Source organism: Stenotrophomonas sp. 115C5 (genome assembly GCF_056861055.1).
This window is the reverse complement of the sequence record NZ_JBSPUQ010000006.1, coordinates 169,110-226,168: the sequence shown is the minus strand read 5'-3', so window position 1 is coordinate 226,168 and position 57,059 is coordinate 169,110. Positions and strand designations below refer to the sequence as shown.

48 protein-coding genes (2 of these 48 cut by a window edge) are annotated in these 57,059 nt (G+C 66.8%); 21 read left to right on the top strand and 27 right to left on the bottom strand.

Going from position 1 to position 57,059, the window contains the following annotated elements; translation table 11 throughout:
• From AC13FN_RS10290 to AC13FN_RS10270, 5 genes are all read left to right on the top strand, one after another.
• Window positions 1–297, top strand: partial view of a hydrolase gene (locus AC13FN_RS10290; protein WP_478412659.1) — the 3' end only. It extends 360 nt beyond the left edge of the window; only the last 297 of its 657 coding nucleotides appear in the window; the start codon falls outside the window, past its left edge; it ends in the stop codon at window positions 295–297.
• Between the two features lie 2 nt (window positions 298–299).
• The gene (locus AC13FN_RS10285; protein ID WP_049437733.1) at window positions 300–725 is read left to right on the top strand and encodes a DoxX family protein; all 426 of its coding nucleotides are present in this window, start codon (window positions 300–302) and stop codon (window positions 723–725) included.
• A gap of 119 nt (window positions 726–844) precedes the next feature.
• Entirely contained in the window at window positions 845–2,692 is a 1,848-nt protein-coding gene (locus AC13FN_RS10280; RefSeq protein ID WP_478413686.1) for an amidohydrolase, read from the top strand.
• Window positions 2,671–3,954, top strand: a complete 1,284-nt coding sequence (locus AC13FN_RS10275) for an alginate export family protein (protein WP_478412658.1) — start codon at window positions 2,671–2,673, stop codon at window positions 3,952–3,954. Before AC13FN_RS10280 ends, AC13FN_RS10275 begins: the two co-directional genes overlap by 22 nt.
• The gene (locus tag AC13FN_RS10270) at window positions 3,948–5,597 is read left to right on the top strand and encodes an MFS transporter (RefSeq protein WP_478412657.1); all 1,650 of its coding nucleotides are present in this window, start codon (window positions 3,948–3,950) and stop codon (window positions 5,595–5,597) included. The genes AC13FN_RS10275 and AC13FN_RS10270 overlap by 7 nt, the downstream gene beginning before the upstream one ends.
• 43 nt (window positions 5,598–5,640) lie before the next feature.
• Here the strand turns inward: AC13FN_RS10270 and AC13FN_RS10265 are convergent, their stop codons facing one another.
• The gene (locus AC13FN_RS10265; RefSeq protein WP_478412656.1) at window positions 5,641–6,465 is read right to left on the bottom strand and encodes an alpha/beta fold hydrolase; all 825 of its coding nucleotides are present in this window, start codon (window positions 6,463–6,465) and stop codon (window positions 5,641–5,643) included.
• Window positions 6,466–6,651: 186 nt separating this feature from the next.
• On the opposite strand from AC13FN_RS10265, the gene AC13FN_RS10260 reads away from it, so the two are divergent.
• Window positions 6,652–7,038, top strand: a complete 387-nt coding sequence (locus AC13FN_RS10260) for a hypothetical protein (protein ID WP_478412655.1) — start codon at window positions 6,652–6,654, stop codon at window positions 7,036–7,038.
• 69 nt (window positions 7,039–7,107) lie between these two features.
• Here AC13FN_RS10260 and AC13FN_RS10255 read toward each other — a convergent pair whose 3' ends face one another.
• From AC13FN_RS10255 to AC13FN_RS10195, 13 genes are all read right to left on the bottom strand, one after another.
• Window positions 7,108–7,821 (bottom strand): DUF2968 domain-containing protein, encoded by a 714-nt coding sequence (locus AC13FN_RS10255; RefSeq protein WP_019337873.1) that lies wholly within the window; start codon window positions 7,819–7,821, stop codon window positions 7,108–7,110.
• Window positions 7,822–7,920: 99 nt separating this feature from the next.
• The gene (locus AC13FN_RS10250) at window positions 7,921–10,086 is read right to left on the bottom strand and encodes a TadG family pilus assembly protein (RefSeq protein WP_049437721.1); all 2,166 of its coding nucleotides are present in this window, start codon (window positions 10,084–10,086) and stop codon (window positions 7,921–7,923) included.
• An 8-nt stretch (window positions 10,087–10,094) separates the two neighbouring features.
• Entirely contained in the window at window positions 10,095–10,553 is a 459-nt protein-coding gene (locus AC13FN_RS10245) for a DUF3613 domain-containing protein (RefSeq protein ID WP_312392390.1), read from the bottom strand.
• Window positions 10,550–11,446, bottom strand: coding sequence for a tetratricopeptide repeat protein (locus AC13FN_RS10240; RefSeq protein WP_482984664.1), 897 nt, complete (start codon window positions 11,444–11,446; stop codon window positions 10,550–10,552). The genes AC13FN_RS10245 and AC13FN_RS10240 overlap by 4 nt, the downstream gene beginning before the upstream one ends.
• On the bottom strand, window positions 11,446–12,381 hold the full coding sequence (locus AC13FN_RS10235) for a type II secretion system F family protein (RefSeq protein ID WP_010485128.1): 936 nt from the start codon (window positions 12,379–12,381) through the stop codon (window positions 11,446–11,448). Before AC13FN_RS10235 ends, AC13FN_RS10240 begins: the two co-directional genes overlap by 1 nt.
• Window positions 12,382–12,409: 28 nt before the next feature.
• On the bottom strand, window positions 12,410–13,366 hold the full coding sequence (locus AC13FN_RS10230; protein ID WP_482984665.1) for a type II secretion system F family protein: 957 nt from the start codon (window positions 13,364–13,366) through the stop codon (window positions 12,410–12,412).
• Between the two features lie 2 nt (window positions 13,367–13,368).
• Entirely contained in the window at window positions 13,369–14,718 is a 1,350-nt protein-coding gene (locus AC13FN_RS10225; RefSeq protein WP_049437711.1) for a TadA family conjugal transfer-associated ATPase, read from the bottom strand.
• Window positions 14,703–15,959, bottom strand: coding sequence for a CpaE/TadZ family protein (locus tag AC13FN_RS10220; RefSeq protein WP_049437709.1), 1,257 nt, complete (start codon window positions 15,957–15,959; stop codon window positions 14,703–14,705). Before AC13FN_RS10220 ends, AC13FN_RS10225 begins: the two co-directional genes overlap by 16 nt.
• Before the next feature lie 27 nt (window positions 15,960–15,986).
• Window positions 15,987–17,345, bottom strand: coding sequence for a type II and III secretion system protein family protein (locus AC13FN_RS10215; protein WP_049437708.1), 1,359 nt, complete (start codon window positions 17,343–17,345; stop codon window positions 15,987–15,989).
• 18 nt (window positions 17,346–17,363) lie between these two features.
• Entirely contained in the window at window positions 17,364–18,401 is a 1,038-nt protein-coding gene (cpaB, locus tag AC13FN_RS10210) for a Flp pilus assembly protein CpaB (protein ID WP_049437706.1), read from the bottom strand.
• A 23-nt stretch (window positions 18,402–18,424) separates the two neighbouring features.
• Complete coding sequence (locus AC13FN_RS10205; RefSeq protein ID WP_049437704.1) at window positions 18,425–18,901, bottom strand: TadE/TadG family type IV pilus assembly protein; 477 nt, start codon at window positions 18,899–18,901, stop codon at window positions 18,425–18,427.
• Window positions 18,898–19,443 (bottom strand): A24 family peptidase, encoded by a 546-nt coding sequence (locus AC13FN_RS10200; RefSeq protein WP_049437702.1) that lies wholly within the window; start codon window positions 19,441–19,443, stop codon window positions 18,898–18,900. Before AC13FN_RS10200 ends, AC13FN_RS10205 begins: the two co-directional genes overlap by 4 nt.
• Before the next feature lie 88 nt (window positions 19,444–19,531).
• A complete protein-coding gene (locus tag AC13FN_RS10195) occupies window positions 19,532–19,735 on the bottom strand; it encodes a Flp family type IVb pilin (RefSeq protein ID WP_049437700.1) in 204 nt (67 codons plus the stop codon).
• 685 nt (window positions 19,736–20,420) lie between these two features.
• Between AC13FN_RS10195 and AC13FN_RS10190 the strand changes: the two genes are divergently transcribed.
• The 4 genes from AC13FN_RS10190 to AC13FN_RS10175 all read left to right on the top strand — a co-directional run bounded on the left by AC13FN_RS10190 (window position 20,421) and on the right by AC13FN_RS10175 (window position 28,043).
• Window positions 20,421–21,401, top strand: a complete 981-nt coding sequence (locus AC13FN_RS10190) for an AraC family transcriptional regulator (protein WP_010485148.1) — start codon at window positions 20,421–20,423, stop codon at window positions 21,399–21,401.
• Window positions 21,402–21,636: 235 nt separating this feature from the next.
• On the top strand, window positions 21,637–26,733 hold the full coding sequence (locus AC13FN_RS10185; protein WP_482984666.1) for a YadA-like family protein: 5,097 nt from the start codon (window positions 21,637–21,639) through the stop codon (window positions 26,731–26,733).
• A 61-nt stretch (window positions 26,734–26,794) separates the two neighbouring features.
• A complete protein-coding gene (locus AC13FN_RS10180; protein WP_054171939.1) occupies window positions 26,795–27,631 on the top strand; it encodes an OmpA family protein in 837 nt (278 codons plus the stop codon).
• Window positions 27,632–27,752: 121 nt separating this feature from the next.
• Window positions 27,753–28,043 (top strand): DUF6959 family protein, encoded by a 291-nt coding sequence (locus tag AC13FN_RS10175; protein WP_014037513.1) that lies wholly within the window; start codon window positions 27,753–27,755, stop codon window positions 28,041–28,043.
• 85 nt (window positions 28,044–28,128) lie between these two features.
• Here AC13FN_RS10175 and AC13FN_RS10170 read toward each other — a convergent pair whose 3' ends face one another.
• Window positions 28,129–28,956 (bottom strand): class I SAM-dependent methyltransferase, encoded by an 828-nt coding sequence (locus AC13FN_RS10170; RefSeq protein WP_054171938.1) that lies wholly within the window; start codon window positions 28,954–28,956, stop codon window positions 28,129–28,131.
• A 63-nt stretch (window positions 28,957–29,019) separates the two neighbouring features.
• Between AC13FN_RS10170 and AC13FN_RS10165 the strand changes: the two genes are divergently transcribed.
• Window positions 29,020–29,427: a MerR family transcriptional regulator gene (locus AC13FN_RS10165; protein WP_049437693.1), complete on the top strand. Its 408-nt coding sequence runs from the start codon at window positions 29,020–29,022 to the stop codon at window positions 29,425–29,427.
• A gap of 15 nt (window positions 29,428–29,442) precedes the next feature.
• Here the strand turns inward: AC13FN_RS10165 and AC13FN_RS10160 are convergent, their stop codons facing one another.
• The 3 genes from AC13FN_RS10160 to AC13FN_RS10150 all read right to left on the bottom strand — a co-directional run bounded on the left by AC13FN_RS10160 (window position 29,443) and on the right by AC13FN_RS10150 (window position 34,177).
• Complete coding sequence (locus AC13FN_RS10160; RefSeq protein ID WP_010485159.1) at window positions 29,443–30,159, bottom strand: MgtC/SapB family protein; 717 nt, start codon at window positions 30,157–30,159, stop codon at window positions 29,443–29,445.
• 101 nt (window positions 30,160–30,260) lie between these two features.
• Window positions 30,261–32,033 carry a chloride channel protein gene (locus tag AC13FN_RS10155; protein ID WP_054171937.1) on the bottom strand — a complete coding sequence of 591 codons (1,773 nt, stop codon included), beginning with the start codon at window positions 32,031–32,033 and terminating at the stop codon, window positions 30,261–30,263.
• Between the two features lie 62 nt (window positions 32,034–32,095).
• Entirely contained in the window at window positions 32,096–34,177 is a 2,082-nt protein-coding gene (locus AC13FN_RS10150; RefSeq protein ID WP_054171936.1) for a TonB-dependent receptor family protein, read from the bottom strand.
• Between the two features lie 131 nt (window positions 34,178–34,308).
• Between AC13FN_RS10150 and AC13FN_RS10145 the strand changes: the two genes are divergently transcribed.
• Window positions 34,309–35,229, top strand: coding sequence for a M14 family metallopeptidase (locus AC13FN_RS10145; RefSeq protein WP_054171935.1), 921 nt, complete (start codon window positions 34,309–34,311; stop codon window positions 35,227–35,229).
• A 73-nt stretch (window positions 35,230–35,302) separates the two neighbouring features.
• Here the strand turns inward: AC13FN_RS10145 and AC13FN_RS10140 are convergent, their stop codons facing one another.
• Window positions 35,303–36,154 carry a LysR family transcriptional regulator gene (locus AC13FN_RS10140; protein WP_482984667.1) on the bottom strand — a complete coding sequence of 284 codons (852 nt, stop codon included), beginning with the start codon at window positions 36,152–36,154 and terminating at the stop codon, window positions 35,303–35,305.
• A gap of 160 nt (window positions 36,155–36,314) precedes the next feature.
• Between AC13FN_RS10140 and AC13FN_RS10135 the strand changes: the two genes are divergently transcribed.
• Together AC13FN_RS10135 and AC13FN_RS10130 are read left to right on the top strand one after the other, a co-directional pair.
• Window positions 36,315–36,668, top strand: coding sequence for an SMR family transporter (locus AC13FN_RS10135; protein ID WP_019659945.1), 354 nt, complete (start codon window positions 36,315–36,317; stop codon window positions 36,666–36,668).
• On the top strand, window positions 36,668–36,991 hold the full coding sequence (locus AC13FN_RS10130; protein WP_012480533.1) for a DMT family transporter: 324 nt from the start codon (window positions 36,668–36,670) through the stop codon (window positions 36,989–36,991). Before AC13FN_RS10135 ends, AC13FN_RS10130 begins: the two co-directional genes overlap by 1 nt.
• Before the next feature lie 199 nt (window positions 36,992–37,190).
• Here AC13FN_RS10130 and AC13FN_RS10125 read toward each other — a convergent pair whose 3' ends face one another.
• The 3 genes from AC13FN_RS10125 to AC13FN_RS10115 all read right to left on the bottom strand — a co-directional run bounded on the left by AC13FN_RS10125 (window position 37,191) and on the right by AC13FN_RS10115 (window position 41,668).
• The gene (locus AC13FN_RS10125) at window positions 37,191–40,139 is read right to left on the bottom strand and encodes a TonB-dependent receptor (RefSeq protein ID WP_482984668.1); all 2,949 of its coding nucleotides are present in this window, start codon (window positions 40,137–40,139) and stop codon (window positions 37,191–37,193) included.
• Window positions 40,140–40,208: 69 nt separating this feature from the next.
• A complete protein-coding gene (locus AC13FN_RS10120) occupies window positions 40,209–41,153 on the bottom strand; it encodes a FecR family protein (RefSeq protein ID WP_049437683.1) in 945 nt (314 codons plus the stop codon).
• Window positions 41,150–41,668, bottom strand: a complete 519-nt coding sequence (locus tag AC13FN_RS10115) for a sigma-70 family RNA polymerase sigma factor (protein WP_054171932.1) — start codon at window positions 41,666–41,668, stop codon at window positions 41,150–41,152. Before AC13FN_RS10115 ends, AC13FN_RS10120 begins: the two co-directional genes overlap by 4 nt.
• A 150-nt stretch (window positions 41,669–41,818) precedes the next feature.
• Here AC13FN_RS10115 and AC13FN_RS10110 point away from each other — a divergent pair, with 150 nt between their 5' ends.
• Together AC13FN_RS10110 and betT are read left to right on the top strand one after the other, a co-directional pair.
• The gene (locus AC13FN_RS10110; protein ID WP_010485179.1) at window positions 41,819–42,199 is read left to right on the top strand and encodes a VOC family protein; all 381 of its coding nucleotides are present in this window, start codon (window positions 41,819–41,821) and stop codon (window positions 42,197–42,199) included.
• 193 nt (window positions 42,200–42,392) lie between these two features.
• Window positions 42,393–44,372, top strand: a complete 1,980-nt coding sequence (gene betT / locus AC13FN_RS10105; RefSeq protein ID WP_482984669.1) for a choline BCCT transporter BetT — start codon at window positions 42,393–42,395, stop codon at window positions 44,370–44,372.
• Between the two features lie 107 nt (window positions 44,373–44,479).
• Here the strand turns inward: betT and AC13FN_RS10100 are convergent, their stop codons facing one another.
• Both AC13FN_RS10100 and AC13FN_RS10095 read right to left on the bottom strand, forming a co-directional pair.
• Window positions 44,480–47,161, bottom strand: a complete 2,682-nt coding sequence (locus AC13FN_RS10100) for a TonB-dependent receptor (RefSeq protein ID WP_230080592.1) — start codon at window positions 47,159–47,161, stop codon at window positions 44,480–44,482.
• A 205-nt stretch (window positions 47,162–47,366) separates the two neighbouring features.
• Window positions 47,367–48,344 carry a zinc-binding dehydrogenase gene (locus tag AC13FN_RS10095; RefSeq protein WP_143994575.1) on the bottom strand — a complete coding sequence of 326 codons (978 nt, stop codon included), beginning with the start codon at window positions 48,342–48,344 and terminating at the stop codon, window positions 47,367–47,369.
• Window positions 48,345–48,775: 431 nt separating this feature from the next.
• On the opposite strand from AC13FN_RS10095, the gene AC13FN_RS10090 reads away from it, so the two are divergent.
• From AC13FN_RS10090 to AC13FN_RS10075, 4 genes are all read left to right on the top strand, one after another.
• Window positions 48,776–51,139: a ribonucleoside-diphosphate reductase subunit alpha gene (locus tag AC13FN_RS10090; RefSeq protein WP_482984670.1), complete on the top strand. Its 2,364-nt coding sequence runs from the start codon at window positions 48,776–48,778 to the stop codon at window positions 51,137–51,139.
• A gap of 110 nt (window positions 51,140–51,249) precedes the next feature.
• Window positions 51,250–52,290 carry a ribonucleotide-diphosphate reductase subunit beta gene (locus AC13FN_RS10085; protein WP_024957408.1) on the top strand — a complete coding sequence of 347 codons (1,041 nt, stop codon included), beginning with the start codon at window positions 51,250–51,252 and terminating at the stop codon, window positions 52,288–52,290.
• A gap of 25 nt (window positions 52,291–52,315) precedes the next feature.
• Window positions 52,316–52,783, top strand: a complete 468-nt coding sequence (locus tag AC13FN_RS10080; RefSeq protein ID WP_100049913.1) for a flavodoxin — start codon at window positions 52,316–52,318, stop codon at window positions 52,781–52,783.
• Window positions 52,755–53,081, top strand: a complete 327-nt coding sequence (locus AC13FN_RS10075; RefSeq protein ID WP_010485192.1) for a thioredoxin family protein — start codon at window positions 52,755–52,757, stop codon at window positions 53,079–53,081. The genes AC13FN_RS10080 and AC13FN_RS10075 overlap by 29 nt, the downstream gene beginning before the upstream one ends.
• Window positions 53,082–53,175: 94 nt before the next feature.
• Here the strand turns inward: AC13FN_RS10075 and AC13FN_RS10070 are convergent, their stop codons facing one another.
• Window positions 53,176–54,507, bottom strand: coding sequence for an Nramp family divalent metal transporter (locus AC13FN_RS10070; RefSeq protein ID WP_143994557.1), 1,332 nt, complete (start codon window positions 54,505–54,507; stop codon window positions 53,176–53,178).
• A 117-nt stretch (window positions 54,508–54,624) separates the two neighbouring features.
• Here AC13FN_RS10070 and mntR point away from each other — a divergent pair, with 117 nt between their 5' ends.
• Window positions 54,625–55,089, top strand: a complete 465-nt coding sequence (gene mntR, locus AC13FN_RS10065; RefSeq protein ID WP_019659934.1) for a manganese-binding transcriptional regulator MntR — start codon at window positions 54,625–54,627, stop codon at window positions 55,087–55,089.
• Window positions 55,090–55,209: 120 nt separating this feature from the next.
• Here mntR and AC13FN_RS10060 read toward each other — a convergent pair whose 3' ends face one another.
• Both AC13FN_RS10060 and AC13FN_RS10055 read right to left on the bottom strand, forming a co-directional pair.
• Complete coding sequence (locus AC13FN_RS10060) at window positions 55,210–55,758, bottom strand: thioredoxin-like domain-containing protein (protein ID WP_460132765.1); 549 nt, start codon at window positions 55,756–55,758, stop codon at window positions 55,210–55,212.
• A protein-coding gene (locus AC13FN_RS10055) for a TonB-dependent receptor plug domain-containing protein (protein ID WP_049437666.1) crosses the window boundary here: on the bottom strand, window positions 55,748–57,059 show its 3' portion. It continues 848 nt past the right edge of the window; only the last 1,312 of its 2,160 coding nucleotides appear in the window; its start codon lies beyond the right edge, outside the window — the gene reads right to left on this strand; its stop codon occupies window positions 55,748–55,750. Before AC13FN_RS10055 ends, AC13FN_RS10060 begins: the two co-directional genes overlap by 11 nt.

The window sequence follows — 57,059 nt, the reverse complement described above, 5'->3', positions numbered from 1 at the left end:
GTCTGCATCGTCGGTCCGGCACTGTCGGCGTTGGCGCAGGGCTTCGAGGTGTATGTGATCACCGATGCCTGTGGTGATGTCAGCGAAGAGGCGCACGAGCGTGCGATCACCCGCATGGTGCAGGCCGGCGCGGTGCCGATGACCAGTGTGCAGTACCTGCTTGAGCTGCAGCGCGACTGGGCACGCGGGGAAACCTACGACCTGACCACCGGCATTGCCCGCGACCACGCCGGCGGCTACGGCATCGGCATCCAGTACGCCAAGCGCATGTTCGGCGCGCAGGAAGGCGGGCACTGAGCATGCTGGCTGGCCATGGCCTCGACCTGGCCCTGCTGATGCTGCGCGTGGCGGCAGGAGGCTTCCTGCTGCCACACGCGTTGGGCAAGCTGTTCGGCTGGTTCGGTGGACCGGGGCTGTCCGGCTTCGCTACCGAGCTGCGCGGCTTTGGGCTGCCAGCAGTGGCACCGTTGCCGCTGTTGCTGGCCCTGCTGCAGGTGCTGTCCGGGCTGGCCGTGTTGCTGGGATGGCAGACCCGCATCGCCGCCCTTGCGGCGGCCGCTTTCATCGGCTTCACCGTCCTGTTGGCCCTGCCCAAGGGTTGGTTCTGGATGCGCGGTGGCAGTGAGTACCCGTTGATGTGGACCACGGTACTGCTGGCCATCGCGCTGGCCGGGCCCGGCACCTGGGCGCTGGACGTCCACCGACTTCCGGGAGACCTCGCATGAGCAACGATCCACTCGATCACGGCCGCCGCAACGTGGTGCTGGCCAGCGGCGCTGCCGTAGCGCTCGGCCTGGCCGGTCGCGCCGGTGCCGCACTCGATTCCACTTCCAAGGAGCGTCGCATGAGCACGCTGGTCATCCGCAATGCCCGCATCACCACCCTCGACCCGCAGCAGCCGCATGCGCAGGCGCTGGCCGTGCAGGAAGGCCGCATCGTCGCCGTCGGCAGCGACGAGGAGATCATGCGCGGCTGGGGCAGTGAAGCGACCCTGATCGATGCACAGGGCCGGCGCCTGCTGCCCGGTCTCAACGACAGCCACACCCATCTGATCCGCGGTGGCCTGAACTACAACCTGGAACTGCGCTGGGACGGACTGCGTTCGTTGGGTGACGCCCTGGACATGCTGAAGGCCCAGGTCGACCGCACGCCCGCACCGCAGTGGGTACGCGTGGTCGGTGGCTTCACTGCCGCGCAGTTCAACGAGAAGCGCCTGCCGACCCTGCAGGAACTCAATGACATCGCGCCGGATACGCCGGTGTTCCTGCTGCACCTGTACGACCGCGCGCTGCTCAACCGTGCTGCGCTGCGCGCCTGCGGCTACACCAAGGACACGCCGGATCCACCGGGCGGCCAGATCGTGCGTGATTCGCTGGGCAACCCGACCGGGCTGCTGCTGGCCAAGCCCAATGCGCTGATCCTGTACGCGACACTGGCCAAGGGCCCGCGCCTGCCGATCGAGTACCAGGCGAACTCGACGCGGCATTTCATGCGTGAACTGAACCGGCTCGGCATCACCTCGGTGATCGACGCCGGCGGTGGCTTCCAGAACTATCCCGAGGACTACCAGGTCATCGAGCAGCTGCACCGCGATGACCAGCTGACAGTGCGTATCGCCTACAACCTGTTTACCCAGAACAAGGGCAAGGAAGTGGATGACTTCCGTGGCTGGAGCGAGATCCTGCAGCCGCGCCAGGGCGATGACCTGCTGCGCCACAACGGTGCCGGCGAGATGCTGGTGTTCTCCGCGGCTGATTTCGAGCTGTTCAACGAGCCGCGACCGGAGCTGCCGCCAGAACTGGAGCCGGAACTGCACGACGTGGTGAAGCTGCTGGTCGAGAAGCGTTGGCCGTTCCGCATCCACGCCACCTACGACGAGAGCATCAGCCGCATTCTCGATGTCTACGAACAGGTCAACCGTGAGGTGCCGTTCGATGGCTTGCACTGGTTCATCGACCACGCCGAGACCATCACCCCGCGCAACATCGAACGCATCCGCGCGCTGGGGGGCGGCATCGCCGTGCAGCACCGCATGGCCTACCAGGGCGAAGCCTTCGTCGAGCGCTATGGCGTGCAGGCTGCGCGGCATACGCCGCCGGTCAAGCGCATGCTGGCCGAAGGCGTGCCGGTCGGTGCCGGTACCGACGCCACCCGCGTGGCCAGCTACAACCCGTGGGTGGCGTTGTCCTGGCTGGTGACCGGGCGCACCGTGGGCGGGCTGGCCCTGTATGGTGATGAGAACCTGCTTGAACGCGAACAGGCCCTGCGCCTGTGGACCCAGGGCAGCGCCTGGTTCTCCGGCGACGAGGCGGTGAAGGGCACGCTGAAAGCCGGCCAGCTGGCCGACTTCATCCTGCTTTCGGCCGACTTCTTCCGCGTCGACGATGCGCAGATCGCCGACATCACCAGCGTGCTGACCGTGATCGGTGGCCGCATCGTGCATGCCGACGGCGATTACGCCGGCCTGGCGCCGCAGCTGCCGCCGGCGATGCCGGACTGGTCGCCGGTCAACCGGTTCGGTGGTTACCATGTCGGCGGTGCTGCCACCGGATTGGCCACCGCCCATCGCCTCCATCACGGTGTGGCCTGCAGTACGCATGGTGCTCATGGTCATGCTGCGCAACATGCGGCGCCCACCGATGACCTGACCGCCTTCTGGGGCGCGATGGGATGCTCGTGCTTCGCGTTCTGAGCCTGGCGCTGCTGGCCGTGCCATCGCTGGCGCTGGCCTGCGAGGGTGGCCATTGCACTGACGCCGGTGACGGCCAATTGCGGTGGGACGCCTCGCTGCGCCTGCGTGGCCTGTACTACGACCCGACCCGGTTTGGTATCGGCGGCGGCGAAGATGGCTATGGCCTGCTGCGTGCGCTGGCCTCGGCCAGCTATGTGGAGGATGCCTGGCAGGCGAAGCTGCAGCTGGGCGTGCATGCCGAGAATGGCAAGGCAGGTGGAGCCGGCCGCACCGACCGCGGCGCGCTGGATGTGCAGCAGGCGTACTGGCGCTGGCAGCGCAGCGGCTTCCACCTGCAACTCGGTCGGCAGGAAGCCGGCTACGGAAGCTCGCGGCTGTTGTCGGTGCGCGATGGGCCGAATATCCGCTTGGCCTTCGATGGTGCACGCTTGGGGTGGAAGGGTAGCTTCGGCACGCTTGATCTGATGGCGCTGCGGCCGGTGCAGAACCGACCGGGAGCCTTCGATGATCGCGGCGAACACGGTGCCCACCTGTGGGGTGCCTATGCCACCACGGCACGCGGGGAGGGCGCAGGACAGTGGGATCTGTACCTGCTGGATTACCGCCGCGAAGGCGCACGCTTCTCGGCGGGTTCCGGCACCGAGCGTCGGCAGGCCGTAGGTGCTCGCTGGTTCGGCCAGTCCGGTGCACTGGACTGGAACAGTGAACTGGTGGCGCAGGGCGGCGAGCTGCGCACTGCCTCGGGCAATCTCGATATCCGCGCCTGGACGCTGGCCACCGATACAGGGTGGCGCTGGACGGACCTGCCGCTGCAACCGCGGTTGGGGCTGAAGGCGGACATCGCCAGTGGCGATGGCAATCCGCGAGACGGCCGCCTGGGAACCTTCAATGCACTGTTCCCGAAATCGGCCTACTTCAGCGAGGCCAGCCTGCTGGCACCGGCGAACCTGATGGACCTCCAGCCGACCCTGACCCTGCGCCTGCACGACGCGGTGACGACGGAGCTGGGCGTACAGATGGCGTGGAAGCATCGCCGCGCCGATGCGGTGTACACCACGCCGGCACCACTGGTGGCGTTGCCGGGCAGCGCCGGTGGCGCGCGCCGCATCGGTAATCAGTACAAATCCGAAACCCGCTGGCAGGCCAGCGAACACTGGCAATGGCAGCTGCAGCTGGCCTGGGTCGATGCCGGTCCTGCACTGAAGCAGGCCGGTGGGCAGGACACGCTGTTCGCCTCGATCGTTGGAGCATGGCAATGGTGAACGCAACCGCGTCGCAACCCCCCGTACAGGCCGAAGGCGCCTGGTCCCCACTGAAGATCCGGATGTTCCGTTCGATCTGGTTGGCCATCCTGGCCAGCAACATCGGCACCTGGGTCAACGACGTGGCCGCCGCCTGGGTGATGGCCGAACGTACCGGCTCGCCGTTGATGGTGGCCCTGGTGCAGTCGGCCACCACCGTGCCGATCGTGTTGCTGGCGCTGGCGGCCGGAACGCTGGCCGACATTGTCGATCGCCGCAAGTACCTGTTGGCGACCCAGGGGTGGATGCTGCTGGTGGCGGCGGTGATGGCCGCACTGACGGCGATGGACATGCTGACCCCGCAGCTGCTGGTGCTGCTGACCTTCTGCATGGGGTGCGGTGCGGCGATGGCCATGCCGGCACAGGCCGCCATCGTGTCCGAACTGGTGCCGCAGCCGATGCTGGCTTCGGCGGTGGCGCTGAACTCGATCGGCATCAACATCGCGCGCTCGATCGGCCCGGCTATCGGCGGTGTGATCGTCGCCCAGCTCGGTGCGGTCTGGGCGTTCGGCTTCAATGCCATCACCTTTGCCGCGATGCTGTTCGTGGTGTGGGGCTGGAAGCGTGACCCGAAGCAGTCGAGTCTGCCGCCGGAAGGCTTCGGTGCTGGACTGAAAGCGGGCCTGCGCTACGCGAGCCGCGCGGGACGCCTGCAGGCGGTGCTGATCAAATCGGTGGGCTTCTTTTTCTTCGCCGCAGCGATGAACGCGTTGCTGCCGGTGGTGGTGCGTGGGCAGATGCACGGCGGCGCGGGGCAGTACGGCATGCTGCTGGGCTGCATCGGCATCGGTGCGGTGGGCGGTGCGCTGCTGCTGCCGAAGCTGCGCGCGCAGATGGATCGCGACCTGCTGGTGCTGCTGGCCACGCTGTCGCTGGCGCTCAGCTTGGTCGGGCTGGCGCTGACCCGCAGCTGGTACGTGCTGCCAGTGGTGATGCTGATCAACGGTTTTGCCTGGATCACCGTGCTGTCGTCGCTGCAGATTGCGGCGCAGACAGCAGTGCCTGCCTGGGTACGCGCGCGTGCACTGGCGCTGTACATCATGGTGTTCTCCGCCGGCATGGCGGCCGGTGGCCTGAGCTGGGGCGCGCTGGCTCAGCGTACCTCGCCGGAGCTGGCGTTGCTGGTGGCTGCCGCAGGTGCGGTGTTCGGCGGATTGCTGGTGTGGCGCGTGCGCATTGCTGGCACCGAGGATCTGAACCTGCGTCCGGCCGGGCACTGGCCGGCGCCAGAGCTGTCGGTGCCGGTGTCGAACGATCGCGGCCCGGTGCTGGTCACCATCGAGTACCGCATCGACGATGCAGATCGTGCCGCGTTCCAGGCAGAGATGCGCGCGTTGGGAACGATCCGTCGCCGCGATGGCGCGGTGGTCTGGGGCGTGGTCGAGGATGTGGCCAGTCCGGGCATCCACCTGGAGTATTTCGTGACCCCGTCGTGGCTGGAGCACCTGCGCCAGCACGAACGCATCACTGCCGACGACAAGACGATCCAGGAAGTGCTGCGTGGGCTGCATCGCGGCGAGCGTGCGCCGGTGGTGCGTCACTTCGTGGGCGGCCATGACCCGCTGCCGAAGACCGGCGTACCGCACCACCACAGCGACATCTGACAAAAAAGGGGACGGCGGCGCTGGGTAGCGCCGCCGCAGTGAATCACTTACGCGCGAACGCCAGCAGGTCGGCGTTGAACTGGTCGGCGTGGGTAACGGTCAGGCCGTGCGGCGCACCTGCGTACACCCTCAGCTCGGCATCCTTGATGATCTGCGAGGACAGCTTGGCCGAGGCATCGAACGGCACGATCTGGTCGTCATCACCGTGCACGACCAGCGCCGGCACATCGATCTTCTTCAGGTCCTCGGTGTAGTCCACTTCCGAGAACTCGTGCACGCAGTCGTACTGACCCTTGACGCCACCGAGCATGCCCTGCAGCCAGAACGCATCACGCATGCCCTGGGTAACGGTGTTGCCGTCGCGGTTGGCGCCGAAGAACGGCGTGGTCAGGTCCTTGAAGAACTGCGAGCGGTCGCCGCCGGTACCCTTGCGGATGCCGTCGAACACTTCCAACGGGGTGCCGGCCGGGTTGGCTTCGGTCCTCAGCATCAGCGGTGGCACAGCGCCGACCAGCACCACCTTGGCCACGCGCTTGCTGCCGTGGCGACCAATGTAGTGGGCCACTTCGCCGCCACCGGTGGAATGGCCGACCAGGATCGCGTCCTTCAGGTCCAGTGCCTCGATCACTGCGGCCAGGTCATCGGCGTAGGTGTCCATGTTGTTGCCGTCCCAGGTCTGGCTGGAGCGGCCGTGGCTGCGACGGTCGTGGGCGATCACGCGGAAGCCGTTCTGGCCCATGAACAGCATCTGCGGGTCCCAGGCATCGGACGACAGCGGCCAGCCGTGGGCGAACACGATCGGCTGGCCGGTACCCCAATCCTTGTAGAAAATGCGGGCGCCGTCGGCGACGGTGACGAAGTTGCTCATTGCGGTTTCCTTGGCGGAAGGGAGGGAAGGCACTGGCAGTTGTGCCGGTGCCTCCGGCAGTACAGCGCAGCGCCAGGCGGGCGCCTTGCACGGCTGTGCTGGATTACACCGGATGTGACGCATATCGCTCTGGCACGAAGCCGTTCCGGCATTGAGGATGGCGATAGCCCTGCTGAGGAGCCTGTGATGTTGAATGCCTGTTGGAGCCCGCTGTTGTGCCTGCTGCTGGCCACGGGCGCGCACGCTCAGACCAACGTCTACAAATGCGTGGACGGGCCGCATCCGGTCTACCAGCAGACGCCGTGCCAGGGGCGTGCGGAATGGCGCTGGGAGGTGCCGGCGGAGCCGGCCTCAACGGGTGCGACCGTGGCCAAGGCGGCGAGCCCAGCCTCAAGCCGTCCGCGTGTGGTACGGCAGGCGCGTGCGCGGGCTGCACTGATATCGATCAGCGCGGATCCTGCCGCCTGTGAGCGCGCGCGGCAGCAACGCGCAAAGGTGCTGGTCAATGGCAAGCGCATGGACTTCGTGCAGCGCCGGCAACTGGACGATGCCGTGCATGAGGCGTGCCGCTGAAACGAAATGGTGCCGGAAACGACAACGGCGCCCGCAGGCGCCGTTGGACAGGATGCGAGGTGCTGGACCTCAGCGACCGTCGCTGGCAGCCGCCGGTGCCGGCGAGGGCACGCTGTCAGGCTTGGGCAGGCTCAGCTCCGGGTTGCCCTGTTCGGCCTGCAGGATCTGGATGCGGCGCTGCAGGGAATCCAACTGGCTGTTGGTGCTCTGCACGTCGCTGCTCAGGCTGACCGCCTGCTGCTGGGCCTGCTGCAGGGCAGCGCTGACCTGGGCCGACTGTGCCTGCTGCTGTTCCATTTCCTGCTGCAGGGTGCGCAGGCGTTCCTCGTTGTAGGCCACCAGGCGCTCGGTATAGCGCTTGCCGGCCTCCAGGCGGGTGGTGTCGATGTAGACCTGGGCCAGCTGCTCGGACTGCTGCGCGAAGGTGCGGTAGACACGCTCGGCGTTGTCGACGGCATCGGTCTTGATCACCCGCCAGAAATTCTTCTCCTGGAACAGGGCGACGTAGTAGGTCAGGGTGTTGGCATTGAACAGCAGGCTGGCGCCGTAATTGCCGTTGTAGGTGGTGCGCAGCTCGGTCAGCTGGCGGGCATCCATCAGCTGCTTGAGCTCGTCAACGGTGTTGCGCACCACCGGTGCGGTACGTGCGGCCGGCTCAGCGGCTGCTTCGCGGTCGCTACGGGCAGCCATCGCCGCCGGTGCCACCAGCATCATGGCCACGGCCAGCAGTGCCGCGCCGCGCGCGTGCCGGGCGAAGACCGCGCCCCCTGAAGTTTCTCGCATGTCTAGACCATCCACGGATGAGTGTGGGTTGAGATGAAGGTGGTTCCCCGCCGGGAGTCTAGCATGTGCGCGGGCGCCGCCAAGGGCGCCCGTCACGGGTCAGTAGACCAGTTGTGCGGGCGTGCACTGGATGGACTGGACATGCACATCTGTACGGCCCAGTTCCAGGCCCAGCACCTGGGCCAGCAGCGAGCGCAGCAGCGAGCCGACGCTGTTGAGCAGCGGCTTCAGGACATCCAGGGCGGGCTTCAGCAGGAAGCACAGCAGGCCCGAACAACTGACCGGGCCATTGCCGGGGGCGGTGACGCCGTCGCCGGCGAACTGGTCCAGGAAGCCGTCTTGGGCGGTCTGCAGGTAAGATGCGAGGTTCTGCGTCATGCAGTTGTTGTAGGCCTGGTCGCTCAAGGAAATCAGCAGGCTTGCACACCGGTTGACGGTCAGTCCGCCGAGCAGGCTACCCAGCAGTGCCGGCAGCACGCCCAGCCCTTCGCCTGTCACCGCTGTGCGATAGCCCTTCCAGACAGAGCCATCCTCCCAGCATGTCAGCAGGCCCACCAGGCAGGGTTTTGGAACACCCTTGGGTACAACCCACGCGCCCAAAGGCTTCAGCCCCCGTGTCTGGTCGCCAAGTTCAAGCAGTTTGATGGACGCATCGACGTCATAGCGATTGCGACCAACGTTGGCTGCTTTCAGGTAGCGATCGGCCAACTGCGCTGCGGTCGAGCCCTGGCTCATGCCATCGTCGCGCGGATCGAGCACCCCGGACAGGACGCGCAGCAGTTCGCTGACCAGCTCGGACACGGCGGTGCCCACCTCCAGGGAGTTGACCTGGGTTGAACCGGTCGCGCCGGCGGGGAGGGTGAGGCTTTGCGTGTCGGTCAGCGTATTGACCTTGATGCTGTCATTGATCAACGGGGCGCCGAGCAGTGTCAGCATCTGCTCCTTCTGCAGGGTGTCGCCACAGACATTCTGCTTGGAGAACCGCTCGCTGTCGGCCACCTTGCCGACGCAGGCGCGCAGCACGGAGGACTCGACCTTGATCGTCGCCGTGGGAGGCGTGCTGCCACATTGCAGGCTGGTCAGGGTCGCCATTGCATTGGTCACGTCTGCGTGGACCGGCAGCTTCAGGCGGATGCCCAGCAGTGAAAGTACGCCGCCTGCAACGGGGATGTTGTTGGTGTCGATGTCGAGGAAGACGCGGATCTGCGCGTTGTAAGCGCGCGAGCCAATGCCTCCGATGGCGATCGACGGCGGCTCCACCACGGCGGCTTTCGCATTGACCAGGCCCAACAGGTTGAGGTCATTGACCGAGACCGCACGGCCGCCATTGGCTATGCTGATGCTGGTCCCTATGAGGTCCAGCACATTGACATCGGCCTGCAGCGCGCTGGAAATCGTTCCATCCGGCGCGACAACGCGTGCGAACAAGCCGCCGCCGCTGTCATCGGAGCCGAGTTTCACCTCCAGCTGCTTGAGGTCGATGCCCTGCACGACCAGGGCATTCTCCAGCGCACTCAGGTCCACGTGGGCAACGCCCTGCTGGGTGAGCAGGTCAACGGTCGCCTGAAGGATCTTGCCCAGCTTGACCTTGCGGCCGGCCAGCAGATTGTTGAACTCGGCCACGCCCATGTTGACGTCGATTGGAATGCCCAGTGCCTGCAGCAGTCCGTTCGGGGTGATATGCGCCTGTGCAAGGCCGTCGTAGCCGAGCAGGGTGGTCTTGTCGAGGTCGGCACCCACCAGTTTCAGGACATTTCCCAGTGGCGTGTTGCCGTTGATGCGGAGCAGTTGCGAGCCGACACTGAAAACCGCCGTGGGCTCTGCACGGCGCGCCACGGCCTGGGCGGTCACGGTCGGCAGGCTGCTGTTCTGCCCGAAGAAGGGAAGCACCGCGCGGCGGGTGATGACACGAACGGCGTTGCGTTGATTGGCAGCATCGACGGCCGGGCTGAAGTGCCCCTCGGTGGCCCGGGTCACGTTCCAGTTTCCGCAACGGATTTCCAGGCTCCCAGCGAACCTGTTCTGGGTGAGTGCACTCTGCCGCGCAGCACTGTTGTCGCTGTTGTCCGAGGTGCACAGCTCCAGCCGTTGCGCTCCAGCCAGTGCGGCCAGATCAGCGACTTTCTGCGCATCGCGCTTGGCCCAGAACAGGTAACCGATCTCGATCAGGCCCAGCATCGCCAGCAACGCCAGCATGACCAGCATCATGGTGATCGACATCCCGCCCCGTGGGCGGCTGAAACTGAACTGGCGTGGGCGTTTCATGGCCTACCTCAGCGTCCGGATGAGGATGATCCCTTGGACTTGGCGACATCGGTTTCAAAGAAGTCCGGGATCTCGTGTTCGAAGCTCTTGATGTAGCGGGCGTAGCTCAGCGTCGCCTGGTCGCCGAGGATCGGCAGGTGCTGCCCGGCCTGTTGCCCCGATGCCTGCAGGCGGAACAGGTTGCGTGTGGTATCGCCGATCTGGCTGCGGCCGGGTCGCGCGGCTGCAGCGTTGCCATCGGTGATGGCCACTGCTGCTGGCGCCGCCTGCGGCATCGGTGCTGGCGGGGCCACCAGGTCCACGGTGGCCAGTGACTCGGACTGCAGCGGCTGCGACGCCGGCGCAGCCGGCGTGCTGCCGCCAAGCATCTGCCCGGTCAGCGGCTGTTGCTGCGCCTGCACGGCGGCGGCCGGTAACAGGCAGATCAGAACGGGCAGCAGGCGTCGGGTCAGGGGCGTCGCGGTCATGGTGTGTTCCCGTTCGGGTGGTCGGAGGCGCTGAAGCGTTCCAGCATCGAGGGCGGCAGGCGCTGCGGATCGCGTTCATCGCGGCTGTCGCGGCGCGGTTCCGCGGCCAGTCGCGTGGCGGCGGGCGGGTTGCCGGCGGCATCTCTGGCGAGAGCACGCGCAGGGGCCGGCACGGCTGCGGCAGCGGCCGATGCGGCCTGGCGTTGCTGCAGGCGGGCACGGATCTGCGCCGCCTGCTGCTGGATGCTGAGCCGGGTCTCGTCGTTGAGGTTGGCCTGCTGGGCGAGGCGTTCGGCGGTGGTGGTGTCGCCACGCAGCACCGCCCACAGGGCGAGGTTGGCAGTGGCCTTGGCATTGCCCGGCGACAGCTCCAGCGCCTTGGCCAGGGGTTCGCGCGCGCGCTCGAATTGCCCGGCGCGCAGCCGCGCATAGCCGAGGTCGCCGAGATAGCTTGTATTCAATGGCTGCAGTTCGGTCGCCCGCGCCAGTGCCTGCTCACTGCCGGCGTCGTCGTCACGGCGCGCAGCGATCAGGCCCAGGCCGTGCGCGGCTGCAGCGGCCTGCGGGCCACTGGAGAGCTCGCGGTACAGGGCGATGGCCGCGTCGGCCTGGCCGGTCTCGCGCAGGGCGTCGGCCTGCAGCAGGCGCAGCGCTGGCGGATCGCCATAGCGCTGGCGGAAGGCATCGACGTGGGCGAGTGAGGCATACCATGCGCCTTGCTGCTGCATGCGTTCGATCAGCTCCAGGTAGGCATTGCGGCTGTCCTGCGGCGCCGGTTCGGGCGCGGCCAGGCTGGGCGCGCGCAGGTACTTCGGTGTGGTCGATGCACAGCCGCTGGCGCCGGCAACGGCGGCCAGGGCAACAATCAGGCAGGAAGTGCGCAGGGCAGGCATCAGGGGGACCCCATCTTGGACATGGTAGTGGCCAGCGCGACCAGCGCTGGGCCGGCAAGGACCAGCATCAGCGCTGGCAGCAGGGTCAGCATCATCACCACGGTCATCTTCACCGAGAGCTTGCCGACCTTTTCCTTCAGCGTGTTGCGACGCTGTTCGCGCAGGCGGATGCTGAACTGCCGCAGCGGCTCCTGCACCGCGCCGCCATGGGCGTGCACCTGCAGGATCAGCTGCATCAGGCTGGTCAGGTCATCGTCTGCATAGACCTCGCTCAGCCGGCGCAGCGACTGCGCGCGCGTGCGGCCATGGGTATAGGCGACGTTGGCCTCCTGCAGCTCGCCGCCGAGCACCGGCAATGCATCGCGCAGCTTGTCGCCGAGCGTCTGCAGGCTCTGGTCCATGCTGAAGCCCACGCCCTGCAGCAGGCGTAGCAGGTCGATCAGCAGCGGCAGCTCGTTATCGACCGCGCGCCGGCGCCGCTTCACCCAGGAGGAGAGAATGAACTTGGGCAGCAGCAGGCCAGCGGCCAAGGCGCCGATGATCACCATGATCCTGGCCAGCCCGGTGACGCTGCTGAATGTCAGCACCAGTGCCAGCACCAGCACGGCCAGCAGCAGGCGCAGGCCGAGGTAGATGGCCGTACCGCGGCGGGTGTTCCACCCGGCCAGATCCAACAGCAGCCGGTCTTCATTGGCCAGCAATGCCGCTTCCAGGCGGCCGCCGCTGAGGGCACGGCCGAAGCGTTCGAGCCAGCCCAGCGAATCGTGCCGTGCAGGTTCGGGGTCACGGGACGCCTCGCGCGGCTGCAGGGCGGTCTTCAACGTGGCCGTAGTACGCTGCTCACGATGGCTGCGTACCCAGCCGCCGATACCCAGCAGGGCGATACCTGCAGCCAGTACGAGCAGGGAGAGGGCGAACCAGGCGCTGGCGCTCATCGGTTGTCTCCGGCGGGGCGAAGGTGGTTCATAGCGACTTGGCCAGGCGATACAGCAGGAAGCCACCGACAAGCTCCATGCCCAGTGCAAGCAGCAGGATCTTGTGGCCGAGCGGATCGTGCAGCACCGGCTGGAAGAAGTCCGGGCTGGTGATCGCCATCAATACTGCGCAGGCCGGTGGCAACAGGCCCAGCACCCACGCTGACATGCGCGTCTCCGAGGTCGTTGCCGCAAGCTCCTGCTGGGCCTGTTCCAGATCGCGCATGAAATCGCCCATGCGCTGCAGGATCTGATCGGAGCGCCCGCCGATGCGCACGCTGACACCGATCACCACCGACAACACCTTCAGCACATCCATGCGATAGGGATGCGACGCCTGTGCGAGAGCACGGTCCAGCTCCATGCCGCTGCGTGCAAAGCGCACCGTGGTGTCCAGCAGCCCGCGCAACGGCGCGCTGGTCTGCATCGACGCAACCTGGAACGAGGCCTGCAGGCTGTTGCCCAGTGCAGTCAGCCGCACCAGGTTGTCGAGGAAGTCCGGCAGCTGATGCAGCAGTTGCGCACGCAGCTTCGTGGTCCGCCGCAGCACCCACAGCCAGCAGCCAAGCAGGTACAGCAGCAGGGTCAGCGGAAACATCCACGCGGTGCCCAGCCGCAGCATCGCTACCACCGACAGTACCAGCCCCGGTACCAGCAGCATGATGGGAATTTTCCAGCCGGTCTGCAGCCCTGCGCGCTGCAGCGGGCCATCCAGCGGCAGCACGCGGCGCCCGGTGCCGGCGGGCCGCGCCGGATCGTTGGCAGCGGTGACGGACGGCCCGGCAGGTGCTCCGCCCGTGGCGCTTCCGCGCGAAAGCTGCTGCTCGGCGTGCCGCATTGAAACCTGCCGTTGTTCACGGCTGCTGGCCGTGCCCCACAGCCAGGCTGCCAGCGCCAGCAGCACCGCGATGATGCTCAACATGCCCAGCAGCGCGCCGGTTCCCATGCTCAGAATTCTCCGTAGAGCGATTCGCGCAGCTGCTGGCGGAACGGTTCCAGCTTGTGCGAGTGCGGATGGAAGCCCAGCCCGACCCAGCGATCGATCTCTTTGCCGTTGCCGTCGATCTGCAGCTCGTGGCGGAACATTTCCTGGGTGGTGATCAGGTTGTCGCTCACACCGGTGATCTCGGTGATCGATACCAGCACGCGGCGCCCGCTGCCCAGGCGCGAGATCTGCACGATGAAGTCGATGGCACTGGCGATCTGCCGGCGCAGGCTGTCCTCGCTGCCCTGGAAGCCGGCAAAGCCGGCCAGCATCTCGATCCGGTACAGGCAGTCGCGCGGTGAGTTGGCGTGGATGGTGGCCATCGAGCCGTCGTGGCCGGTGTTCATTGCCTGCAGCATTTCCAGGACCTCGGCGCCGCGCACCTCGCCCACCACGATGCGGTCGGGGCGCATGCGCAGGCTGTTGCGGACCAGATCGCGGATGCTGACGGCACCGTGGCCTTCGGCGCCACCAATACGGCTTTCCAGGCGGACCACATGCGGGTGGTTGAGCGAGAGCTCGGCGGTGTCCTCGACGGTGATCACGCGCTCGTTCGCGGGGACGTAGCTGGCCAGGGCGTTCAGCAGCGAGGTCTTGCCGGAGCTGGTGCCGCCGGATACCAGGATGTTGCAGCGGCCCAGCACCATCGCCTTCAGCAAGGCCTGCATCGGCGCATCGAAGGTGCCCTTGGCCAGCAGTTCATCGGGGGTGAACGGATCCTTGCGGAACTTGCGGATGGACACCATCGGTCCGTCCACCGCCAGCGGCGAGATGATCGCGTTGAGACGGCCGCCGTTGGGCAGGCGCGCATCGACCATCGGATTGGAGTCATCCAGCCGGCGCCCAAGCGGGGCGAGGATGCGGCGCAGGATGCGCAGCAGATGGGTATCGTCGGTGAAGCGCTGGGTGGCCCGCTTGAGCTGGCCGCCCTGGGACACGTGCACATCCTTGAAACCGTTGATCAGGATGTCTTCGATGGACGGGTCGTGCAGCAGGTCGTCCAGCGGGCCAAAGCCGGTCAGCTCCTTGACCAGGCCCTCGGCGACCACCTGCATCTCCTCTTCGTTGATCGGGATGCGCCACTCCTGGATGAAGCCCACCGTCTGCACCTGCACCCAGCGGGCGATGGTGTCAGGGGCCCAGGAGTCGATGTCGATGCGCTCGTCCTCGATGCTGTTGAGCAGGTGCTCATGCGCGGCCGAGAGCACCTTCTGGTACTGCTCGGTCTGCGCGAACGGCTGGTGGCCCGGCGAGCTTTCGGGCAGCACCGGCCGGGCAACGGCATGCGGGAACGGGGTTACCTTGTCTTCCATTGCGATCCACCCAGAGCAAGGGAGAGTCTTTCCCGCAGGCCCTGCGCCTGGACCGGGCAGGCAGCCGGATCCAGGCGCGAAACCAGCGGAGCGAGGGCACGCAGGTAGGGGTCGCGCGGTGCATCCTGCAGCAGCAGGTGGCCCTGGCTGGCAGCCAGGCGCACGCGCGGTCGTTCGGGAAGCGTCGCCAGCAGGGGCACCTCGAAGCGGCGCGCGATCTGCTCCGGGCTCATGCCGCTGCTGTCATCGTGGCGGTTGATCACCAGCTGCAGGCGCTTCTCGCGTTCGCGCTGCCCGGCAAGATGCTTCAGTGCCTGGTCGAGCGACACCAGTGTGGCAATGGAGGCATCGGTGACCAGCCAGATCTCGTCGGCCTGGTCCAGCAGCAGGGGCGGCAACTGCCGCAGCGGGCAGCCACCGGCATCGCACAGCACGCTGGCGAACACGCTGCGCAGGCGCTGCAGCAGTGCGCCTGGGTCCGACGGTGGTACCGCATCGCTGCCGCTGGCACGGTCCAGCAGCACCAGCCCGGTGTCATGGCGAGCCATCGCGGTGCGGGCAAGGGTGGCGTCGATGCGGCTGGCGTTGCGCAGCGCGTCTTCGTAATGGAAGCGGCTGTCCAGGTTGAGGTACAGCGCGAGGTCACCCGAAGGCTGGGCCAGCTCCATCAGCAGGCCGTCCTGCAGCAGTGCCTCGCCCTGTGCCAGCGCACGGGTCTGCTGTGCCAGCACCGAGAGATGTGCGGCCAGCGTACTGGTGCCGACCCCGGCGCGCACGCCCAGCAGGACGATCAGGCGGGCCTTGTGCGCCTGCTGCGCGGCGGCAGCCGGTCGTGGTGACAGGGCGCGACGCAGCGCAGCCTCGATGCCGACGTTGTCGCTGTCCAGGTCCAGCACATCACGCAGGCCCGCCCGCAATGCGATGACGACGCCTTCCACCTGGCCGGCGCTGGTGGCACCGACGGCAACCAATGCCAGATCCGGCTCCGTCTGCTGTAGTTGCTGTGCCAGCACGCTGGAGGCGGCCGCATGTTCGGGGCGGAAATCGAGCAGCACAAGGCTCTGCGGCCCGCGTTGCAGATCCTGGGCGGAGGTCGGCGTACTGCTGTCCTGCCAGTGCAGGGTAGTGGTCGGCGGCAGTTTGGCCGCCAGCCGGGGCAGCAGTTCGCGATCCATTCCGTACAGGACCAGGTTCATCGGCGGTCCTTGCGGATGCAGCGGCTGGGCAGTGGCGTAGGGCATGGGCGTGGTATCGCAGGCATCATGGAATCAGCGTGAGAAGCCGGGTACCGGGTCCTGGCTGATCGGACCCAGCAGCCAGGCGCCCCATTCGGGCATGTGCGGCTTGGCTTCGCGGTCGCCGGGCAGCGGAAGCTCGGTGTTGCGTGCCAGCGGCTTCACCAGGCGTGGCGTGACGATGATCACCAGTTCCTTGTCCTGGCGCTTGTAGTCGAAGTTGCGGAAGAACGAGCCGATGATCGGCAGGTCACCCAGCAGCGGAATCTTGCCGACGCTGGAAACCACGTTGGAACTGACCAGGCCACCGATCACGAAGCTCTCGCCATCGCCCAGTTCGACCGTGGTGTCGGCACGCCGGGTGGTGATCGAGGGAATCTGCACGCCGTTGAGCGCGATGGCGTTGCTGTAGTCCAGGTCGCTGGCTTCCGGTGCGACTTTCAGGGCGATGCGGTTCGGGGCCAGTACCGTCGGTGTCACGGTCAGGCCGATGCCGAAGGGCTTGTAGGTGATCGTCGTGGTGCCCAGCCCTTGCGGTTCCAGTATCGGCAGCTCGCCGCCGGCCAGGAAACTGGCGCTCTGCCCGGACAGCGCGACCAGTGTCGGCTCGGCCAGCACGCGCGCCATGCCATTGCTCTGCAGCAGGTCGACATCGGCATTCCAGAGGCCCTTGGTCGAGCCGAACACCAGGCGGAAGGCCGAAGAAATGGGCGATTCGGCTTCGTTGCCGGAGTTGCCTTCCTTCATGCCGGGCAGGATGCCGGTGTTGCCCGGCAACTGGCCGCCCGGGCGGGCGAAGCCGTAGGCGAAGTTGCCATTGCGGTTCTGGAAACTGATGCCGATCTGCTTCAGTGCGGTCTTGTTGAACTCGACCACCTTGACCTCGACCTGGACCACGCCGCCGCTGCTGACCGTCGACGCATCGGCAAGCAGCCCCTCCTTGCCCAGCGCCATGGCGGCGGTCTTCTGTTCCTGCATGTGCGAGAGCACGCTGTCGGTGCTTCCCTGCAGCAGGCCCTGATTGTCCTGCTGGGTGAATACCAGCCCGTTCGCGCCGGCGTCGGCCGCACCCTGCACCGCGCTTTGTACCCGCACCTGCAGGCGCTGTGGCTCGGCCTGCTTGCGGTGCCAGAGCAGGAGCGTGGTAGTGCCAGGCGCCTTGCCGACCAGCAATGCCTGGCGCTGGCCGCGCAGCATCACGATATCGGCCACGCCCGGATCGGCAATGGCGACCCGCTCCAGGTCGCCCGGCAGGGTCCAGGGGCGCTGCTCACGTGCCTGCAGTACCAGGTCGTCGGCAGCCACGCTCGTCGCCGGTGCCAGCAGCACCAGCAGCAGGGCCAGCCAGCGCTGGCGGGTGGAGGGGCGTGGACTGCGGCGACGTTTGGTCATGGATGCGCTCGATGCAGGTCAAAGGGAACCACGGGGGGCGGAGCTGTCGCCTCGGATGATTTCGATACCCGATGCGCGCGGGGAACTACGCCGCGGTGCGGGTGCGCGTGCCGGGGCATCCTGGGTGCTGCGCGCCGGTGTGTTGCTGCGGCCGGCCAATGCATCGCCGTCGATGCCGGCGAAGGCGTGATTCTCTGGCCGTTGCAGCGCAAGCTGCTGCTCCGCATCAAGCCCCCGCAGCGGATCGATCACCCCGCGTGCCTGCGGGAACAGCGCCAGATCGGGCTGGCCGGAATCGGCAGGGTTGCGCAGGGCGAGGAACAGCTTGCCCTGCTGTGCACCCAGCAGCAGCCGGTTGGCATCGGCCACCGGTACCGCCAGTACCGCGCTGCGTGCGGGCTGGGCAGTCTCGCTGCCCGTACTCTGGGTGCTGCTGCTTCCTGTGATGTCGGCGGCGCGTGGATCGTTGCGGGCATCGGCGTCAGTGCTGGCAACAGCGTCATGGTTGGCCGGGGCGATGTCCTGCTGGCCATAGCTGAGCACGCGCAGGCGCGACAACAGCAGGCGCGTCTGTGCTGCATCGGCCGGGCCGCTGGCGCTGGATTGGGTCGTGCGCAGGTTGAGGAACACGTCGACGAAATCACCTGGCAGGATGCGGTTGCCGGCACCCACCAGCTCGTCGACCGGGACCGCGAGTGCGCGTTCCCCGGGGCGCAGCTGCAGCGAGAATCCCTGCGCGAGTGCATTGCTGCTGATCGCCGTGCCTTCGGCAATGTCCTGCACTGGTACCTTTCCGACCACGGCGGAAATGCTGGTGGCGGCACCGGCAACCGGGGCGCTGCGCTGTGCGAGACGCAATCCGTTGGCAGAGATCGGTTCGCCGGCCGGCAGTCGTGCCACCGCTTCCACCACGGTGATCGCCTGGGCATCGCTCCGCGCGACCGGGGCAACCGTGGCCGGCGCGGCCGGCTTGCGCCCGATCATCAAGGCGATCACCGCCAGCAGCACGGCCAGCCCGATCAGGGCGACGGCAGCAATGCGGGTCAACTTGAGCATGGAACCGTCTCCTGTACCGAACGTCAGTTGCCGCTGCCGAGGTCGAGCTGAGCGACCGCGACGCTGCGGATGGGAGCCCGCATCACCCACTTGTAGAGCGTGGCGGTGCCGGGCAGGAAGGGGTGGCTTGCGTAGTCGTAGCTGACTGTCACGGTCATACACTGGGCGCTGGCCAATCCGGCGCAGGGAGCCTGCGCCGAGACCAGAATGGCGTTGCTTCCGCCATTGCTGCAGTCGACCGGCTGACCCGAGAAGTTCAGCAGCCACTGCATCGAACTGCGCGCCGCAACGCAGGCGGCCGTACGGCGTTCGTTGGCGCTGCCATAGCGCAGCGATGCGCGCGCACCCTCGGCCGAGGCGGTTGCCAACGTCTGCTGGGCCGCCATGATCATCACGCCGGAGAACGTGAACAACAGCAGCGGCAGCAGGCCCAGCATCAACATCAGCGCGAACTCGATGCTGGCCGCGCCACGTTGCCGGCGTCGGTGGTGGATGTTCATGCCACACCTCCGTACGTGCTGATGAGGACCCAGGCGATGGCGGATACCGCCAGGTAGGCGGCGTAGGGAATGCCTTGGCGTCCCTGGCGGGCGCTCTGCATTCCGCGCAGCGCCGGGTGCGAATGCCATTGCGAACTTGCCCGATGCATATGGGCTTGAAGGCCGATGGGCAGTACTGGACCCAACCGGCGTGATACCAGCACCAGTGCGGCATGTGCGCCCGCTGCCAGGCTGGCCGCGATCCAGATCGGCAGCAGTGCTTGCCAGCCCAGCATCAATCCCAGCACCGAGAAGAATTTGACATCGCCGGCGCCCATCCAGCGCACTGCATGGAAAGGCAGCAATGCGACCAGGCCGAGCGCCGCGCCGGCAACGTGGGAAGCCCACGGCAGGCGCGGCGCACTGAACTGTCCGGCGATGAGCACGACAACGGTGATCGCGCATGCGGACAGCAGCCAGGCGTTGGGCACCCGACGGGCGTACAGATCGCTGATCGCGATCCGCAGGCACACACCGATGGCCAGCAATCCCAGCAGTGTCATCACACACCCCATCGTCCGTCAGTGGACGGTCAGCCGCTGCCTTCTGCAATGAGCCGCAAGCGCAGCCGATGGCTGCGCGCGGTCCCGGTCAGTTTCCGCCGGCAGGCGGTGTTGCTCCGGAGGCCTTGGTGGCCAGTGCGGAGAGATTGCTGAACAAGGTCTCGAAGAAGGACTTGATCTGCGCATTGCCGACCGCGATCAGGATGCCGGCAATCACAGCAGCCAGCAGGCCGTACTCGAGTGCGGTAACGCCATCTTCTTCCTTCAGGAACTTGCGGATCGATGCGTTCATGACGTTTGTCTCCCTCTACCTGTCTGCTACAGGACACCTGTTGGGCGGTGGCCCGGCTCCGCCGGGATCGTCCGTGGGCCTCCGCACATCCTGGCGGAGGAGGCACGGCGGGATGGACCCGCTGTGCTCAAGCAGGGTGATCGATTCCAGGCGGGACGCCGTTCGCGCAACCGCGACCGCGCGGCGCAGGGCCGGTGGTCGAGGTGTCGAGCGATACGTGCATGGTCATGCTGTCCCCCTGGGTGAGGTCATTATCAAAGACCGGATCACCGTGTTATCGACTTTGCCTGAATGGCGGCCGGCTGCAACCGGAACCTATATGCAAATTCGGCAGAATCCCTTCGGTCCTTAATTTTTCACGCGGGTTCTGTGACGGAAATCCGTTCGTTCGCACAACGATTCATCGACGTGCAGATAATGTGAGGCGGGTTTTCAGTCGCATGCGAAAACTGTGCCAAACACCACGACCTTGTTTTCACGTCTGTATCCATCTTATTCAATGCGGTGCAGATGTTTACCCCGTTGAATTATCGGGCATACTCGTATTCAAGTACTCGCGTTTCTTTTGGGGTGCGCACTTTATTGGCGCGCATCCCGGCGATGGAAGAGATTCCATGAGAGGTGCGCGCCCTGTCAGGCAGTGGGGGCCGTATCGCACGACGGATAACCGGGGGACGACACTGTCATGGTCGATGGTGGGGTAGGAGACAGCGACGACAGCGGCCTGCGGTCGATCGACCTGGCGACGCTGAGCGGCGTGCTTCGTGTATGTGATGTCGAACTGCTTCTGCTCGATGGCAATGGGCCGCGGGCGGCCTTCGCTTCACGCGTGCACGAGGAGGCGTTGTTCTGCAGCATCAGCTGTGGATTCCATTGCCGTGGACGATTCATGCTGCCGCCGGACTGGGCGATGCTGGGGTATCTGCACGCGACCGATGAAACCCTGAGCTGGTGCCATGGTGTACCGCTCGTACCTGGAATGGCGTTGACCGTGATGCCGGAGGGTATCAGCGAGTTCACCCTGAGCCCGGGCACGCACATGACCCTGATGCTGGTGCCGGTGGCACGGGTGCAGCGCAAGCTGACCGAACTGAGCCTGCGCAGTACACCGCCGGCCGGACAGGCACTTTCGCTGTTCAACCTCGCCAGCGAGGCCGCCCCGCTGGCACAGCACTACCAGCAGCTGCACCTGCAGCTGGGCCAGGGCACGGGCCTGCAGCCGGAAGAAACCGAGCGGCTGCTGCACGAACACGTGCAGGCACTGCTGGGCGCGGGTTCCGCCGATCGCCCGGGTTGCAGCCGTGCGCGGCGCACGCATTATCTGATCGCACAGCGGGCGGAAAACTTCATGCGCCTCAACCTGCGCCGCAATATCTACATGAATGAGATCTGCGATGCTGCCGGTGTCAGCGAGCGTGGGCTGCGCTACGCGTTCGAGGACCTGTTCGGCACGTCGCCCAATCGTTACCTGTCGATGCTGCGCCTGTGCGCGGCCTGCCGCAGCCTGTCGATGGCTGATTCCAGCCGCCGTTCGGTCAAGGCCATCGCCCTCAGCTGTGGCCTGTGGGACCTGTCGCGCTTCGCCGACAACTACCGCAAGGTCTTCGGTGAACTGCCGCGTGACACGCTGATGCGCGCTCCCGCACAGATCGGTCAGCCCGCCTGATCCAGGCCCCATAAGGGTTTCCCGGCAGTTCCTGCCGGAATTGCATATCCGCTTGCCGATATGGTTGCCGCTTCTGCATAACCGGCTGCCGATTCCGACCGTGGATTTGCCGGAATGCGCGATTGCCGTGCCGGAATGAAGTGCGCAGCCGCCGTTGCAAACGCTGAAATGTCAGTCACCTGCCTAACGGCAAGTCCACTGACATTCCAGTTGTTCGCCTACGGGGGAAATGCTCATGAACCGCATCTACCGGCGTGTATGGAACCGCCAGCTCAATGCTCTGGTTGTGGCCTCGGAACTGGCCACCGGCGACAGCGGCGGCAGCGCCGCCCGCGATCCGCGCAGTGCACTGCTGATGCCGACCGCACTGGCCCTGGCCCTGCTGTGTGCGCTGGCCAGCGGGCATGCAGGCGCATCCGAATCCAATCAGTCTCTACGTGACCTGCAGGCACTGGCCGCGAAGTACGCGCAGCCGATGCCGGTCAAGGTCGACGCGGAAGTGGCGCTGGCTGCCGCATCGCGCCAGGCACAGAGCAGTCCGGTGATCAGCGCTGACGCGCGTGTCGGCCTGCAGTTGAGTACGAACTCGCTGCCGATCGTACGTGACGTGCTGCCGGCCACCGTGCAGGTGAAGCTGGCGGCGAACGCCGCGCCGAAGCAGGTCGCGGTTCCTGCGCTGGCTGCCGATGTCCGCACCAATGTCGGGCTGGGTCATGCAGCGTCCAATGCGGCGAAGATTGATGCATCGCTGGCGGCCAACGTTGCGCCGTCCGCGCATGCGCCGCTCGGTGTGGCTGCGGATGCCCGGGCGAAGGCCAGCGTTGGCATCGCCGGTAGCCAGGTGGCCTCGATCGATACCGGTGCCAAGGCGGCCGCCGCTGTTGCTGGCGCACCGGCTGGCTCGCTGTCCGGCCTCAAGGCGTCCGTTGACGGCAAGGTGGATTCGCAGCTGAAGCTGGCGGGCCACCAGATCGACGGCCAGGGGCAGGTCAAGGCGACGGCGGCGGTCACGTTGCCGGCCAAGGAGGAGCTGCCGGGCGAGACTCATGATCGTGCGATCACCGCAGCTTTCGATACCGGTGTTGCCGGCAAAGTGCGCGTGCAGGCGCCGGATGGCCAGGAGGTCGTGGCCGACCGCAATCTGAAGCTGGCCGGCCAAGCCACCGTGGCAGCGCAGAACAGCGCGCTGGGCGTCGGTGGCCTGGTGGGCGGCGTTGTCGGCGCAGCAGGTGGCGCGGTGGGCGGAGTGCTTGATGGCACCGTAGGCAACACGGTTGATGCGGTCGGCGGCGCCTTGCACGGCACGGTTGGAACGGTAGGCGGCGCCGTGGGCGGCACGCTCAATGGTGCCGTTGGCACGGTTGGCGGAGCCGTAGGCGGTGCGCTCAACGGCACCGTTGGAACTGTCGGTAGCGCGGTGGGTGGTGCACTCAACGGCGCGGTTGGCACGGTCGGTGCAGTCGGCGGAACCGTGGCTGGTGCACTCAACGGCACGGCCGGTTCGGTCGGCAGCACCGTCGGCGGCGCGCTCAACGGTGCGGTTGGCACGGTTGGCGCAGTCGGCGGCACCGTGGGTGGTGCACTCAACGGCACGGTCGGTTCGGTTGGCGGTGCCGTGGGCGGCACGCTCAACAATACAGTGGGTGCAGTGGGCAGCACCGTCGGCGGTGTACTCAATGGCGCTACAGGTGGCAGCACCGGAGGCCTGGGTGGCCTGCTGGGCGATACGCTCGGCAATGTCGGCGGCGCCGTCGGCAACCTGCTCAATGGCAACCTCAACGGCACCATCGGCAATCTTGGCAGTGCCGTAGGCGGCCTGGTCGGTGGCACGCTCGGCGGCCTCGGCCTGACCAAGCCCTCGGCGATCCCGCCGACCAGCCCGAAGGCGCCGGCTCCGGCCGACCCGAACGCCGGCCTGATCATCGGCACCGGCGGCCTGGTCGGTAATGTCGGGCAGCTGATCGGCCCGACCACCACCAGCCTGTTCGGCGGCAACGGCTACCTGAGCAACGGCAACCTCAAGCTCAGCAACGCCAACGTGATGCAGACCTACTCGACGGTCAATGTGCTGGGCCTGCCGGTGGTCAACCTGTCGCCGGTGGGCAGCACCCTCAATGGTCTCGGCGGCGCCGTCACCGGCGGCAGCTCGCACCTGACCCTGATCGGTGGCGTCACCTCCGACAGCTACATCTACAACATCAACAACGGCAATCCGGGCGGCCTGCTGGGCCTGTTGCTGCCGAAGGATTCGCCGGCCTGGGCCGCCAAGTGCCTGGACATCGCCCTGGCCGACATCTCCTGCTGGGCCGTCAACGCCGCGCAGGACTACCAGGTGCTGATGGGCGACGGCGCCTTCGCCAACGGTTCGAAGGAAGTGGTGATCGGTGCCAATGCACGGCACGAACTGCCGAAGGTCGATGCCAACGTGGCCTTCCCGGGTGCAGGCACCAATGACCCGAGCAACCCCACCGGCGTGCCGACCGCGGACTACGCCGCACGCATGGGCCACTCGGTGATCGTCGGTGACAGCGCGGTGGGTACTGCCAACGGGCAGACCCTGCTCGGTGCCGAGGCCACCTCGAACCAGGCCAACTCGGTCGCACTGGGCTACCGCTCGGCCGCGCTGCGCGGTGCCCAGGCCAGCTACAGCGCCTATGGCCTCACTGCACCGCAGGTCTCTGCCGGTGAAGTGTCGGTGGGTACCGCCGGTGGCGGTGAGCGCCAGATCACCAACGTCGCGGCGGGTAGTGTCAATACCGATGCGGTCAACGTGGCCCAGCTGAAGGGGGCCATCAGCCTGATCGATGATGTGGCTGCCGCTGCGGTGACCTATGACCTGGACGGTGCCGGCAACCCGAACTATCGCCGTGTCACGCTCGGCGCGGGCACCGGCACCACCACCATCGGCAACCTGGCTGGCGGTGCGGTCACGGCCGGCAGCCTGGAAGCGGTCAATGGTGGCCAGCTGGCGGCGACCAATGCTGCCATCGCCAGCTTCTTCGGCGGCCGCGCAGCCTTCGATCCTGCCAGTGGCGCGTTCACTGCGCCCCTGTTCGAGATCAGCACCATCTCCACCGGCGGCGCCATCGCCAAGGGCCTGTATGAGAACGCCACCGATGCCTTCGCTGCGGTGGATGGCTCGCTGGTCAACCTCAACACGCAGATCACCGACATCCGTAACGGTGGCACCAAGTACCTGCGGGTGAACTCGACCGGTACCGAGGCCCTGGCCAGCGGCGCCGACTCGATCGCGGTCGGTACCAATGCCCGCGCCACCGCTGCCAACAGCATCGCGGTCGGTGCCGGCAGCCTGGCCGATCGTGCCAACAGCGTGTCCATCGGTGCCGCCGGTGCCGAGCGTCAGGTCACCAACCTGGCGGCCGGTACCGCAGCGACCGATGCAGTCAACCTGGGCCAGCTGCAGGCCTCGGAGCAGGGCGCCCTGCGCTATGACCTCAACGGCGACGGCAGCGTCAACTACGCCAGCGCCACGCTGGGCCAGACCGGTACCGCCACCACACTGCGCAACCTCGGCCCGGGCCAGGTCAGCGCCACCAGCAGCGAGGCCATCAACGGTGCCCAGCTGTTTGCGGCCAACCAGGCCGTGGCCACTCATCTGGGAGGTGGCGCAGCGGTCAACGGCAGCGGCGTATTGACCGCACCGACCTACTCGATCAACAACGTCGCCGCTAACGGCACCGTCACCAAGGGCAGCTACAACGACGTCGGTACCGCCTTCGATGCCGTCAGCAACTCGCTGGCCAACGTCGCCGACCAGACCGGCGAGATCGACAAGCTGGCCGTGAAGTACGACGTCGACGGCAGCGGCAACGTGCTCAACAGCGTGACGCTGACGGGCACCGGCACCGGCGCGGTGAAGATCACCAACGTCGCCGCCGGCAGCATCCTGGCCGGCAGCAGCGATGCCATCACCGGCGACCAGCTGTTCAACACCAACAGCACCATCGCCAACTACTTCGGTGGCACCACCGCGTACAACGGCACCACCAATGTGTGGACCGCGCCGAAGTTCAGCATCTCCAGCATCGCCACCGACGGCACGTTTACCAGCGGCGACTACAACAACGTCACCGCCGCCTTCACTGCGGTGGACGGCTCGCTGAAGGTCCTCAACCAGCGCATCACCAACGGCGGCGGTGGCAGCGCCTACCTGGCGGTGAACTCGACCGCAGCGGCTGCAACGGCTGCCGGTGCGGAGGCGGTGGCGGTGGGGCCGCAGGCCAGTGCGGCCGGTGCCAACAGCGTGGCGGTCGGCAACGGTGCCAGCGCCAGTGCCGGCAACAGCGTCGCCCTGGGTGCCGGTTCGGTGGCCAGCGTTGGTGCGCAGAGCGGTTATACCGGCGCTTATGGCCAGACCGGCGCCAGCAACTCGGCCGGTGAGGTTTCGGTCGGCAGCACCGGCAGCGAGCGCAAGATCACCCACGTTGCCGATGGCTCCGACACCTACGACGCAACCAATGTTGGTCAGCTGAAGAACGGTGTGAACTACGCCATCGATGAGTCGAAGAAGTACACCGACCAGAAGATCCAGAACATCACCAACGTGGCCGGCAGCTTCCGCGCCAACAACACCAACAACCTGGCCGATCCGTCCGCCAGCGGTGCCAACTCGGCCGCCGGTGGCGCAGGCTCCACCGCCGCCGGTGCCAACTCGACCGCACTGGGCAATGGTTCGCAGGCGCAGGCCGACAACTCGGTGGCGCTGGGTGCGGGTTCGGTGGCGAACCGGGCCAACACAGTCTCGGTCGGTGCCAGCGGCGCCGAACGCCAGGTCGTCAACGTGGCTGACGGTTCGCAGGCCACCGATGCGGTCAACGTGCGCCAGCTGCAGGCCTCGCAGCAGGGCACGATCCGCTACGACACCACGGTGAACGGTGCGACCAACTACAACAGTGTCACGCTGGGCAGCACCAACAGCGGCCCGACCACGGTGCGCAACGTCGCCGCCGGCACCGCCGGTACCGACGCAGTCAACGTGGACCAGCTGAAGTCGGGCATGGCGCAGACCCTGGACTGGTCGAAGGCCTACACCGACGAGCGCATGGGCGGCTTCGAGCGCGACCTGCGCAAGACCGACAACCGCGCCTCGGCCGGTATCGCTTCGGCGATGGCCACCGCAGCCCTGCCGCAGCCCAGCGAAGCGGGCCGCAGCATGGCCTCGGTCGCAGCCGGCAGCTACAACGGCGAGTCGGGCGTGGCGGTCGGTATCTCTGGTGTCTCCGAGGGAGGGCGCTGGATCTACAAGTTCAGCGGCTCCACCAACAGCCGTGGCGAGGCCGGTGTGGCCGTCGGTGCCGGCATCCAGTGGTGATCCCCGCCGCCGGGCCGCACGCGCGGCCCGGCATCGCGGAAACGTCCAAAGGGGGAATGACATGAAACAGCATCGCATCGCCCGCACCGGCCAGATGGCCGCAGTGCTGGGCCTGGTCCTGGGGATGGGCCTGCTGGCCGCCTGTCGCAGCCATGCGCCGGCCGCCGAGGGTCCTGCCGAAACCACCGCCGTGCAGTTCCCGGAGGCTTCGAAGGCCTCGTTGAAGGAAGGCATCTATCCCGACGTCGCCGACCTGCGCCGCTTCGCGCCGGGCATGAGCAAACGGCAGCTGTATACCTTGCTGGGCACGCCGCACTTCAACGAAGGCATGTGGGGCGTGCGCGAGTGGAACTACCTGTTCAACTTCCGCACCGCGCAGGGCGCGGAGTACTTCACCTGTCAGTTCCAGGTTCGCTTCGACAGCAAGGGCATCGCCCAAGGGGGCTACTGGAAACCGGAATCGTGCGCGGCGGTGATCGAACCGCCACGGCCGCCGGCGCCGCCTGCGCCGGCACCACTGCCGGAGCAGCCGCTGCGGTTGTCGGCTGATGCGCTGTTCGGGTTCGACAGCGCGGTGCTCAGTGCCGAAGGCCAGCAGGCTGTACAGGGCGTGCTGGCGCAGGTGCGCGAGGCCAGTCAGGTGCAGTCGATCCGGGTGACCGGGTATACCGACCGTATCGGCAGTGCCAGCTACAACCAGACCCTGTCGCAGCGACGTGCCGAGGCCGTGCGCAGCGCGCTGGTGCAGGGTGGGGTGCCTGCGGCCAGCATCAGCGCCGAAGGACGGGGCGCAGCCGAGCCGATCGTGCAGTGCGAGCAGCGCAACCGTCGCGAGCTGATCGCCTGCCTGGCACCGAACCGGCGTGTGCAGATCGCTGGAATGGCGCAGCCGCGCTGAGAGTCCCACACCGGGGTCATGCCCCGGTATCCCGAGTCCCCCCTGACCGTCGGCAGGACGTGGTTACGTCTCCCCCGTTGACCATGCCTGCCGGCGGCTCAGGTTTTCCATGGTGCACGCGATGAACGCCCAATTCCTGCCTCTTTCCATGAAGACGGAAGCCACACTGAGTGTGTACGGCCAGCTCGGCAACCATGCCGTGGTGCGCATTCCCGGGCGGCGCCTGCCGGGGTTGATCCTGCAGGCAGACACCGTGGCCGGCTTCCTTGCCCAGCTGCAGGAAGCCCAGGCCTGCCTGCGCAGTGGTCGCGCACAGCGCACCGACGCCGAACTGGACATGCTGATCGACGTGCTGCAGCAGTGGTATGCGCTGATCGAATCGCGCCTGGCTGACGCCGGCGAGGCACTGTAGAAGAAAAAGGGGACGGAGGGGATTAAGTCGTTTCCGGCACGGCTGGGGCATTGACGACTTAATCCCCTCCGTCCCCTTTTCTGTGTCATGCGCGGGCACGGATCAACCAGCAGGCCGCATCCACGCGCACACGGTCGCCCTCGATGAATGGCGTGAATGCTGCCAGCGCCTTGTCGCGGAGTGCGACGGCGCGTTCTCCGGGCAGGTTTCGCAGGGCAAGACCCAGCGCACCGAGCTGCCCCACGTAGGTCGGCAGTTCATTGCGGGCGAGCGAGCAGGGCAGGTCCACCGCAGTCACTTCGACGTCCTTCCAGCCGGCGTCCTGCAGCAGGCGGCGGATGCGTTCGCCGTCAGCGAAGGCGAACTGCCCGGGTGCGCCAGGGCTCCGTGGCGGCAGATCCAGCTCATCACTGATGGCCCGTTCGGCGGTCGTCATGAACGGGTTCTCTTCTGCGCTGCGCCAGGCGATGAAGCGCAGGCCCGCGTCTGGCCTGGCCGCACGCTGCAGGTTGGCGAACGCGGCCCCTGTATCCTCGAAGAACATCACCCCCAATCGCGACTGGATCCAGTCGAAATGCGCGGGGGGCAGTGGGTGCTGTTGCGCGTCGGCAAGGATGAAGTCAGCGTCCAGCCCCGCCGCCTCAGCCCGCCCGCGTGCCATTGCCAGCATCGGTGCCGAGATGTCCAGGCCGGTGCAGCGGGCGGCCGGGCGTGCCGCACCGGCGGCAAGCAGGCTTGCGCCCGTGCCGCATCCGATATCGAGCAGTTGCGTGACGGTTTCTGGCAACTCGGCGAGCAGCAGGTCGGCCATCGGCTGGAACAGGCCATCGAGGATGGCCTGCTGGGCGACCCAGATCTGGCCGCCGGGGCCGTTCCAGAGGGTGTTCTGATCAACGGGGGATGTGCTGGCCATGGCCTTGCCTTGTCGGGAAGTGGCCCATAGGTTGCTGCTTGAAGACGACTTGAGGTCAAGCCCATGCGTGAACTGGATATCGGCGAGGTGGTCAAGCGCAGCGGGGTGCCGGCCTCGACCCTGCGCTACTACGAACAGCTGGGGCTGCTGCAGGCACTTGGGCGCCGTGGCCTGCGCCGGCAGTATGACGAGCAGGTGCTGGAACGGCTGGCACTGATCGGTCTCGGCCAGGCGGCCGGGCTGTCACTGCAGCAGATCGGGGCATCGCTGCCGCCGCAGCGTGGATGTATCTCCCTGGACCGTGAGGCGCTGCTGGCGCAGGCCGATGTACTGCAGAGGCAGATCACCCAGTTGCAGCGGGTGCGCCGGCACCTGCAGCGCGCGGCGGCCTGCCCGGAAGCACAGGATGCGCGGCAGTGCGGTTCATTCCGCAAGCTGCTGCGGGCACAGCAGCGCATGGCGGGTGGGTGAGTTGCCGGAACCGGCTTAATCGCGAGTACTGACTTCCCAGGTGGCATGCAGCACGCCCGGCACGTGCTCCATCCGCGCCAGCACCACGTCTAGCTCATCGGCACTCACGGCGGTACTGACCAGCACCGCGATCACATCGGTGGGTGCATCGGCATGCTCGACCAGCTGCACGTCACCGACCGGATACTGTGCCGCCTCCAATGCATCAACCAGCCGTTCGCGCACCCGCGGCACCGCTTCGGCGTCCACGCTTAGGCGCACCTCATAGGTGGCCTCGGTGGCAGCCTCGTTGATCGGAATGCGGTTGATCGCATTCACCAGCGGCCGCAGGAGGGTGTTGCCGGCGATGATCAAGACCGTCAGCAGCACGCCCTCGGCCAGCATGTCCGCGCCGGTGCAGCTGCCGACCGCGGCCGAGCACCACAGGGTGGCGGCAGTGTTCAGGCCGCGCACGTTCATGCCTTCCTTCATGATCACGCCGGCGCCGAGGAAGCCGACACCGGAGACCACGTAGGAGATCACCCGCACCGCTTCGGCGCTGCCGGCGATACGCATGCCCAGATCGACGAAGGCGGCCGCGCCCACCGCCACCAGGACGTTGGTGCGCAGGCCGGCGGTGCGTTGCCGGTACTGGCGCTCGGCGCCGATCAGCGTGCCCAGTACGAAAGCGGCCAGCAGGCTGACCACGGTGTCGGCGAAGGGGCCGGCCTGGAAGGTTTCGATGAAGCGCATGGCCGGAGTCTACCCCGGCCATGTGACGGTAGATCCACGCCGTGCGTGGATGCCCGGATGGGCCACAAACGACTTAATCCCCTCCGTCCCCTTTTTCGGGATCAGTCGGTGTCCTCGACGCGCTCGCCCATCAGCTCGCGCTGGCGCTTGTCCAGTTCTTCGGCGTAGCGCTTGCGCACGAAGGCTTCGGAGACGACGCCCAGCACCTGGCCATCGGCGCCGACCACCGCCAGTTCGTCGGCCTGGGTCTGGTCGAAACGCTGCATCACGCTGACCACGTCGGAGGAAGGTACCAGCGAGACGTCGCGGTTCTCGGCCAGGTCGCCGATCGGGGTTTCCGGTTTCACGCCATCGCCGTAGACCCGTGGAATCTGCACGATGCCGGCGTAGTGGCCCTCGCTGTCGATCAGGATCACCCGGCTGCCCGAGCCCAGCGGGAAGCGCTGGCGGAACGCGGCGGCATCGAGATCGGCCGGAGTAGTGGCCACGCCCTTGCGCATCAGCCGGCCGGCGTTGAGGTTCTGCACCCAGCCCACGTCGCGGGCGCTCTTGATGGTCTCGCCGCGCAGGTGCATGCGCCAGGTCGAGAACGAGTAGCCGAACCACTGCCGTACCAGCGTGCTGGACACCAGCACCGCGCTCATCACCACGCTGGTCAGCAGGAAATCGTGCGTGCCTTCCAGCACCAGCATGGCCATGGTCATCGGCGCGCCAACGACGGCGGCGGCCAGTGCGGCCATGCCGGCCAGCGCGGCCGAGGTGGCGTCGATCACCGGAACGCCGGTGGCCATGCCCAGCAGCCCGGCGAACAACGCGCCGACCAGGGTGCCCATGAACAGCGAGGCGAAGAACAGGCCGCCACGGAAGCCGAAGCCGAGCGAGATGCCCGAGGCCAGGCACTTCAGGGTCAGCAGGCCGCCGATCCAGATCAGCGGCAGGTGCGTGGTCAGGTCCAGATGCAGCGCGCCGTGGCCGGACGACAGCACCTGCGGGCTGGCCAGGGCCAGGGGAATCAGCAGCAGTCCACCCACCACCGGCCGTCCCCACGCGGGCAGGGGGCTGCGCTTGACCGAGCCTTCGATCGAGGCGATCAGCCGCATGATGGCGATGCCGACCATCGCGCAGCAGCAACCGAGCAGGCCGTAGATCGCGTAGTCGGCGGCGCGCACGTCGATGGTCGAGGCGGCGGGTAGCAGATAGGCCTCGATGCCGGCCTGGTCGGCTACGAACGCGCCAGCCAGCGCAGCGACGGCCACCGGTGCCAGCGCAGCGGGGGTGTAGGCGCCGATGACGATTTCGAAGGCGTAGAACGCACCGGCCAGCGGCGCACCAAACGCAGCGGCGATGGCACCGGCCGCACCGGCACCGACCAGGATGCGCACGTCGTTGCGACGCAGGCGCATCACCCGGCCCAGCTGCGAGCCGCTGCCCGCGCCCATCTGCGTATACGAAGCCTCAAGGCCGACCGACGCGCCGCAGCCGTTGGACAGCAGGGTCTGGGTCAGCACGATCAGGTTGTCGCGCATCGACATGCGGCCGCCGTGCAGCGCATTGGCTTCCACCGCATCGAGCAGTGGCCGTTTCAGCCGCGTCGCCGCAAGGCTGACCAGGCCGACCAGCAGCCCGCCCAGTGGCAGCACCAGCAGCGCGGTCCAGGTCAGCGAGGGCAGGGAGCTCAGGCGCATGCCGTCGTCCAGCCCATACAGCGTGCCCTGCAGCCAGCGCGCGATGCCCGACTGCAGCAGGGTCAGGTAGCCGGCGATCAAGCCGACCAGCAACGCCAGCGCGATGAACCACAGGTCGCTGCCACGCAGGCGCAGGCGCAGGCCCTGGAAGGCCAGATGCAGGCGCGATGGCGAAACGGGCGAAGACATGGTGGCGGCATGATACGCCGCCACCGTGAGCGCCACCGTCACCGCATCGGGCGGCTACCGGCTCAGAAGCGGTAGCGGCCCTGCACGTAGAAGGTGCGCGGCGCGGCCACCATGCGGCCGGCGTTGCCATCGACGTTGCGGGTGTACCAGCGCTTGTCGGCCAGGTTGTTCACGCCCAGTGCGATCTCGCTGTCACCCCGCCCCGGCACCTGCCAGGCCACTTGGGCATTCCACAGGCGCACGCCCGGCACGCGGCCCACGCGCGCATCAGCGCTCTCGGCCCAGGTGTTGGCGGCGTCGGAGAACTGGCCGCTCTGGTGGGTGCTGGAGACGTTGAAGGTCCAGCCGGCCAGCGCATAGCGGGCGCCGACGCTGTCGGTGTCGCGCGAGTAGAACGGCACGTCCAGGCCGCGGTTGTCGCCGGACTGCTGGATCGCCTTGGTCCAGGTGTAGTTGGCGTACAGCTCCAGCCCGGCCAGCGCGCTGTCCTCGGCGAAGTGGTACTCCAGTGCGCTCTCCACACCCTTGTGGTCGGTGGCACCAATGTTCTGGAAGGTGGGCGGGGTGATGCCCGGCACCTGCAGGATCTGGTTGTCGAAGCGCATCTTGAACACGGTCACTTCCGCGCGCAGTGCGCCGTCCTGCCAGCGCGCACCCAGTTCGGTGGTCTTGGCCACTTCCGGGTTCAGCGGATTGCTGGCCGTCTGCGAATTGAGCTGGATGTTCTGCACCGGTCCGAACGAGGTGGTGTAGTTGCCGAACACCGTCAGCTGCGGGGTCAGCAGGTAGGCGATGTTGATCGAGGGCAGCGCCTTGTCGTTGCGACTGCTGAAGGTCGCCGTGCCGCCGGCCTGGCGGCGGTCCATGTCGATCCATTCCATGCGCACGCCGGGCGTGATCCGCCACTGGCCGATCGCAATGCGGTCGTCGATGTAGAAGGCGTGCGCGTCGGTGGCGTTGTCGAAGCGGGTGGTGGCACTGGCCGCGCCGGTGCGGCGGGCGACGGTGTAGCTGCGGTCGTTGCCGCGCTCGCGCAGGAAGCGGTAGCCGGCGGTGATGTCATGCACCGCGCTGCCCCAGTGCAGGCGCTGGGTATAGCGCGGCTCGATGCCAAGCACGCGGTAGTCGCGCGGCTGCACGGTCAGCTGGGTGTTGGCGGCGTTGATCAGCGAGCTGGCACGGGTGCTCTCGTTGTAATAGGCCAGCACCTCGAACTCGCTGTTGGCCGACAGCGTGTTGGTGTAGCCCAGGTCGATGCCGGTGCGGTGGCCCTTCCAGAAATCGGTTGGCCGGGTGTTCTGGAACGGATCGGCCTCGTACTGCGCACGGGTCAGGCCGCCCGGCGTCAGCGAGCGTACGTCGTAGTAGGACAGCTTGGCGCGCAGCTCCTGCTGTTCGTCGATGGCGTAGGCGAACTTCAGCGCGAGATCATTGAAGCGGTCATCGCTGCCCTGGCGCCAGCCGCGACCATCCTGGCCGGAGTACAGCAGGGCCGCGCCCAGGCCATTGTCGCCGGTACCGCCAAGGAAGGCGTTGTACTGGGTGCTGTCACCGCCGCCACGGTCGTAGGCGGTGTAGCGCACGCCGGCTTCGCCGTGCAGGCCGGCCTCGGTGGGAATGCCGCGGGTGCTGAAGTTGATGATGCCACCGACGTTCTGCGGCCCGTAGCGCACCGCGCCGCCGCCGCGCACCACGTCGATCGATTCGATGTTGGACAGGCTGGTCGGCGCGAACGACAGCTGTGGCTGGCCATACGGCGCCACCGCCAGCGGCACGCCGTCCAACAGGACGGTCGAGCGCGGCGAGTAGCGCCCGGTGAGGCCGCGCACGCCGATGTTCAGCGACACCGAACTGCCGGCGGTGCCGGAATTGTCGGTGACCTGCACGCCGGGGATGCGGCGCATCGCATCGCCGAGGCTGGCCGCGCCGCTGGCCTCGATGCGCTGGCGGTCGACCACCGTACGTGCGCCGGCAAAGCTCTTGACGCTGTCATGCAGGCCGGTGCCCAGCCAGCTGCCGGAGACCTGGATGCTGTCCAGCGTGGTGGCGCTGTCCTGGGCGAAGGCGGTGGCGGCCGGGAGCAGGCACAGGGCAAGGGCGGCGGCCAATGGCAGGCGGGCCGGTTGCAGGGCTGGGATGGGCATCGGTGCGGGCTGTGGAAGGTGGTAAATGAGAATTATTGCTGATTCCATTCGCCAATGGAATGCGCCGCCAGTTCACGCTGTTCCCCCGGTGGTAGAGTGGGCGATTGCTTCCTGACTCGCTGAGATCCGCCATGTCCCAAGCCGCCTTCTATCCCGTCGGAACCCCTGGCCAGCCGTGGGGAGCGGCGGAACGGGAGGCGTGGCGTGGCCGCCAGCAGCGCCTGCGTCGCTATGACGAGGAAGTGCTGCCGCGTATCGAGGCGCTGGCCTCGCGCTTCGACAAGGTGGCCTATGGCCAGCTCGACTACGCTGGCGAGACCTACACTCTGTTCGCCCTGCGCAGCCGCGATTGGAACCCGGCGCTGCCGGCCGCCCTGGTGACCGGTGGCGTGCACGGCTACGAAACCAGCGGCGTGATGGGCGCGCTGGAGTTCCTCGAGAAGCACGCCGCCGACTATGCCGGCAAGGTCAACCTGCTGGTGGCGCCGTGCGTGAACCCGTGGGGTTTCGAGCGCATCAACCGCTGGAACTTCGATGCGATCGATCCGAACCGTAACTTCCGCGCCGATGGCCCGGCGCGTGAATCGACCGCCGTCATCGAACTGATCGCGCCCTACAAGGGCCAGTTCGTGCTGCATATCGACCTGCACGAAACCACCGACAGCGACGAGAGCGAGTTCCGCCCGGCGCTGGCCGCACGTGACGGCAAGCCGTTCGAGCCGGGGCTGATCCCCGATGGCTTCTACCTGGTGGACGACAGCGAGAACCCGCAGCCGGCCTTCCAGCAGGCAGTGATCGCTGCCGTGGAAAAGGTGACTCACATTGCGCCGGCCGACGACACGGGCGAGATCATCGGTTCGCCGGTGGTGGCCCACGGCGTGATCGAGTACCCACTGGTGAAGCTGGGCCTGTGTGCCGGCATCACCGGTGCGACCTATACCACCACCACCGAGGTCTACCCGGACAGCCCGCGGGCGACCCCGCAGCAGTGCAACGACGCCCAGGTGGCAGCGGTGTGCGCGTCGCTGGATTACGCGCTCGCCCATCGTTGATGAAAAAGGGGACGGAGGGGATTAAGTCGTTTGTGCCGCAAACGACTTAATCCCCTCCGTCCCCTTTTTCGGTTCACCCCAGCGCGTCGGCCCACCACAGTGCGGCCGGCCCCGGCGGCGTGTCGCGGCGCCACAGCAGGTCGCTGTGGATGCGTCGCGGCCAGCCGGGCAGGGTCAGTTCCACCAGCTGCCCGCGGTCGTAGCGCTGTACCAGCGCGCGTGGCAGCTCGGCCCAGCCGATGCCGTCCTCGGCCATCTCCATCACCATCAGGTAGTCGGTGGCGGTCCAGGCCAGTCCGGTAGCCGCGCGCGCATGGTCGACCTCCGCGCTCAGGCGCACCTGCCGGTGCCGTGCCAGCTGGGCGGCCGCGCGACGGCCGGCGTCGGCCAGCGGATGGTCGTGCGCCACATACACCGACAGCTCGCTGTGATGGGCCAACGGCCGTGCCACCAGACCATCCGGATAGCTTTCCTGGCGCGGCAGCAGGCCCAGCGCGGCGCGACCACTACCCACCAGTTCCAGCACGTCTTCGCCTTCGGCATCCAGCCATTCCAGTTCGATCTCGGGGAACGCTTCGGCAAAGCGCTGCAACACGCGCTGCTCCGGATCGAGCTGATAGACGTCGGAGAACACCACGGTCAGCCGCGCTTCGACCGGGGCGGCCAGCCGCACGCTCAACTGCTGCAGGCGGGTATCGGCGGCGAGAATTTCCTGGGCATGACCGAGCACCTGGCGCCCGGCTTCGGTCAACTGCGGGTAGCGTCCGCTGCGGTCGAACAGGCTGACGCCGAGGTCTGCCTCCAGGTGGGCGATGGCGGTGCTGACCGTCGATTGGGTCTTGCGCAGGCGGCGCGCCGCCGCCGAGAACGAGCTCAGCGCCGCGGCTTCCACGAAGGCCTGCAGGGATTCAGGGGAATAGGGCATTGATCCATCGCTCCTGTCGATGGAATCCATTTTGATACCACCGTAAAAGGCGATGATACTGTCCGCCGTCGCCCCTGTCTGCGGGGTGCTCCGGACCCTCCACGCACCGCGTGGATCTATTGAAAAGGCGGCGCGGTCCCCGTGCCGCAAGGAGTTTCACATGTCCCGTACTGTTCCCGCCCGTGGCGCGCTGGTCGCCTGGGCCTGCCTGACCGTGGCGATCGTTGCCGAAGTGGTCGGCACCTCGTTCATGGCCCATGCCGCCCGCGACGGCGGCTGGACCGGCTACCTGATCATGGCCGGCGCGTTGGCGCTGTCCTATTACTTCCTGGCCCTGTCGGTCCGCCGCATCGCGGTCGGTGTCGCCTATGCGGTGTGGGAAGGCCTGGGCCTGACCCTGCTGACCGTGGTCGGCCTCACCGTGTTCGGCGAGAGCCTGTCGCTGCAGCAGCTGGCCGGCCTCGTGCTGGCGGTGGTAGGCATCGTCTGTGTCACCCTCGGGGAGGCGCACTGATGAATACCCTGGCTCTGTTTTTCGTGATCTGTTCTGCGCTGATCGACGTTGCCGCCAACATGATGGTGGCGAAGTCGGAGGGCTTCCGCCGCTGGCGCTGGGGTGTCGGTGCGATCGTCATGGTCTGGATCGCCTTCGCCCTGCTGGGCCAGGCGGTGCGCTACATGGACCTGGCCACCGCCTATGCGATGTGGGGGGCGATCGGCGTGATCGGTACCGCCACCTGCGGCCGCCTGCTGTTCGGCAACCGCCTGCGCCCGATCGGTTGGATCGGCATCGCGCTGGTCACCGTTGCGGTGCTGCTGCTCAGCACCGCGAAGTAACGCGTTGCTGTGCCAACCAAGGTTGGCACCTACCAGTGCTGAGTTGCTGGTTGGCACCTACCCGTGCTGAGTTGCTGGTTGGCACCTACCCGTGCTGAGTTGCTGTGCCAACCCGGGTTGGCACCTGCCAGAGCGTGAGCCGCCACGTGCAAGCGCCCCGGGGATGATCTCCCCGGGGCGCTTGCCGTTTCTGACGAACTCAGAAGCGTGCGGTGAAGTTCAACCGCGTGGTGCGCCCCGGGCCGGGCATCAGGCTCATCGCCAGCGTGTCCATGTAATAGGTGTTGCGCAGGTTGCTGACCACCAGTTCCACTTCGGCCTTCGGGGTGAACTGCCAGCGCGCATAGAAGTCGTAGATCGCGGTGGGCAGGTAGATGTTCTGCAACCCGGTCGAGCCGGTGGTGTTCCAGGGCTTGTCCAGTTCGTGGGTGGGGCCGCTGTTGTAGGTGCGGCGGATGCCGGTATCCAGCCGCTTGTCGAACAGGCGGAAGCCCAGCGTGATGTGGATCGAGTACTTCGGTGGATTCTGTGCGTTGACGAATGAGGTACCGAAGCCGCCACCCACGCAGTCCGGCGTGGTGTCCAGCTTGCTCCACTTCGCATAGGGGTCTTCGCGCAGGCGCTTGGCGGTGGCCGCATCGCAGGTCCGCGCACGCTGGTAGTAGCTGGCCGACAGGTCCAGGTAGGCGATGCCGGCGTCATAACCGGACTGCAGCTCGTAGCCGGACACCGTGTAGTTGTCCACGTTGTCGACGTAGAACGCCCAGTTGCTGGAATCGAAGCGGCGGGTGATCGCGTTGTCGATATCGTTCTTGAACCAGGCCACCTTGAACGCCAGGCGGTCGCCATCGCGCCGCAGGTCCTGCTTGAGCAGGCTGAAGCCGATGTCCCAGGAGCGGTTCTTCTCCGGCTTCAGGCCGGCCACCGGTGCCGAGGTGCTGTTGCCCAGCGTCGACTCGAACAGGCTGGGCATCTTCCAGCCCTGCGCGTACTTCACGTAGAAGAACATGTCCTGGTCGAGGTTGAAGCGGGCCTCTGCGTACGGCGCAAAGCCGTGGCCGGAACGGCGGATCGCCGGCTTGTAGCCCCAGGCGGTGGGAATCTGCTTGGTATAGAAACCGTTGGCGCCGCGCGGGTCGGGGATGAAGCCATCGAAGTCGTAGCTCTGGCCCAGCGTGCTGTCGCCGTAGGGCGTAGCGCGCAGCGAGTCGTAGGTGTAGTTGCCCTGTGCATCCGGGTACCACTCCTTGTACCAGCCCGGCAGCAGCTGGCCGCCCTTGCTCAGGCGCGCGAAGGTGTAGCGCAGGTCGCGCGATTCGCTGACGAAGGCCACGCGGTTGCGGTCACGGGTGCGGTAGTCGATGAAGCGACCGCCAGCGGTCAGCGACAGCCAGTCCCACGGCTGCCATTGCAGCGACGCCACAACGCTGGCTTCGCGTCGCGTGCCCGAGCGCAGGTAACGGTTGTTGTTGTAGTCCACCGGCAGCACCGGCGAGTTCGGTGCGGTGTCCTCATGCTGGAACGCAGCGCCATAGCGCAGTGTCCAGTCACCCAGGCTGTTGCTGAAGCGGGTGGTGTTGCTGCTGTCCACGCCCCAGCGCCGGGTCTTCACGTCCGACTGCAGGCCCGGGCCATAAGTTTCGCCGAGCGTGTCCGGCATCTGGTCGTTGGGCACGTCCTTGAACAGTGGCGTGTTGGCGATGTTGCTGTTGAACATGCGGCTGGTGGCTGTGGTGAACCACAGCGTGCTGCTCAGGTCCAGCCACGGATGTGCTTCGGGCCGGTAGCGGTGGCGCAGCGAGGTGGCATTGACCCGCATCTTCCCGGGCTCGAACTGGAACATGGTGTTGGCCTTGTCCACGTAGGTCACCCATTCGTTGGACTGGCCCACGCGACCGATCGCCGACGGCATGATCTCGCCGAAGCTGGAGTTGAAGTAACGATGGCTCAGCTCAAGCCGCTGGTCGGGGTTAGGCGTCCAGGTGAATTTCAGCAGCGCCGATTCGTTGTCGGTGTGGGTGTTCAGTACTTCGTCGCCGGGGTGGTACAGCTTGGAAACGGCCTGGCTGGACATGCCGGTACCGCCGCTGGACAGATGCTGGTCGTCGTAGCGGTGCGCGCCATTGCTGCCGGCGAAGTAGTTGCCCTGGCGGCGACGCGCGTAAGCGGCCACCAGCTGCCAGTCCTCGCCGCGCTGGGCGAAGGCCACGCTGCCGTTCCAGTCGCGCGGGTCACGCAGGCTGTTGCGGTTGTCGCTGCCGCGCGCGATCTGCTTGAAGGTACGGGTGCGGTCGATGCTGTTGTCGGCCACGCCACCACGCACGCGCAGGCCCCAGGCCTGGCCGTCGTCGAGGATGTCATCGACGTTCAGCGTCTCCATGTAGACCACGCCGCCGATCGCACTGGCGGCGTTGGCGGCCAGGCTCGGTCCCTTTTCGATGCTGACCGAGCTGATCAGATCCGGGTCGAGGTAGCTGCGCTGCTGCACGCCGGCATAGCCGCGGTACACGTCGATGGCCTGCTGGCCGCCGTCGATGATCACCGGCACCCGGTTCTGGCCCTGCAGGCCACGGATGTTGACGTCCAGTGCGCCGCCGTTGCGCACGTCGGCGGTATGCACGCCGACCGCACCGGCCAGCACATCGCCAATCGACTGGCCGCGGAACCGCTCAAGTTGCTGGCGGTCTAGGTGCACGCGCGAGCCGCTGTCGCGGTACACGGCATCGGCATCGGCCAGGCCCCACGGCGATGCACCTTCGCTGGCCTGGCCGGCGACCCGCAGCGTACCGATCCGGCGCACACCGGCATCGGTGCCGGGGGCGGCCTGCAGCACCACACCGCTGGCATCGCGCTGGAAGGTCAGGCCGGTGCCGGCCAGCAGCTGCGCCAGCGCGGCCTCGGTGTTGAGCGAGGCCTGCACGCCGCTGCTGTGGCGGCCGCGGGTCAGGCGCGCATCGGCGGCGATGGACAGGCCGGACTGCTGGCCGAACGTGGTCAAGGCCTGGTCGAGCGGTCCGGCCGGGATCTGCCAGCGAACGGCTGCGGCTGCATCCTGTGCGTGGGCGGCCGCCGGCAACAGGCACGGCGTGGCCAGGGCCAGGCACAGCGCGATGGCAAGCGGGCGAGGAGAAGGGCAGGGTAGTTTCATGGGGGCGGCAACATCCGCAATGGGTTCCCTTGTAGTGCCCGCCGAGCGCGCAGAAAGGGAACCGCGATTTCAACGCGGGCGCACAACGGTCCACCACGGCCAACGCTGCTCGATGCGGATCGGCAGGGCGCGCGCCAGCAGTTTCAGGGCCTGCAGGCTGTCCAGGCGCGGCAATACCGCGGTGACATTCAATGCGGACAGTGCCGGATCACAGCCCAGATAGCCCTGATGGTGACGGGCCAGTTCGTCGATCACCCGGATCAACGGCGTGTCCTGCACCCGCAGGCGTCCGTCCTGCCAGTCGCCGCGCAGAGGATCGGCAGCGACCGTTGTGAGTCCCCCCATCGGTCCGATCTGCAGCGCACTTCCCGCAGGAACATCCAGCGCCGCACCGAACATCGGCAGGCACCGCACCCCACCCTCGAACACGTCCAACCGGCTGTCCTGCGCTTCGCGGCCGACCGCGAAGCGGGTGCCGATCGGCTGCAGGCGCGCCCCGGGTACATGCACGGTCAGGGGCAGGCCGACGAATGCGGGGTGGTGGCCGGTCTGCAGCAGCAGTTCGCCGCGCAGCAGATGCAGGGCGCGGTGGCCGTTGCCGATGTCGACGGTCACTTCGCTGCCGGCGTTGAGCCACAACTGGCTGCCATCGGCCAACGTCCAATGACCGGTACGCCCGGCAGCGGTGCGCTGCGTCTGCAGGCGGCGCTGCGCCTGAATCCCATGCAGGCCGAGCAGGGAGACCGCGCCGATGCCGAGGGCGCCACCGATGCTGCGCAGCGCCCGCCGCCTGCGAAGGCGCGCAGCATCAAATGCGGTTGCAGCTGCCGGAGCCGACAGCGGGGCGAACGATTGCCAGACCGCCTCGACCCGTCGCCAGGCGTCGGCGTGACCAGCATCGGCCTGCAGCCAGGCGTGCCAGCGCTGCTGGTCGCCGTCGCTCCAGCCCTGTTGGCGCAGCGCAAACCATTCGGCAGCCTGTTCCAGCGCCGGGCCGGCCAATGCCGCGCTCACGCTGTGGTGTCGCCGGACAGGCGCAGGCAATGCAGCATCGCCTGCGCCATGTACTTCTTGACCATGCGCTCGGACACGCCCAGCTGCGCGCCGATCTCTGCATAGCCAAGGCCGGACAGCCGCGCCAGCAGGAACGCGCGCCGTGGCCGCTCGGCGAGGCCGGACAGCATGTCGGCGACGGCGTGCAGCAGCTGCAATGCCTGCGTGCGCTCCTCGGCAGAAGGGTGCGCCGGCTCCGGTTGCGCGGCCAGCGCGGCCAGATAGGCGCGTTCCAGGTCCGCGCGCTGCCAGTGGTTGACCAGCAGGGCGTGCGCAATGGTGCTGAGATAGGCGCGCGGCAAGCGCAGTTCTGATGGATCGACACGACGGCTGAGCAGGCGCAGGAAGGTGTCCTGGGTCAGGTCGGCGGCGCAGTCGGCGTTGTGCGTGCGACGGCGCAACCAGCCGAGCAGCCAGCCATGGTGTTCGCGGTAGAACCCCGCCAGCGCAGTGCTGGAGGCGGCGGGCACGGCCATCGGCATCGATCATTAATGAGAATGATTCCCATTATAGGGTGATCGAGGGGCGCGCGACAAACGTTGCGCGGGGCGCAGCGGGGGAGGTCGCCGGATTTGCGATGCCCGACGTGCTCGCCGACACTGCGGTTTTCCACAGGGAGTGCCCGCATGTTCAGCCACATCACCGTTGGAACGAACGACATGGACGCCGCGCATCGCTTCTACGATGCACTGTTCGGTGCGTTGGGTGCACGTCCGGGCGTCTTCGATGACAAGGGCCGTCTGGTGTATTTCAAGGATGGCCGTATGTTCATCGTCACCGCGCCGATCGACGGTCAGCCGGCATGCCACGCCAACGGCGGCACCATCGGCTTCACCCTCGACAGTGCTGAGGCCGTGCGTGGCTGGCAGGACGCCGGCGTGGCCCATGGCGGCACCGCCATCGAAGACCCGGCCGGCATCCGCAGCATGGCCGGGCGCCAGCTGTTCCTGGCCTACCTGCGCGACCCGGATGGCAACAAGCTGTGCGCGGTGCATGTGATGTCGTAATTGGACAGTACGCGCGTGGCCGCGTCGCAGGCAGTGCGCGCGGCTGTGCTCGCAGCCGTCTGCCGGCGCGCGCGTGATAACACGGAATGGTGGATCGGGCCTGTGACCGCTGGCCACAACTTCATGCTCTGTCCACTGCGGTTCAGCCACAATCGGTCGGCTAACCCTTTGATCTACCGGAGAACGCCGCCCCATGGATGTACTGGAGCCGCAACAATCCCCGGTGCGCACCCTTCGGCCTGTGTTCGCCTTCGCGGCGATCGTTGTCGTGGCGTTCGCGCTGTTCGTCAGCCTGTTCCCGCTGGGCGCAGGCCGCCTGCTGCTGAAGGCGCAGGACTGGGCCGCACTCAACGTCGGCTGGTACTACCTGCTGGCCATGACCCTGTACCTGGTGTTCGTGGTCGGCGTGGCGCTGTCCAAGTACGGTGGCATCAAGCTCGGTGCCGACCATGACGAACCGGAGTTCAGTTACCTCTCCTGGGCCGGCATGCTGTTCGCTGCAGGCATCAGCATCACGCTGTTCTTCTTCTGCGTTTCCGAGCCGCTGACCCACTACCTGCAGCCGCCGCAGGGCGATCCGGCGGCGGGCGAGGCCGGCGCGCGCCAGGCCATGCAGCTGCTGTTCCTGCATTGGGGACTGCACGGCTGGGGCGTGTTCGCGCTGGCGGCGATGGCGATGGCCTACTTCGCCTACCGCCACAACCTGCCGCTGGCGCTGCGCTCGGCGCTGTACCCGCTGATCGGCAAGCGCATCAACGGCCCGATCGGTTACACCGTGGACGCGCTGGGCATCGTCGCCACCGTGTTCGGCATCGGTGCCGACATGGGCTTCGGCGTGCTGCACCTCAATGCCGGGTTGGCGCACCTGTTCAACATCCCGCATTCCAACCTGGTGCAGATCATGCTGGTGGTGGCGATGATGGGTGCGGCAGTGGCCGTGGCCGTCTCCGGCGTGGAGAAGGGCGTGCGCTGGATGGCCAACATCAACATGCTGCTGGCGATCGCGCTGGTGCTGTTCATGCTGTTCGCCGGGCCGACGCAGTACCTGTTCAGCACCTTGATGCAGAACCTGGGCGACTACCTCGGCAGCGTGGTCGGCAAGAGTTTCGATGTGTATGCCTACGGCGGCCGACCGGAATGGCTGGGCGGCTGGACGGTGTTCTACTGGGCCTGGTGGATCGGCTGGGCGCCCTTTGTCGGGCTGTTCATCGCGCGCATCTCGCGCGGCCGCACCATCCGCGAATTCGTGTTCGGCGTGCTGCTGATTCCGCTGGGCTTCACCCTGGCCTGGCTGTCGATCTTCGGCAACAGCGCGCTGGACCAGGTGCTGCACCACGGCCAGCAACAGTTGGCGCAGCTGGCGGTGGATGATCCACCGACCGTGCTGTATGCGCTGCTGGACGGCTACCCCTGGAGCCGCGAGGTGATCACGGTGACAGTGCTGGTCAGCTTCATCTTCTTCGTGACCTCGGCCGACTCGGGGGCGGTGGTGTTGTCCACGCTGTCCTCGCATGGCGGCGCACCCGAGGATGATGGTCCGCGTTGGCTGCGGGTGTTCTGGGGCACGGTGATCGCGGTGCTGACCGCGGGCCTGTTGCTGGCCGGCAGTATCGACGCACTGAAATCGGCGGTGGTGCTGGCGTCGTTGCCGTTCTCGGCGATCCTGTTGTTGATGATGTGGGGGCTGACCCGCGCCTTCAGTGACGAATCGCACCGCAAGCGCGCGCTGCAGTACCGGCCATCGCCGCTGATCGGCGACGATCGCCACCACCAGGGCTGGCGCCAGCGCCTGAGCCAGGCGATGCATTTCCCGGTGCGCGACCAGGTCTACCGCTTCATGGATGACACGGTGAAGCCGGCGATGGAAGCGGTGGCCGAGCAGCTGCGCGGGCAGGGCTGGGACGTGGCCACGCGCTTCGAGGCGGGCGACATGGAGTTGACGGTCAACCATGGCGAGCAGCAGGACTTCCTGTACCGGGTGATCCTGAGCGGTTACCTGACCCCGTCGTTCGCCGCACAGCAGCTGCGCAACCAGCGCTACTACCGCGCCGAGGTGCACCTGTTCGAAGGCAGCCAGGACTACGACCTGGTGGGCTACAGCCGCAAGCAGATCATCAACGACATCATCAGCCAGTACGAACGGCACCTGCAGTTCCTGCACCTGAGCCGGTGATGCGGTGGGTGCGGACCGTTGGTCCGCACCCCCTGTAGAGCCGAGCCCGCGCTCGGCTCCTCGGTGTCGGAAGAGCAGCCGAGCATGGCTCGGCTCTACAGTGGCAATCAGAACCTGTAACGAGCGCCCAGCGAGACGAACTGTCCGCGCAGGTTGTACTGGCTGATGTCGAAACCGTTGGAGCCACCGGCGGGGTCGAACGGCGGGTCCTTGTCGGTCAGGTTCAGCACCGACAGCGACAGCGTGGTGTTGGGAATACCTTCGTACGCTACGTACAGGTCCAGCTGGTGATACGGCTTGATGCGGTCGCGCAGGCCCGGGTTGCTGGTTGCCGTCGCCACACGCTGGTCGTAGCCACTCACGTACTGCAGGCTCAGCGTACTGCTCCAGTCGCCCACCGCCCAGTTCAACGAGGTGGTGCCGCGGGTACGCGGCAGCGCGCCGTGGCGGTTGTTGCCGGCGCCGTCATACGGTGCCTGCCCAGCCACCAGCGGCTGCTTGAAGCTGAGCAGGTGGGTCCAGCTGCCGGCCACGGTGAAGGTGCCCCAGCCCACGGTGCGGAAGGTGCGGTTGGCGTCCAGGTCCAGGCCCGAGGTGGTCAGTTCGCCCTGGTTGGCGTACTGGTTGGTGATGAACTGGATGCGTCCCTGCGCATCACGTTGCACGCGACCGGGGAACAGCGTCGGGTTGTCGACGATGAACTGCGCGCTGTCTGGCTTGACCAGGTTGTCCTGCTCGATGCGGTACCAGTCCAGGCCGATGCTGGTATCGGCATCCGGCGACCACACTGCACCCACGTTGAAGTTGCGCGAGCGCTCCGCCTTCAGATCCGGGTTGCCGGTGCGGATGTTGGTCACGCCACGGCTGCCGCCGGGCTGCAGCGGATCCAGCGGATCGATCACCGAGCCGTAGCTGACGGTCTGGCCCGGCGCGATCTCCGGCAGCGAAGGTGCCCGGAAGCCGCGCGAGAACGAGCCGCGCAGCAGCAGGCTGTCCAGCGGCTGCCAGCGCAGCGCCACCTTCGGCGAGAACGCCTTGCCGAAGTCATCGTAGTGATCGCCGCGACCGGCCACCTGCAGCTCCAACGTGCGGTGCAGCGGCACGCTCAGTTCGGCATAGGCGGCGCTGACCTGGCGCTCGCCATTGACCACGTTGATGGCCGGACGCAGTTCGGTGCCCGACAGCACCTGCGCACTGGTGCGCGCGTCCAGCGATTCCTTGCGGAACTCCGCACCCCAGGCGAAGCCGACCGTACCGGCGGGCATCTCCCACAGCGAGGTGGAGGCCTTCACGTTCAACGCGTGCAGCTTGTACCAGCCCGGACGCTTGGTCTGCAGGCGCAGTGCATCCAGCGCGCCCGGCGTGCTGGACGGGTTGAGGAAGTTGTAGCTGCCCTCGCGCAGGATCTGCTCGAACGCATAGCGATTGACGAAGTTGTCGACGTACTCGCGCTGTGCACTCTGCGAGGTCAGTGCCGCCACTTCCCAGTCCCAGCGTTCGCCGCTGCCGCGCACGCCCGCCAGGGCACGGTAGAACACCTGCGTGTTGTCCTTCAGGCGCGGGCCGAGATCGAAGAAGCTGTACTCGAACGGCAGTGGCGTACTGCCCGGGTTGTTGGGATGGCCGACCGGCAGCACCGCCGGCACGTCGATGAGCGTGCCGGTAGCCGGGTTGTAGGCACGCAGGCCCGGGCCAACGGTCAGCGGCGCACTGAAGATCTGGTCGGCCTTGTTGTGGCTGTACAGCACGTCGGCGAACGCTTCGACACTGTCATTGAAGCGGTAGGTCGCACTCAACGACGCCTGCAGGCGCTCGGCGCCGGGCTGCAGGGTCTTGAACGGCTGCGCGTTGAAGGCGCAGGCCTGGCCGGGCAGGGTGCTGCCGAAATCGCTGTACGGGCGCAGCTGGCTGCCATCCGGGCAGTTGGCGAACGGTTGCGGCGCGCGCGGGTTGGACAGCCAATTGCCACCGGCGGTGGACCAGCCGGCCAGGCGTCCGCCGGGCTTGTCACGGAAATCGCCGCTGCGGGTATAGGCGCGCTGGTCGGCGTCGAGGCGATCACGCTTGAGCAGGTCCAGCCCGAACAGCACGTTCCAGCCCTGCTGCTCCAGGTCGCCGAAGCCGGCCAGCAGGTTGGCCTTGCGTTCGTCCAGGCCGCCCTGGGTGGCGGTACCGAAGCCGCCGCCCACTTCCACGCCCTGGAAGTTCTTGCGCAGGATGATGTTGATGACACCGGCGATGGCGTCGGAGCCATACACCGCCGAGGCGCCGTCCTTCAGCACTTCGATGCGTTCCACCGCGCTGATCGGCAGCGCGTTGAGGTCGACGAAGGTGTCCTGGGTATTGAGCGCGAAGCCGAAGTTGGACACGCGGTAGCCGTTGACCAGCACCAGTGTGTTCTTCGGCGACAGGCCACGCAGGCCGATCGAGGCCGAGCCGGCGGCGAAGCTGCCGGTGTACTGCTCGTCGAAGCTGTTGCCGGCATTGGCCGACAGGTTGCGCAGCACGTCGGTGAGGGTGGAGCGGCCGGTCTGCTCGATCTGTTCGCGGCTGACGATCTGCACCGGGTTGGGCCCGGCGGTATCGCTGCGCTTGATGTTGGAACCGGTCACCAGCACGGTGCCGAGGGTGGTGCTGTCCTTGCCGGTGTCGGCGGATTCAGCGGCGCCGGCAGCGCCGGCGGTGAGGCCCAGCGCAATGGCGCCAGCAAGCAGGTTCAGGGTGGTGCGGTACATGGAAGCGACAACGCCGAACGGGGGAGGAGCCGTCAGTACCGCATGCAGGTACATGCACCCTCCAATGACGAAAGCGCATTCAGTTATACATCACAGGTTCTTAACGAAAGTAAGCGCTCTCGGCGGCGCGGTCTGTGCTTCGGTGGGTGCGGACCGTTGGTCCGCACGCCCCTGTAGAGCCGAGCCTACGCTCGGCTCCGCACACTGGCCGGAAAGCAGCCGAGCATGGCTCGGCTCTACAGAAGGCAATGTCAGACGATCACGGCCGCAGCAGCACCTTGCCATTACGACCCGAACCCGCACCGGTCTTCGCTGCGTGGGCGATGTCGTCCAGTGCGAAGATCTGCTCCACCGGCAGGGTCAGTTCGCCGCTCGCCGCACGCTTCAGCAGTTCGCCAACCAGCCGGCGCTTGTCCTCCACCGCCATCGCCTGGCTGACCTTGCTGCCCCAGAAGCCCTTCACCGTCGCTTCCTTGTAGATCAGGCCGCCGGCCGGGATGCGCATCGGTTCGCCGCTCATCACGCCGAACGACACCAGCGTGCCGTTGTGGCCGAGCAGGTCGACCAGGTCACCGCTGGCGTCGCCGCCGATGGAATCCACGGCGGCCGCCGCCTGTGCTTCGCCGGTCGCTTCACGAACGCGATCCTTCCAGCCGTCCACCGAGGTGTCGAACACATGATCGATACCCAGCGCCTGCAACTGTGCGACGGCATCCGCATTGCGCACCAGGTTGGCTACATGCACGCCACGCGCCCGCGCCAGCATCGCCAGCGACTTGCCCACCGCGCCGTTGGCGGTGTTCTGCACGATCCACTGGCCCGCCTCGACGTGCAGGAACTCCAGCAGCATCAGCGCGCTCAGCGGCATGGCGATCAGCTGCGCGGCCATTTCGTCGGGGATCGCCTCCGGCATCGGAATCACCATGCGTGCCGGCGCGATGAAGGCCTCGGCCCAGGTACCGTGTACAGAGGCTGCGGCGACGCGCTGGCCGATCTGCAGGCCGTCGACACCATCGCCGAGTGCATCGACCACGCCCAGCGCTTCACTGCCACCGATCGCCGGCAGGGTCGGCTTGTAGCCGTAGAGGCCGCGCACGGTCAGCAGATCGTGGTTGTGGATCGAGGCCAGCACGGTGCGGATGCGCACCTCGCCGGGGCCGGGCTCGGGCAGCGGCGCATCGGCAATGGCAAGGACGTCGGCCGGGTTGCCGAAGGAGGGGTACTGGGCAGCGCGCATGGGTGGTGTTCCGGGGAAAGTGGATGTTGTACCGAACTGGGGCCGCAGGGGCTGTCGACAAGGCGCCGCAGCTGCAACACGGCATCCTGCGACTGATCGTCGCGACATGTGCTGATTACCGCATCTTGTGTTGACGGTTCGGGATATCCCCACTATGTTGTGGCCGTCACTCCCGGTCAGCCGCCGCCGCCGGACATGCAGCAAACGTCCCGCGGCCCGCCCCTGAAGGCTTGCCGTGTCGACGCGGCCGCCATCGTGCGGACGCAGGTCGCCCCCACGGCCCGGATACCGGCCGCAGGCGCAGGCAGATGCCGACGACCTACGTTCCCGTGCCCTGGCAATCCACCCGTTCGCCCCGTGCGCCGGTATCGCGTTCAGGGCCGCCATGGCATCGACCGCCAACGCGCGTGCGAGCCTGGAGTTTCACCACCATGACCGACAGTACCTTCCGCGTGGCCGATCTGGCCGGCGCTGGCGACGCCTTGCGCGCCGGTGGCGAGCGCGTGCCGACCTGGATCACCAAGGAGGCCGGCAACCGCCGCCTGCCGTTCGAGGCCGAGCGCCTGCAGCGCAGCATCGACGCCGTGCATGCCGAGTTCCCGCAGCTGGACGTGAGCGACTATCGCCGCGTGGTGCAGGCGATGGTCGAACGCAAACCGAGCATCAGCGCCGATGACCTGGTCGATCTGCTGATCCGCGAGGCCGAATCGCGGGTGGACCTGGTTGCACCCGAGTGGGAGCAGTTTGCCGCGCGCATCTACCTGCGGCGGCTGTACAAGCGTGCCAGCCGCAACCGCTTCTACGATGTCAGCCTGAAGTACGGTTCGTATGTGGGCCTGCAGGAGAGCCTGGCTGACCGCGGCATCTACAGCAACGACATCCTGCGCTGCTATTCCAAGGAAGAACTGCAGCGGGCCGGCGACATGATCGACCCGGAGCGCGACCGCCTGTTCGCCTACAACGGCCTGTACCTGCTGGCCACGCGCTACCTGGCCAGCGACCGCAGCCGCGAGGTCTTCGAACTGCCGCAGGAGCGCTGGCTGACCATCGCGCTGTACCTGATGCAGGAAGAAAAGCCACGCGAACGCCGCATGCAGCTGGTTGGCGAGGCGTACTGGGCGCTGTCCAACCTCTACATGACGGTGGCCACGCCGACCCTGGCCAACGCCGGCAAGGTCGGCGGCCAGCTGTCCAGCTGCTTCATCGACACGGTGGACGACAGCCTGCAGGGCATCTATGACTCCAACACCGATATCGCCCGCGTGTCCAAGCACGGTGGCGGCGTCGGCGCCTACCTGGGCTATGTGCGCAGCAGCGGCGCACCGATCCGTGGTGTGGCCAATTCCTCCGGTGGCGTGGTGCCGTGGATCAAGCAGCTCAACAACACTGCGGTGTCGGTTGATCAGCTTGGCCAGCGCAAGGGCGCGGTGGCGGTGTACCTGGACATCTGGCACCGCGACATCGAAGCGTTCATGGACCTGCGCCTCAACAACGGCGACCAGCGCCTGCGCGCGCATGATGTGTTCACCTCGGTGTGCGTGCCGGACCTGTTCATGGAGGCGGTGGAGCGCCGCGCCGACTGGTACCTGTTCGACCCGCACGAAGTGAAGAGCGCCAAGGGCTGGTACCTGCAGGACTTCTACGATGAGACGCGCGGTGCGGGCAGCTTCCGCGACCGCTACGCCGAACTGGTGGCCGATGAGCGCATCAGCCGCCGCACGGTGAAGGCCATCGATCTGTTCAAGCGGATCATGCTCAGCCAGTTGGAGACCGGAAATCCGTTCCTGTTCTACCGCGACGAGGTCAACCGCCGGAATCCGAACAAGCACGCGGGCATGATCTATTCCAGCAATCTGTGCACCGAGATCCTGCAGAACATGAGCCCGACGCGGATGATCCAGGAGATCGTCAGCGGTGACCAGATCGTCACCACGCGCCGCGCCGGTGACTTCGTGGTCTGCAACCTGTCCTCGATCAACCTCGGCCGGGCAATCAGTGCGCCGGATGACCTGCTGGCCACCGACGTGCTGGAGCGCCTGATCCCGATCCAGGTGCGCATGCTCGACAACGTGATCGACCTCAACGCGCTGCCGGTGCCGCAGGCCACGATCACCAACCGCAAGTACCGCGCCATCGGCCTGGGCACGTTCGGTTGGCACCACCTGCTGGCGCAGCAGGCAATCCAGTGGGAATCACCGGATGCCGAGGCGTTGGCCGACCGTCTCTACGAACGCATCAACTTCCTGACCATCCAGGCCAGCGCGCAGCTGGCGAAGGAGAAGGGCAGTTACCCGATGTTCGCTGGCAGTGACTGGCACAACGGGCGCTACTTCCGTGACCGCGACTACACTGGCGCCGCGTGGGACAGCCTGGCCCACGAGGTCGCCACGCACGGCCTGCGCAACGGCTGGCTGCTGGCGGTGGCGCCGAACATGAGCACCGCGCAGATTGCCGGTTCCACCGCGTCGATCGACCCGATCTACAGCGCGTTCTACTACGAGGAAAAGAAGGACTTCCGGCGGCCGGTGGCGGTGCCGGGCCTGTCGCTGGAAACCTGGCCGTACTACGAGAAGGGTGCCTACAAGGTCGACCAGTTCGCCAGCGTGCGCCAGAACGCGCGCCGCCAGCGCCATGTCGACCAGTCGATCAGCTTCAACCTGTACGTGCCTAGCACGATCCGCGCCAGCACGCTGCTGGAGCTGCATCTTAGCGCCTGGCGGGAAGGGTTGAAAACCACCTACTACGTGCGCTCCAACGACATCGACATCAGCGAATGCGAGTGGTGCTCCAGCTGATCGCTGCGCCCCCAGTAGAGCCGAGCCCACGCTCGGCTCAGAGGCGAAGAGCAGCCGAGCATGGGCGCGGCGCTACATCCGCAACGCACGTAATACGAAGGTAAACGACCATGGCAACCCCCCTCGACCGCATCAAGATTCTCGAACCGCGCCATCCCAACCGCAGCACCGGCATCATCAACGGCCGTACCAGCGGCATCCTCAACTGGAACGATATCCCGTATCCGTCGTTCTATCGGGCCTACAAGGAGCTGTCGACCAACTTCTGGATTCCCGACGAGGTTGACATGAAGCTCGATGCCCGCCAGTACGGCGAGCTCAACGCACGTGAAAAGAACGCCTACGATTCGATCATCGGCCTGCTGGCCACGCTCGATTCGCCGCAGACGCGCTTCATCTACAACGTGGCCGAGTACATCACCGACCCGGCCGCGCATGCCAATGCGGCGATCATCGGCCAGCAGGAAGTGATCCACAACGAGAGCTACAGCTACGTGCTGGCCTCGATCACCGACCTGCCGAACCAGAACCGCATCTTCGAGATCGCCCGCACCCACCCGACCATCATCAAGCGCAATGCCCCGATCATGGGCGCGTATGACGACTTCATGCGCGAGAAGACCGCCGAGACCCTGCTCAAGTCGCTGATCCAGTCCTCGATCCTGGAAGGCATCAACTTCTATTCCGGGTTCGCGTACTTCTACAACATGGTGCGGCAGAACCGCATGAATGGCACCGGCAAGATCATCAGCTTCATCAACCGCGACGAGCTGGCGCATACCAAGTTCATCAGCGAGCTGATCCGCGCCATCATCGGCGAGAACCCGGAGCTGCAGACCAACGAGTTGACCGCCTACGTGCACCAATCGTTCGAACATGCGATCGAGCTGGAGACGCAGTGGTCGTCGGAGGTGCTGGATGGCATCGATGGCATCGACGTGGACGAGATGGTGCGCTACGTGAAATACCGCGCCAACAAGATGGCCGGCATGCTCGGCATCGAGCGCCTGTACAGCGACACGACCGACAACGTGATGCCGTGGATCAAGGCCTACGCCGACAACTTCACCGAAACCAAGACCGACTTCTTCGAGATGCGCAATGCAAGTTACAAGAAGACCAACGTCGACAACGGCTTCGACGACCTCTGAGCCCAGCGCCGCGCTGAGCATCCTGGTGGTGGTTGCCTCCCTGAGCGGCAATACCCGCGAGCTCGGCCGGCAGATCGCCGAGCGCTGCCGCGCCGCAGGTCATGCCGTGCACTGGCAGGAGGCCGACGACCTGCGCCAGGTACCGCCGCTGGCTGCAGACGAGGCCGACTTGGTGCTGCTGGGCTGCTGGACCGACAACGCCGGCCGCACGCCGTCGGAGATGAAGGCATGGGTGGCCGGTATCGCCGAGCGCGGCGAGCGGCCACGGCAGCTGGCGGTGTTCGGCACCGGCGAAACGCAGTGGGGGCAGGAGTATTACTGCGGTGCCGTGCACCGCCTGATCCGCTATTTCCGCAGCGACTACCCGCCGCTGGAGATCGAACAGATGCCGCATGGCGAGCGTCATGCCGAAGCCATCGAGGCCTGGACCGATGCGGTCCTGGCCCATTACTGGAGCAACACCGATGCAGATCATCGACGCCACCACGCCTGAGCAGTTCCAGCAGCTGCTGGCCGAGCACCCGCGGGTGCTGGTGGATTTTCACAAGGACCAGTGCCCGGGCTGCCGGATGCTGGAGGTGTCGTTGCATCGCGTGGCCAACAGCGTGGCGGGGCAGGGCACGACCCTGCTGCGCGTGCAGCTGGAGGTGCTGGGTGAGGCGTTCTTCAGGGAGCTGGGACTGCGTCAGACGCCGACGCTGTCCCTGTTCCGTGACGGTGATGAGCGCACGCGCCTGGCCGGGTTCCAGTCACCGCAGCAGATCGAGGCCGCGATCGCGTTGCATTTGTAGAGCCGAGCCATGCTCGGCCGCTGCTCGCGCGGCGCGTGATGAGTCGAGCATGGCTCGACTCTACAAATGCATCCACGCATGACGTGGACCTACTTCAGGTGCCGCTGAAGGTATCCACCAGCAGCTTCACGTTCAACACCACGATCACCAGCGCGATCACCCAGGCAATCGCACCCAGCCAGCGCGGTGCCACCAGCGCACCCATCGTCACTTTGTCGGTCACGATCCGCACCAGGGGAATGATCGCAAACGGCAGCTGCATCGACAGTACCACCTGGCTCAGCACCAACAGCTTCACCGCGCCCTGGTCGCCGAACAGCATGATCACCACTACCACCGGAATGATGGCCAGTGCGCGCGTGATCAGCCGACGCAGCCACGGCGGCAGGCGCAGGTGCAGGAAGCCTTCCATCACGATCTGGCCGGCCAGCGTGGCGGTCACTGTCGAATTCAGGCCCGAGGCCAGCAAGGCAATCGCAAACAGTGTCGCCGCCGCGCCCACGCCCAGCATGGGCGCCAGCAGCTGGTGGGCCTGCTCGATGTCTTCCACATCAAACCGGCCATTGGCATGGAACACCGCCGCCGCCAGGATCAGGATGCTGGCGTTGATGAACAGTGCCAGGGTCAGCGCGAGGGTGCTGTCGGTCACCGCCCAGCGCAGCGCGCTGCGACGGCCCTCGTCGGTGCGCGGATAGGCGCGGGTCTGCACGATGGAAGAATGCAGGTACAGGTTATGCGGCATCACGGTGGCGCCGATGATGCCGATGGCGATGTACAGCGCGTGCGGATCAGTCACTACCTGCGCGCGCGGAATGAATCCGCCCAGCACCTCCATCACCGGCGGTGCGGCCAGCGCGATCTGCACCATGAAGCAGCCGAAGATCACCATCAGCAGCGCGATCACGAAGGCTTCCAGCGCCCGGAATCCGCGGTTCATCAGCAGCAGTACCAGCAGTGTATCCAGCGCGGTGATAACCGCACCCCACAGCAGCGGCAGGTCGAACAGCAGCTTCAATGCGATCGCGGTGCCGATCACCTCGGCCAGGTCGCAGGCGATGATCGCTGCCTCGCACAGCGCCCACAGCGCCAGGTTCACCGGCTTCGGGTACCGCGCGCGGCAGGCCTGCGCCAGGTCCATGCCGGTGGCGATACCCAGCCGCGCCGACAGTGCCTGCAGGATCACCGCCATCAGGTTGGAGATGAGGATGACCGACAGCAGCAGGTAGCCGAAGCGCGAACCGCCGGCGAGGTCGGTGGCCCAGTTGCCCGGGTCCATGTAGCCGACCGAGATCATGTAGCCCGGGCCGAGGAAGGCCAGCAGGCGGAACCACCAATGCCCCTTGTCAGGCACCGCCACCGAGGCATTGAGCGCGCCCAGGCTGGCCGGGGTGGGGGCCGAAGGGTCGCGGGGCGCCAGGGTGTTCATGGATCCGAATATAGCGCCTGCTATAGTAATTAGCAATGTGAAACAATCGTCTTTATCGCGTTACTGGTCCAGAATTCAGTTTCAAACCCGGAGTAGACCGGAAGGACAGGCGCAGGCGTGGGCAAGACCGACGATTCGACATCGCTGAAAAGCACCCCCCTGATCGAGGCTGAGCGCCAGGTCGAGAGCTTCAGGCAAGTGCGCGAAGCGCACCGGATGGAGCTGGTAGAGGACTATGTCGAGCTGATCTCGGACCTGCTGGCCGACGGCGGCGAGGCCCGCCAGGTCGACATCGCCACCCGCCTGGGCGTGGCCCAGCCCACCGTGGCGAAGATGCTGCGGCGCCTGGCCCGCGATGGCTGGGTGGTGCAGCGACCGTACCGCGGCGTGTTCCTGACCCCGGAAGGCGAGGCGCTGGCCCATGCCAGCCGCCAGCGGCACCAGACCGTGGAGCGTTTCCTGCTGGCATTGGGCGTGGACCCTGATACGGCACGGCGTGATGCGGAGGGTATCGAGCACCATGTGAGCGAGCAGACGCTGGCGCTGTTCGAGGCGTTCGTGCGCAAGGCCGAGGGCGGTTGAGCAGACCGATATCGCCGGGCCATGCCCGGCGGCGTCTCGCGCGATCCCGGTTTTTGTAGAGCCGAGCCATGCTCGGCTGCCGTTCGCACGGTGATGGAATGCGTCGAGCATGGCTCGACGCTACAGGTCAGGCGGGCAGCGGGCCTGTTCCTGCGCGCACGCCCGTTTCGTCCATTCCTTCAACACCGGCTGCAGGCCTTGGTAACGCCGGCCTTGCCAGCCATTGGCCAGCACGGTCCCGTCGGCATCGATCAGCACCAGGTTCGGCGGTGCCAGCCCGGCCAATGCCTGCAGGGCCGGCATGCGCGCGGCGCGGCGCGGGTCCAGTACCGGCCACGGCATCTCCTGCGCGTGCATGTAGCGGCGCAGCGCGCTCTCGCTCTCATCCTGGCTGACGTACACCACTTCGGTATCGGCGCCGGCTTGGCGCAGGGCATCGCGCACGCTGCGCAGCGTGGGTACGAAGGCATGGCACGGTGCACACCAGTCGGCGCCGAAGTACAGCGCCACCAGTTTCGGCGGCTTTGTCCATTGCATCGGTCGCAGCGAGCGCTGTTCCGGCCGCATCAGCGAGGCCGAGACCTGCGCATGCAGGTCAGCAGCCATTGCCGGTGCGGCCAGCAGCACGGTACAGGCCAGCAACAGCGCTCGCAGAGCTTCAGAACGCATAGCGCAGGTTGACGTACCACGAACGCGCGAAGCGCGGTCCGTAGACATAGTCGCTGTCACGCAGCGCGCCCACTTCCAGATCTTTCTGGCGCTGATCGAACACGTTCTTGACGCCCGCGGCCACCGACACTTCCTGCTGCGCCTGCGCGCCCAGATGGCGGTGCCAGCGCGCACCAAGATCGGTGACCAGGAAGGAACGCGTACGGTGCAGTTCGCCCAACCGGTTGTTCAGCACCGACATCGGCCCGGTATGGCGCAGCGCGACGAAGGTTTCCCACGGCTCGGCGGGCATCCAGCTGAGCTGCGCCAGGCCGGTCCAGCGCGGGGTCTTCAGGTAGTCGCGGCTTTCGATGATGGTGTCGCCACCGTCGCCGGTGTCGTCGTAGATGCGCTGCGGTTCGCGGAAGCGCGAGCGGTACCACGAGGCACCGGCGGTCAGGCGCCACTGCGGCGACGGCTGCCAGCCGAGGTTGGTTTCCGCCCCCAGTACGTTGGAGCCGGAGGCGTTGTAGCGCAGCTGGCTCAGTTGTCCGTCATCGCCGCGCTGGATCTCGCCCAGCGCGAAGGTATCGCGGATGCGTGCATAGGAGGCGGTAGCATCCCAGCTCCACACCGGATTGGCTGGGTCCGAGCGCCAGTCGAAGCCGAACAGGGTGGTCAACGCGCGCTCTTCCTTCAGGCCATCGGTGTTGCGCACGCGCACCTGCTCGCCACCCAGCGTATCGACGTGCACGTCCTCGACGAAGATCTCCGGTGCACGGAAGCCGGTGGCGACGCCGGCGCGCCACTTCAGGTTCGGGGTGGCCTGCCAGGCCAGCGCGATGCGCGGCGAGAACACCGCGCTGTCCAGCTCCGAGCTCTTGTCCACGCGTGCGCCCAGTACCAGGTCGACGTTGTCGCGCAGGCTCCACTCGTCCTGGATGAAGGCGCCCAGGTTGTGGAAGGTTGCATCTTCCAGCATCGCCAAGCGCTGCCCGTCACCAGTGCGGTTGTCGTCGCGCAGCGCCTCGTGCTTGTACTGCACGCCGAAGGCCAGCGCGTGCGCGCCCAGCCGCCAGTTCAACTGGCTGTCGATGTAGTGCAGCGGGTTGTGGGTGCGGCCGTACTGGCGCCACGAACGCGAGGCCGCGCTGCCGGCCACGTTGGGATCCAGCTGCGAGGGGTCATAGCCGGGTGCAGACGGATCGGTAACCACGTCGCCAAGACCGCCATAGAAACTGTCGCGGTCGATGTCGGCGAAGGCATAGGCCAGGCGGAAATCGACGTCGGCATTGATTTCCTGATCCCACGACACGCTGCCG

Bases quoted from the DNA above. Each gene is read 5' to 3' on its own strand.
- AC13FN_RS10140 (WP_482984667.1), bottom strand. From the start codon at position 36,154: ATGCCCTATTCCCCTGAATCCCTGCAGGCCTTCGTGGAAGCCGCGGCG.
- AC13FN_RS10180 (WP_054171939.1), top strand. From the start codon at position 26,795: ATGAAACAGCATCGCATCGCCCGCACCGGCCAGATGGCCGCAGTGCTG.
- AC13FN_RS10070 (WP_143994557.1), bottom strand. From the start codon at position 54,507: ATGAACACCCTGGCGCCCCGCGACCCTTCGGCCCCCACCCCGGCCAGC.
- AC13FN_RS10275 (WP_478412658.1), top strand. From the start codon at position 2,671: ATGCTCGTGCTTCGCGTTCTGAGCCTGGCGCTGCTGGCCGTGCCATCG.
- AC13FN_RS10170 (WP_054171938.1), bottom strand. From the start codon at position 28,956: ATGGCCAGCACATCCCCCGTTGATCAGAACACCCTCTGGAACGGCCCC.
- AC13FN_RS10115 (WP_054171932.1), bottom strand. From the start codon at position 41,668: ATGGCCGTGCCCGCCGCCTCCAGCACTGCGCTGGCGGGGTTCTACCGC.
- AC13FN_RS10255 (WP_019337873.1), bottom strand. From the start codon at position 7,821: ATGCGAGAAACTTCAGGGGGCGCGGTCTTCGCCCGGCACGCGCGCGGC.
- AC13FN_RS10190 (WP_010485148.1), top strand. From the start codon at position 20,421: ATGGTCGATGGTGGGGTAGGAGACAGCGACGACAGCGGCCTGCGGTCG.
- AC13FN_RS10060 (WP_460132765.1), bottom strand. From the start codon at position 55,758: ATGCGTTCTGAAGCTCTGCGAGCGCTGTTGCTGGCCTGTACCGTGCTG.
- AC13FN_RS10145 (WP_054171935.1), top strand. From the start codon at position 34,309: ATGTCCCAAGCCGCCTTCTATCCCGTCGGAACCCCTGGCCAGCCGTGG.
- AC13FN_RS10285 (WP_049437733.1), top strand. From the start codon at position 300: ATGCTGGCTGGCCATGGCCTCGACCTGGCCCTGCTGATGCTGCGCGTG.
- AC13FN_RS10075 (WP_010485192.1), top strand. From the start codon at position 52,755: ATGCAGATCATCGACGCCACCACGCCTGAGCAGTTCCAGCAGCTGCTG.
- AC13FN_RS10260 (WP_478412655.1), top strand. From the start codon at position 6,652: ATGTTGAATGCCTGTTGGAGCCCGCTGTTGTGCCTGCTGCTGGCCACG.
- AC13FN_RS10185 (WP_482984666.1), top strand. From the start codon at position 21,637: ATGAACCGCATCTACCGGCGTGTATGGAACCGCCAGCTCAATGCTCTG.
- AC13FN_RS10130 (WP_012480533.1), top strand. From the start codon at position 36,668: ATGAATACCCTGGCTCTGTTTTTCGTGATCTGTTCTGCGCTGATCGAC.
- AC13FN_RS10245 (WP_312392390.1), bottom strand. From the start codon at position 10,553: ATGACCGCGACGCCCCTGACCCGACGCCTGCTGCCCGTTCTGATCTGC.
- AC13FN_RS10150 (WP_054171936.1), bottom strand. From the start codon at position 34,177: ATGCCCATCCCAGCCCTGCAACCGGCCCGCCTGCCATTGGCCGCCGCC.
- AC13FN_RS10095 (WP_143994575.1), bottom strand. From the start codon at position 48,344: ATGCGCGCTGCCCAGTACCCCTCCTTCGGCAACCCGGCCGACGTCCTT.
- cpaB (WP_049437706.1), bottom strand. From the start codon at position 18,401: ATGCTCAAGTTGACCCGCATTGCTGCCGTCGCCCTGATCGGGCTGGCC.
- AC13FN_RS10200 (WP_049437702.1), bottom strand. From the start codon at position 19,443: ATGACACTGCTGGGATTGCTGGCCATCGGTGTGTGCCTGCGGATCGCG.
- AC13FN_RS10195 (WP_049437700.1), bottom strand. From the start codon at position 19,735: ATGAACGCATCGATCCGCAAGTTCCTGAAGGAAGAAGATGGCGTTACC.
- AC13FN_RS10235 (WP_010485128.1), bottom strand. From the start codon at position 12,381: ATGAGCGCCAGCGCCTGGTTCGCCCTCTCCCTGCTCGTACTGGCTGCA.
- AC13FN_RS10205 (WP_049437704.1), bottom strand. From the start codon at position 18,901: ATGAACATCCACCACCGACGCCGGCAACGTGGCGCGGCCAGCATCGAG.
- AC13FN_RS10250 (WP_049437721.1), bottom strand. From the start codon at position 10,086: ATGAAACGCCCACGCCAGTTCAGTTTCAGCCGCCCACGGGGCGGGATG.
- AC13FN_RS10160 (WP_010485159.1), bottom strand. From the start codon at position 30,159: ATGCGCTTCATCGAAACCTTCCAGGCCGGCCCCTTCGCCGACACCGTG.
- AC13FN_RS10240 (WP_482984664.1), bottom strand. From the start codon at position 11,446: ATGCCTGCCCTGCGCACTTCCTGCCTGATTGTTGCCCTGGCCGCCGTT.
- AC13FN_RS10110 (WP_010485179.1), top strand. From the start codon at position 41,819: ATGTTCAGCCACATCACCGTTGGAACGAACGACATGGACGCCGCGCAT.
- AC13FN_RS10265 (WP_478412656.1), bottom strand. From the start codon at position 6,465: ATGAGCAACTTCGTCACCGTCGCCGACGGCGCCCGCATTTTCTACAAG.
- AC13FN_RS10085 (WP_024957408.1), top strand. From the start codon at position 51,250: ATGGCAACCCCCCTCGACCGCATCAAGATTCTCGAACCGCGCCATCCC.
- betT (WP_482984669.1), top strand. From the start codon at position 42,393: ATGGATGTACTGGAGCCGCAACAATCCCCGGTGCGCACCCTTCGGCCT.
- AC13FN_RS10215 (WP_049437708.1), bottom strand. From the start codon at position 17,345: ATGACCAAACGTCGCCGCAGTCCACGCCCCTCCACCCGCCAGCGCTGG.
- AC13FN_RS10175 (WP_014037513.1), top strand. From the start codon at position 27,753: ATGAACGCCCAATTCCTGCCTCTTTCCATGAAGACGGAAGCCACACTG.
- AC13FN_RS10270 (WP_478412657.1), top strand. From the start codon at position 3,948: ATGGTGAACGCAACCGCGTCGCAACCCCCCGTACAGGCCGAAGGCGCC.
- AC13FN_RS10230 (WP_482984665.1), bottom strand. From the start codon at position 13,366: ATGGGAACCGGCGCGCTGCTGGGCATGTTGAGCATCATCGCGGTGCTG.
- AC13FN_RS10155 (WP_054171937.1), bottom strand. From the start codon at position 32,033: ATGTCTTCGCCCGTTTCGCCATCGCGCCTGCATCTGGCCTTCCAGGGC.
- AC13FN_RS10135 (WP_019659945.1), top strand. From the start codon at position 36,315: ATGTCCCGTACTGTTCCCGCCCGTGGCGCGCTGGTCGCCTGGGCCTGC.
- AC13FN_RS10100 (WP_230080592.1), bottom strand. From the start codon at position 47,161: ATGTACCTGCATGCGGTACTGACGGCTCCTCCCCCGTTCGGCGTTGTC.
- AC13FN_RS10165 (WP_049437693.1), top strand. From the start codon at position 29,020: ATGCGTGAACTGGATATCGGCGAGGTGGTCAAGCGCAGCGGGGTGCCG.
- AC13FN_RS10125 (WP_482984668.1), bottom strand. From the start codon at position 40,139: ATGAAACTACCCTGCCCTTCTCCTCGCCCGCTTGCCATCGCGCTGTGC.
- AC13FN_RS10225 (WP_049437711.1), bottom strand. From the start codon at position 14,718: ATGGAAGACAAGGTAACCCCGTTCCCGCATGCCGTTGCCCGGCCGGTG.
- AC13FN_RS10280 (WP_478413686.1), top strand. From the start codon at position 845: ATGAGCACGCTGGTCATCCGCAATGCCCGCATCACCACCCTCGACCCG.
- AC13FN_RS10220 (WP_049437709.1), bottom strand. From the start codon at position 15,959: ATGCCCTACGCCACTGCCCAGCCGCTGCATCCGCAAGGACCGCCGATG.
- AC13FN_RS10090 (WP_482984670.1), top strand. From the start codon at position 48,776: ATGACCGACAGTACCTTCCGCGTGGCCGATCTGGCCGGCGCTGGCGAC.